The sequence below is a fragment of the Streptomyces sp. NPDC056061 genome (genome assembly GCF_042266885.1).
Lineage (GTDB): Bacteria > Actinomycetota > Actinomycetes > Streptomycetales > Streptomycetaceae > Streptomyces.
Map to the genome: position 1 here is coordinate 1 of NZ_JBHJWQ010000040.1, position 50,684 is coordinate 50,684.

Sequence of the window (50,684 nt, forward strand, 5' to 3'; positions counted from 1 at the left end):
TCGCTGCACCGAGCGGACGCTGACCCGCAAGTCCCTGGCGATCACCGAGCTCGCCTCGCCCAGGGCGAACCGCTCCGCCGCCTGGAGCCGTAATTTCTCGCGGAACAACTGCCGTTCGGCGGTCAGCCCGCCCCCTTGTGGATACCGCATGCATCGGTGATACCGCACGGACGACAAGCCGTCAGCCTCTACTTCCCCACACACCACGCCCTGCTCTCCGCGATCGCCCGGCGCGGCTTCGAGGACCTCGGGGCCCGGTTCGAGGCGGCGATCGAGGGCGCCGCCCCACCGCGCGCCCAGCTGCGGGCCCAGCTGCGGGCCCAGCTGCGGGCCCAGCTGCGGGCCCTCGCGCGGACGTACGTCTCCTACGCCCTGGAGCACCGGGGCATGTTCGAGCTGATGTTCCGCCACGACCTGCTCGACAGCGAAGGAAGCCCGTCGGACCGGCCGAGGCTGCGGGAATCGACCCTGCCGCTCCACGAGTTGATCGTCCGGCTCGTCGCCAGGTACCGGACGGAGCGGGATGCGGTATCCGCCGCACCCTCCGGCACCGGGCCGGCGCCTGCCGTGACGGCCGCCGCTCTCTGGGCGAACCTCCACGGCATCGCCCAGCTGTGGGCCTGGCGCAGCCTGCAACTCGCCCTCGGCGTCCCACCGGCCGACGACGCACCCGGCACAGCGTCCGGCTCCGTGCCCGGCACCGCGCCCGACGATGCATCCGGCGTCCCACCTGCCGACGACGCACCCGGCGGCGTCGTGCTCGACCGGCTTGTCGATGCGGCACTCGACGCGCATCTCGCCCGGTGCGCGCATGACCCGGACCTTACGGCCGCACCTCGCGCTTCTGGTCAGCTCGGCGGGCGCGATGATCGTCGCCCTGGACGGCACGCTACTGCTCGTGGCGCAGCCCGGGTTGCGCCACGATCTCGGCGCGACCGTGGCACAGGCCCAGTGGACGAGCACCGCCTATCTGCTCGCGGTGGCCGCGCTCCTGGTCATCGCGGGGCGCCTCGGGGACCGGTACGGGCACGTGCGGCTCCTGCTCGTCGGCGTCCTCGGCTTCGGCGCCGCCTCGGCAGGCATCGCGCTCGCACCCCACGTCGGCTGGGTGATCGCGCTGCGCGCCCTCCAGGGCCTGTTCGGCGCGCTCCTGCAACCGGCGACGCCGGCGCTGCTGCGGCTGGCCCATCCGGCGCACCGGCTCGATACGCCGGTCGCCGTCCGGACCGGCGCGATCGCTGTGGCCGCGGGGGCCGGTCCGGTACTCGGCGGCGTCCTCGTCGAACACCTGGGCTGGCGCGCGGTGTTCTGGGGCAACCTCCCTGTCGCGCTCGCGATCGCCCTCGCCGTCCGGACGCCGGTGCCCGAACGTGTCGACTCCCGCCCCGACTTCGTCGGCGCCACCCTGCTCGCCCTCCTCGTCCACACGCTCACCGACGCACCGTCCCGTGGGTGGACCGCCCCGCCGACCGTGGTGGGCCTGACCGCCTACGTCGCTCTCACGGCGGTGCTCGTCGTCCACGAACGCCATCGCTCCCACCCGATCGTGCCGCTCGTCGTGGCGCGGTCCGTACCGGTGACGGCGTCGATGACGCTTCTGCTGGTCACCACCGGAGGCATGTTCGGCGCGCTGTTCGTGGCCACGTTCCTGCTCCAGGACGTACTCCGGCTCGACGCACTCGCCACCGGCCTCCGGGTGCTTCCGCTCACCGCGCTCATGATTCTCGGCGCCCCCGCCGCCGGTGCCGCGCTGCGGAGGTACGGCCCGCGCCGTACCGCGATCGCCGGTACGTTCCTCGTCGCCCTCGGCATCGCGGGCCTGTCCCGGGTCGACCCGACCACCACCCGGACGGTCACCGGCGCGACCTTCGCCGTGCTCGGTGCGGGATTTGCCGCAGTGATGGTCACCGCCACCGGGACGGTCGTCGGCGACGCGCCCCCCGGATATGCCGGGGCGGTCGGTGGGCTCAAGCAGACCGCAGTGAACATCGGCCCGACACTCGGAATCGCCATAGCCGCCGGCACCATGCGCACGAACCCGTCCGGCGTCGGGCAGGTGGCGGCGTCCGCCCCGGCGATGGGCCCCGCCCTGCTGACCCTGGCCGGACTCGCCGCGCTCGGCCTGCTGCCGGCGTGCCTGCTGCCCCTGCGGCCGACGCGCGGTACGCGACGCGATGCGAGGGCGCCCGCCGATCCCGGCAAGCGCCGGGGCGTGCTCGGGAGACGGATCTGACGGGCGTCACCCGGTGGCCACCGCACGCCTCGCGGTCACGAAACGGTGCAGGGCCCAACCGGCACCGATCACCACGACCGCCCAGACGGCCGCCGTGGCCAGCGCACCTTCCCGCGCGAACCCGATGCCCGGCCGGGGCGGCAGCACGATCATCTGCGCCGCGGCTCCGACCGGCACCGTCAGCGCGGCGAGCAAGCCGATCGCGCCCGGCCGTCGGACGGCCCCGCCCACCACACCCAGGACGGAACCGAACAGCACGCTCGCCGCCCACCACCTGAGCATCTCCGGCCAGTACAGCCCCAACGGTTCCTCCCGGAGCAACGCGTCCATCGGGTAGTACGCCGTCGTGGCGGCGACCAGTGCGAGTACCGCGGTCACGGCAGCCCGTTTCCATGACCCGGCGAGCCACCCCATCGCCACAGCGAGCGCTGCCCACGCCCAGCCGAGGTCGACGACCAGGCTGAGCACCTTGGCGATGCCGGCCCAGACGGTGCCCACCAGCGGGGCGCCGAGCGCCGAGTACGGCGAGGAGAGCCCATTGACGAGCGAGGTGGCCGCACCGAACCCGGCCCCCACCACGAGCCCGCAGATCGTGATCTTCATATGGTGAGCATACTCAGTATGCTGAGGGTGGTTCGGGTCAGATCACATGGCAGAGATCGGCGGCGGCAGGGACGTGGGTGAAAGTCTTCGATGGAGCGGAGGCTGTCGCACGGGGCATCCAGGACCGAGCCGGCCCGGGCGGCGGGCGGGGCGCCGACGACCACGCCGAAGACGCGGAAACCCAGCCGGTGCTCGGCTTCGTTCCAGCCGCGCACCCACTTCTCGGTTTCTCGGTGACACCGCATTCGTCGTCGGTGATCATCGCGATGTCGACGCGCCGCCCCACCGCGGTGTTCTCCACCCTGCGGGCGCGTTCACCGTCGGCCATCTGCCGGAAGCGGCCGATCAGTTCGGCCCACTGTGCCGGACGGCTGCCGCGCAGCCGCCCGCTGTTCCGGCGTTCCGGCGGCCCGGTGTTGCGGCATCCCGCCGTTCACGCATCCCGCTGTTCATACGTCTCATACGTCTCATACGTCTCATACGTCCCGCCGTTGCTGCGTCCCGTCGGTCCGGCGGGGAGGTACGGAGCACGACCGGCCTGGGATCAGGTTCGCGGGAAATCCCTGCCCTTGATCTTCGCCATCCGTCCGTCCGGGTGGTGCCAGACGATGCCCTCGCACCCCTCGGCGGCCAGGGCGAGCGCGCGTTCCCGAATGCTCTCGAAAGTGATTTCCGCAGGCATGGAGATGTCTGCCGCGTCGGCGTGCGCGACGAGGCGGTGGGATTCGACGCGCTCCGGGTTCCCGTTGATCTTCGGCCCGATCAGCTCGAAGGTGCCCATCGTCCCGTCGGCCGGGGCGCCCGTTCGCAGTGCCTCGTCGTGGTACTTCGCGAAGGAGGACTGGCCGATGGGTTCCCAGCCGATCGTCTTGCCGGTGGTGTCGTCGGTGGAGACCACCACATAGTTCGGGGGCGGAGTCCTGCCGGGCTTCACCTCGCGCCGGGCCCACCACTCCCCGGACGGGTCGAGCATGACGCAGGTGCCGTCGTATTTCCGCGTGGCTCTCCCCTCGCCGGCGAGCACCCATGCGCAGTCGGCCGCCGTCTCCGGGAGGACGTGGGCCGGGCGGGCTTCGAAGTCACGGACGAACAGGGTGGGTATTTTCTGCATGAGCGGATCCTCTCGGCGATCGGGACAGATCTGGGGGAGATCATGCCTGGGCACCGGCGAAGTTCTCTCGGAATATTCCCCGGCATGGCCCGGCATGGCCCGGCATGGCCCGGCCCGGTTGGGGAACCGCAGCAGGGTGCTCGTGGCCGAGCTTCGGCCGATGGTTCCACCCTCCTGGGAGCGTCGGCCGGCCCGCCCTCCGGCCGCCCGTCCTCCGGCAGGAAGTCCGAGCGGCTGTCACCAGCAGTGCGGATCCGGCCCTACCGTGCCTGCTCGTCGCGTCCAGCAGGACGGATGCGCACCACTCCGCGGTCCAGGTCCACCTGGAAAGGCGGTTCCTCCGCCGGTCTGACGTTCTTGCGCACGCGTTCCTGCTCCATGGCACGTCTGCCCTCTTGCGCCCCAGGGGTGACCTGCTGCATGAAGTCGGTGCCGATGGACGACAAACCCTTGCGCTTGCGCCAGTAGATCCAGCCCCGTCGCTCCATCCACAACAAGGCGCGGTCCGCGAGGAACACGACCGAGACCAGCGCACCGACTCCGCAGACGACCTGCCCCACCGAGTTCACCATGTACGCGAAACGCATCAGGTGCATCCGCCGTTCCCCGATGGCGGGAAGCGGCGGCCCGATGACCGAAAATGACTCGCGAGGACGCCGGACGCCCCCACTGGGGTCGGGCTCCGAAACCGGTGCTTCCGACGAAAGGAACGTCCGACGAAGGAACCGTCCGAACGAAGGAACCGTCCGGCGGAGAAGCGGCAAGGAGCCCGACGCGACTCGGACGGACTGGAAGTCACTTGCATTGCTTGCCCTTGCAGGGTTCGCCACGGGTGTTGCTGATGGCGGTGGAGAGGGTGGGGTTTTGCCCGGTCAGCTCGAAGGGGCCGGTGACCGGGTTCCCGGGCAACTGGTAGCCCTCGGGGACGGCGGTCTCCTCCAGGTAGAACGTCCCCAGCTCCAGGCTGTCGAAAGCGCACAGCCCCTGCGCGTCGGTGGCGCAGGCACTGCCGACGCTGGTGTCGGGGTTGCTTCCCGCGGTCTGGAGCCCATCGATGTTGTTGGTCTCCTGCCACAAGTTGGTCTCCTGCCACAACTGGAAGACCGCGCCCGGCAGCGGCCCTCCGTTCTTCTCGTCGGTCTTCTCGACGATCAGATGGCCGCTGACGGTGGCACAGGGCTCCCACTGGATGGTGGCCTCGCCGTTGCCTGACGGGCGCCGGGCACCCCGTACTGACCGGTGCCGCCGGCGGCACCGTACGCCGTGACCGACAGCGAGCAGACGCCCTCCGGGACGGTGAACTGCTGGGGAGCACCGGTGAAGACGAACGTCTGCGACCCCGGCTGCTGCGCGGCCGGCACGCCGGCCGCGGACACCGGGGCCGACGGGGAGAAGAACGCTGCTGCGGAAGCCGTGAGCGCCACGCCCACGAGGCGTGTCTGCGTAAGTCTCATGAGCGCAACATAGGCATAGGAGTCGTGCACGAACGTACGAGGCGAACGCAGGCCCGGGGCGTGGCGACTCGAATGGCCGCGCCCCGTCCCACCGAGTGGCGTAGACCGCGTCTTCGTACTGCCGTCCGCCGTCCGCCTCCTCGGCAAGGTGGTCGGGACCCGCACGTCGTCCCGCCGCCGACGGCCCGGGGCGGCGGGGACGACATACCGGGCGGGTCCGTCAGCCGTTCCGGCTCACCGGGGCGGCACCGGTGGGGTAGTTGGTGCCGGTCTCCACGGAGTTGGGGATCTCGCGGCTGCGCTGGCTGTCGCAGTACACAACGTTCCAGTGCAGGTGCGGGCCCGTCACGTTCCCCGTGGCGCCGGAGGTGCCGATCTGCTGGCCCTGGGCCACCCGGTTGCCCTTGTCGATGATCGTCGAGCTCAGGTGGGCGTACTGGGTGCACCGGTTGTTGCCGTGGTCGATCAGCGCCATGATGCCGCCGGCTCCGTTCCAGCCCTCGAAGTAGACGGTGCCCGCAGCCGAGGCCACGATCGGAGTGCCGCTCGGAGTGGAGAAGTCGACGGCGTGCCGGTTGTAGTCGTCGTTGTGCGAGTAGCCCGAACCCGGGGTCTGGGTCACGGTGTACGCCCGGCCGGCCGGGTAGGGCAGCTTGAACGGCGCTCCGCCGGAACAGGGCGGCACCACCGGGTTATTGGACCCGGTCTCCAGGAAGCCGTCGCTGACCCAGCCGCCGCTCGACACCTTGTTCCAGATGTTGGTGGCACCGCCGATGCCCTGCACGGTGTCACCCCGGCCGTAGCAGGTGATCGTCACCCCGCTGCCGTTGGCGAGGCTGCCGACCACCTGGGCGCCGAGGCGGGGCTCGGACCGTACGTTGAGCGGCAGACCATTGGGGACGGACACCCTCACCACGGCATTGGCCTGTGCCGACCCGACCGGGACCATGACCGCCAATCCGGCGAGGGAAAGGGCCAGTACGGCCCGGACGCTGCGACGCATTGTTGACTCCGAGAGCGGGGAGGGGCAGGAAGACAGGCAGGATCTTGTCATGTATGCGGCGCTTGCAATACCCGTCGGTACGACTTCGTGAGCGGCAGCGGGAGCAAGAGCGGAGATTCCCCTTTTTTTCTCCCGCGCCAGCCGATCGTCATGCCACTCCGTCGGCAGTGCCGCCGGAATCGGCGTTGTCACGTGGCAGCTCCACACTGCCTTCAGGGACATCGGCGCCATGACGAGCGCCTGGCCTTCCCGACCTCGCCCGAAGCCTCGGATTCAGCTGCCGCGCAGGGCGCGCCCGCCAGGGACTATCGGGACAGCCCTTGAGCCAGGGATGACCGGCCGGGAGTATGCGACCGAGGCAGGCAGACTTTCGAGCAGGTCCGGCGTGACGGCACGGCAATGCGAGGTGCCCACCGCCTCGTATCCACGCGGGTCCGGGCGGAGGCACCGGTCGGGGTCGGCCGGAGCCGCCCGCGATCGGTGGCACCGCCGCCCTCATGAGCAGCGGTTCCGCCGACTCAGCTGGCCAAGGTGCCCTGATGGAAGTACATCCGCCAGCCCGTCTCCGTCAGACGCCACAGAGAGCTCCGCCATACCCGGCGGCCTTCGTGGTCGGAGAAGTAGGTGAGGTGAACAATGCCCGGAGCAAGGACGGCTCCTGACATGTCACTTACCTCGACCGGAGACTCCGAGGAGACCGATTCATCGCTCGTCACGCCGAGGATCGACTCCGTGTCCCACCAGCGTCCAGAGGCCCCGATCTCCGTGAACTCCGGATCCAGAAGTTCCAGGACACGGGCCGAGGATGCACGCACCTCGGGATCGAGAAGCCGCATCTCCCCGTCGATGGCCGCTTGGACGGCCCGTTCACTCTCACTCGTCATGCGGGAACCCTACGGACCCTCCTCCTGAAGGGACAGCGAGTTGTTCACGCGATGCGGTTTGTTCATGTGACGCGTTGTGTTCACACGACGTGCGACGGCACAGTGCCGTCGGCTCGGGTTCTGGTCCAGCTCTTCTCATGGCCGGCCGACACTCAGCCGGTCGGCCGCGTGATGTGGGAGGAATGGCCGGTCAGACGATGACGGGGATGGCCTCGGCGCGGTTGGTGGCCCAGTTGGTGACGATGGGCTTGTCGACGTTGGCGGTGTCGGGGAGCTTGATCTCGGCGGGGTTGGGGTCGTCGGTGGTGGCGATGATGACGTTCTCGAACTCCTTGCCGGCATCGCTGTTGGTGGTCTTCGGGTTGATTCCGGTGTACGCGACAGCGGAGCCGGTGAGCTTGATGGGGTCTTCGCCACCCTGTCCGACGGGGGAGGCGACACCGTCGGTGCCGGAGCCGAAGGACACGCTGGGGGTGTTGGTTTCCAGGTAGCAGGTGATGCCGGACTTGGCCTTTGCGGTGACGAGGTAGTAGCCGCCGGCCTGGGATTCCGAAGTGACCGTGAAGTCCAGGTCGTTGGTGCCGCAGGACTGCCCGTAGCCGCTCTTTCCGCCGTCGCCGGAGCCGGTCTTGTCGGCGGAGCTGCCGGAGTCCGAGCTGCCGGACTCGGAACCGCCGGTGGAGGATCCGCCTGCGGAGGGGCTGTCGCTGGAGGAGCCGTTGCTCCCGCCGCTGCCGGCGGAGGCGACCGCGGAGGGAGCCGTGGAACTGCCGGCGTCCGCGGCGTCGTCGGGGTCGCAGGCGGTGGTGGTGGCGGCCAGGGCCGCCACGGCCGCGGCGGCCAGGACGAGACGGGCGGAACGGGCGGCGAGACGCGGACGCATCGTGATCTCCAGCGGCTGTCGATTGCGGTGTTTCCTGTTGACGCCGATGACACTAGGGCCGATTCGATCCTGAAATGATCCTGCGATTGTCCGGGTCCTGTCTCAGCAACTTTGGTTCCGAGAAACGGTGTTGGATTTGCACCGATGGCGGATCGAGGGCATGGCCGCGACCGTGGGAGTCGCGGAGGCGCGGAGGCGCGGAGGCGCGGAGATGGGGAGACGGAGAGGCGCGGAGACGGGGCGAGGCGTCCCGGGACGGTCAGGTGTGCGATGGACGGTGCCGGCGCCGACCGGACCGACTTCGGGCGCGCGCCGCGCTCGGCCTGCCCGCAGTGCCACGAAATCGCGTCCGGTCGGTCGCGTCATATGTGACCGGAGCATGAGCTGTCCATCGGACCGGCACGCCAACAAGATGGTGCGGGAAGCATCGCCGTGCGGTTCACGGCAGACCGCTCCGGGTCCCATGAGCGATGCCCCGGCACCGGGCCGGCTCCGGCTCTCGGTGCGTCGTTCGACAGGCGGGCGCCAGGCGGAACTGTTGGCCGAGCGGATCACGTAAGGGCCCTCTGCGCCTACGAGAGATGAGGGCCGGTCGCGTGGCGGCTTTGTGTCCCTTCGCGGCGACTGTCGGGACAGCGCCGCGCAGCGCAGTGGTGTTCACCGACCGCAACGCCCTGCCGACCCGCCTTCGCGGACCTGAGACACAGGCAACCAGGGCACGGGCACGCAGGGCACGGGCGACCAGGACATGGTCTGAGACGGCTCAGGAACCCGCTGGTCAGGGATGCATTCCATGACACGAGCCGCGAAACCCTGCAACACGGGAACTCGCACTGCCACAGAGGCCGCATCACGTCACGGCGGCAGCTACGAGACATCGAAGAACCAGCCCGCTCCAGGCCGTACCATCGACCATCACACCCCTCACGCGGGCCGTGGACAGTTCACGGGTAGGTAATTTGATGACGCGTAACATGCGCCTGCACCGGTCGAACGAGACCAGGATGCTCCGCCGGGACGGCAGGACCCGGTGCAAGTACTGCGGCACCCCCATCGAGTTCTTCGACAGGTACGACGGGACGCGCATCCCGCTCACACCGGAGTTCCCGGTCAAGAGGATTCCCGCGAGGCTGCGGTGGCACGTCAACCGCGGTATCGCCTATCCGGGCAAGGATGGCGTCTCCGTCTACTGCCGCATCCCCCACCCGGCCGTCTGTCCCGCCGCCGATCACCCCGATCTCCCCGAAGAGCTGGCCGCCGTCGTCCGCCTCCTCGAACGGCGCATGCATCAAGCCGTCCGCGACGGCGACTTCATCCCCTATGAGGAGCTGAGTACCGAACTTGAGGTCGAGCACCCCGATCCGGAACCGGCCGAGCAGGTACGGCACATCGTCGCCTACTTCGGGATCCTGCGCATCGGCCCCTGCGCGATCGAGGATCTGCAGTGCATCGCCGAGGACCGCAAGACCGGCCGACGCTGCGACAACGGCGTGCACAACGTCGATCAGGGAACCTGGGAGCTGACCGAGATCAACCCGGATCAAGCAACCGGGCGTCAGGGCCAGCTCATTCTCGACACCACCCAGGGCCGGGTGTGGGCCTGGCAGCTCACCGACTACCACGCGGCCCGCAGATGGTGGGCCCAACGATGCGAAGAGCACTTCCGGTCACCGCAGCCCGACGCCGTGAGCAACGAGTTCATTCCGTTCCATCCCGTCCGGCACGACGCCTTCATCCTCACCGAACGGCCCACCGGATATGAGCCGGAACAGGCCGACGAGGCACTGATCGTCCACGAAGGCCCCGGACGACGCACGAAGTGCGCGCGGTGCACGAACTCCACGGTGGGAGCGGCCCCGGAGGGATGGCTGTGCTGGCAGTGCGACCGTGACGAACGGCGTCGTGCACGCGTTCACCGACGACGGGCGGCCTCCCACACCACGGAGGAGAGCCGTGCGACGCCGCACCATGCCGCATGGATGCCTGGAGAAACGAGCCGAAACCCGTCGGGGAACCCGCCGCCACGGCGGCGCTGACGGCTTGATGGCTTGACGGCGACGGAACGAGGAACGGATGAACGACGGCGACAGCGAACGAGCCACTCGGGCTCCGGTGGCGCACGACCCGCCCTGGGACGAACGCGTGCCCATCCCGACACCGTGGCAGTGCCTCACCGCAGCCGTCGATCTCACCTTCCGGCACAGGGTCGGCATCATCGCCCGGCACGGAACCGCCGAAGCATCCGTCGGCCGGGACATCGCGGTCCACGCGGCCGAGCAGGGCCTGCCGGTACTCCTCTGCACCAGCCGTCCACCCGCCGAAGTGCCTCGGCCCCTCTTCGTCGACAGCACGGCGCACCCGACGTCCGGCCACGTCAAGGACCGCGTCGCCCATCCGCCCCGAGGCCGCAGGCCCCGACTGGTCGTCATCGAGGACTATCAACGCATGCGCCCCCGCGAGCGCTGCATCCCCGACCAGTACGACCCGATCGACGATCCGGACGACCTCCCCCTGTCCGACGCCGAAGAACTCCTCTGGACGATCCGCGAAATCCTGATCGGCGTCCCGCTCCTCCTCACCACCACCATCGCCCATGAACCGGACACCGCACGCCCCCTGGACCACTGGCTTCGCCCCAGCCACCCCGCCGTCGTCCTCACCGAAATCTGCAAGCCCGTACTTCTTCTCCACCGCACGACCCGACAGAACGTGGAAGCCAGACTCCAAGGAGGCGCCTACGGCCCCTCCGGGCTTCTCACCGACCTGGACTGGCCGGCCGGCTGAGCACCGGGCCTCATTCATCCGCAGCACCAACATATGGCAAGGAGCGTTCCGCACCCGGGGAGGTCCAAAGCTTCCGTCGCTGTCGCTCACCGACGCCCAACAGGCTGTGTTGGGCTGAGTGTGTCGTCGTTCGACGTCCCAGAATCAGGCTCGGAGGTCGCGGATCGGGCTGGAGTGCGCGGACGGGCACGCGATCACGGAGGTGCCGGGTCGGCCGGGCGTTGCTGCGGACACGGTTCGAACCCGGCGGCGATTTCCCCTCGAATATGGTCTGGACCACCTTCATGGATACCGGGGGCCGATCCGGGAAAGGATCAGCGGCGTCCGGAGTATCACCGACTCCACCGACAACACCGAGTCCATCGATCCGCCGACCCCACGACCTTCACCTCCTCCTCCACCACCGACCGAACAGCGCTTGCGGGACCTGTGGCTCACCTTTCTCGGCCGTCCAACCGATCGAAAGGTTCCCCCTCTTGCACACGCAGCCCCCGAACGCCGTGCCCGAACCCGCTCCCACTCTGCTGGAGCGGATCCCCGTCTTACGCCGTGGACTCGACCGGCTGGAGCGCAAGCCCACCGCATTCGGCCTGGTCATGTGGGCTTTCGGCCTGGCCAAGCCGGTGTTTTTGGACCATGTGGTGACGCCCCGGCCGCGCGCCGAACTCGGCCCCGTGCGCGAGTTCCTGGAGAAGAACCGGGATCATTACGCCGAACACCTCACCGGCTTCCTGGAGTACGCCGACCAACTGGCCGGGATCCCCCTGAAAGGGGTGGAAAAGGCATCCACCGCCTACTGGGGCAACACCTGGCTGCCCCCACTGGACGCGCTCTCGCTCTATGGCTTCCTCGCCTCCGAAAGGCCGGCCCGCTATCTCGAAGTCGGCTCCGGGAACTCCACCAAGTTCGCCCACCGGGCCATCCGGGACCTCGGCCTGGGCACCCGCATCACGTCCATCGACCCGGAGCCCCGAGCCCATATCGACCACCTCTGCGACGAGGTGATCCGTGTTCCGCTCCAGGACGCCGACCTCGACGTCTTCGCCGAACTGGAGCCGGGCGACATCCTCTTCATCGACGGCTCGCACCGGCTCCAAATGGGTTCCGACGTCATGGTGTTCTTCTTCGAGCTGCTGCCCCGCCTCAAGCCGGGGGTGCTCGTCCAGGTCCACGACATCATGCTTCCGGCGGACTATCCGGAGTCCTGGCGCTGGCGCCTCTACTCGGAGCAGTACCTCCTGGCCGCGCTGCTCACCGCCGCGCCGGAGCGCTTCGACATCCAGTTGCCGAACGCCTTCATCCACACCGATCCGGAACTGCGGAAGATCCTTGCCCCGTTCTGGCGCCGTCTCGGCGTGACCAAGCACTTCCACCCGGGCTCCTTCTGGTGGCGGCACGCGCTCTGACGCTTCTCCGGCACACCGGCTCCGTACCGGCAGCACCCAGGGGTACGGGGCCGGGCCGCGCCCGCCGGACATACGGCGCCGTCCCGTTGAGAAGAATCCGGACATGGCACCATCATCGCTGGACAGCCGACCGCGTCGACGCCATCAAGACTCAACGCGTTCCCCGGCTTGCCGGTCTGTCAGTGCCATCCGAACTCAGCGACGAACGCCATCCGCCTTCGGGCTCTGGCCCAAATTGTGTGCAGCGGTCGCTCTTCGCCGCCGAATTGTCCCGGACCGGCGCTCAGCCGGTCCTACGTTGTTGGTGGGTTGGACGGGTCATCGTAAGGTCCAGAGATCCAGAGACGCCGGGTCTGGCTTTCAGCCGGTTGCACCAGATGGTTCAGCTCATCTGGCCGCCCGGCGTCTCACGACGACTCGGCCGCTGATTAGGAGCTGCGAGCCCCTGCGGGTGCATCGCTGAGTAGGACCACGCTGGCGAGGTCGTCCGGACGAACAGCACATGTCGAACGACCGGAGGAACAGGTGGCCCTGATCTGGGCGGGAACGGACATATTGACCAGAAACTCATGGGTTCGGACGGCCCCCGGTACGGACGGCCCCCGGTACGGCGTGCTCGACGAGGCGTGGAAGCTCTTGGTCGGCTTGTCGGAAGCGGCCAGTAGCCTCGGACACCATGGGCATTCGGATCAATGTAATGGTGGACTACCCGATCAACGATGAGGTGGAGCGGGTACTCGGGTTGGCCGAGGCGGTCGGCGAGCCCGTCACTGTCGCGTTCACGTGGGAGGGGCGTCGAGAGGCGGAACGCGCGGTGCTGGTGCCCGCGGCCACGCTGGCGCTCTGGGAGCACTGGGCCCCCACCGCCTACCCGAGAAGTGGCGACGAGGAAGAGAACCGGGCTGTGGTGGAGGAGCCGGAACTGGCCCACCCAGCAGAATTCGGCGCGTTCACGCTCTTTCGTCGTCGCGCGGGAGGGCGTACGGCGGTTGCTCGCCACGGCGTGGTGGTTGCCGAGCTCCTGGACCCCGACGAGGCGTACTGGCTCCAGGAGAAGGCACGCAATGTCCGCCAGGGCTTCATGGATCCGAAGCAGAAGGCGGCGTTCGAGGAGTTCCTCACCCGGCAGGCATCCCTCGATGAGCAGTGACGCGCCAGTGAATCCCCCACCTGTCGTGGCGCATGAACCACCGTCGGCAGAACGCCCCGGGATGAAACAGCGGGACGAAACGTCCTCCGATGTGCGTGAGAGGCACCGGCCACGGTGCGTCGCGCATCCCATCGTCCATCCGGATCGCAGGGACGGTACGCGTCGGCGGCCGGCCGGGGCGGACGGCCACCGACGCGACCGAGTCCGTGAACGCCGAGTCCGTGAATGGCGGTGAATGAACGTGACGGGTCACGGACGGCTGTGAACTGCCGCGTTGCCGATGTTGAACGCCGAGACAATTGGCCGCCGACGCGAGGTTGTCGGCGCCCCGGGCCGCCTCCAGGACCCGCGTCTGGGAGGACGGGATCACCGCGGCCCCCACCAGGCCGAAGAAGAGGAAACCGACGATCGCGGCGGGCTTGCTCTGCACGGCGAGGATCAGGAACGCGGAGGCGACTGTGATCCCGGCGAGTACCCCGTACAGCGTGGACCGCAGTGCCCGGTCCGCGAGCCGTCCGGCCGGCGGCGTGCCCACGACCATTCCGATGCCGATCAGGACCAGCATGAGCGGGACCAGCGCCGCGATCGCGGCCGGCAGCACCGCGCCGATGGCGGTCACCCCGGAACGCGGCCCGCCAGCCGAGCGCCTGACCCAGCGCGGTGCCGCCGGGGACGCCGAGCACATTGGCGAGGCTCAGCTCCATGAGACCGTGGCGATGGCACTCGCCTTGCGTTCCGGCGCGACGAGGCCCGCCGCTACGACGGCGGCGATGCCCTGCTCTTCGAGGACGGGTGCCGGGCGCTCCGGTACGGAGCGGGGCGGCTGCGAGATCGTTTGTCACGCCGTTCAGGCTCGCGCCGCTTCCCGCCGGGAACAGCAGCTGTCTGCGCAACGATCGGTGAGCCAGGCTTGCTGATCGGTCGCGGGCACGGGGTCCGGGGTGTCCGGCGTGTGGGGCCGATCCCGAGCCCGAGCCCATGACGAAGGACGACAACCCGATGACGCTCCCCGCCCCCCTGTATGTGATCAACGAGGGGCTGGCATTCCTCCTGGAGGTTGCGGCCCTCGCCGTCCTCGCGGTGTGAGGGTGGCAGAGCGCGGAGACCGCGGCCGTGCGCCTCCTTCTCGCCGTGGCCGCCCCTGCGGCGGCGGCCGCCCTGACCGTGAAGGCGCCGGTCTTCGGTGCCGCAGCGGCTGCCTGTACGCCATCGGCCATCACGGGGCAGCCACCGTCTTCGCCGTCGTGACCGCGGCCGACACCGTCCTGGCGACCCTGGACCGGCACGCTGCGATGCGCCGGGAGGTCTGACCGGTCCGGCAGCAGTTCCCGTGCGGCGGCGGCCGACCGATACGCCGACTGGGCGGGCTTCGTCACGGGGCGGGTGCGGCGATCGGAAATGACAGTCAGCCGAGCGGGGCGGCGGTGTCGCGGAGGGTGGCCAGCACCGGCGCGTACATGCGGGCCTTGATGGTGCCGAGGGTGTCACCGGCCTTGTTCACCTGCGTCGCCGCGATCTCGACGGCGGTGGAGCGCACTGCCTCCTCGGCGACCGCATGGTCGACGATGCCGGCGGCCGCGGCGTCCGAGCCGCCGTAGCGGCGGGCAGTGAGCATCGCCTCGTGGGCGGTCCGGGGTGCCAGCCGGGACTGGATGAGGGCTGCCATGCCGGGGGTGAAGGGGATGTTGATGTCCGCTTCGGGCAGGCACCAGAAGCCCCGGTCGGTGCGCATGACGCGGAAGTCGTGGGCGAGGGAGAACATCGCTCCGGCGGCGAAGGTGTGGCCCTGCAGCGCGGCCACGGTGACGATCGGCAGCGACAGCATCCGCGCGAACAGTTCGTGGACGGAGGCGACGTAGTCCTGGTGCTGGTCGGCGTGGGCGAACAGCCAGTCCAGGTCGAGCCCGTTGGAGTAGAACTTGCCCGTGGCGGCGGTGACCAGGGCACGGGGGCCGTCCGCCTTCTCCACCTCGTCGAGGGCGGCGCCGACGGCGGTGATCCAGTCGGGATGGAAGCGGTTCTCTCCGTCTCCCAGGTCGAGAACGAAGACGTTGTCCTGACGGTCGAGCGAGGGCATGGCGACTCCTTCGGTTCAACGGGTGGAGCTGCTGAACGGATCAGGTACGGGGTGCGGTCTCGTCACGGCGGCGCAGGGCGTGGACGAGCAGGTCGTGGATCTCGGCGGCAGCCGCCTCCAGAGGGGCCGTGCTCTGTTCGGCCCGGCACATGATCACCGCGCCTTCGACCGCGGCGATGATGAACGCGCCGAGCCTGCGGCTGCGCTCATCGGTCAGGCCGTGACGGAGGAGGAGCGCTGCGAGAGCTTCCTGCCAGCGGGCGAAGACGGCGGCCGCGGAGCGGGCGAGCTGGGGTGCGTCGTCGTTGGTCTCGACAGCGACCGCCACGATCGGGCAGCCCGCTCGGAAGCCGCTTTCCACGAGCCGGTCGCGCCACAACGCGAAGAACGTGTCGACGGCCTCGACCGGATCGTCGGCCTGCATGGCGGCGTCGATGAGCCCTGTGATGAAGTCCCCCGCCAGGGCCACCGCCTCGTCGATCAGTTGCGTTCGTCCGCCGGGGAAGTGGTGGTAGACCGACCCGCGCGGGGCCCCACTGTGCGCGAGCACCCGATCGATGCTGGTCGCGCTGGCACCGTACTCACGCAGCAGCCCGGCAGCGCTGAGGATCATCCGTTCCCGACTGTCACTCTTGCGCGGACTCACACCGCCCACCGCCTTTCCGACAACAGGGCAGGGAGACCTTCCCAGCGACCTACCTGTCAGTAACTTATGGTGTATGGCCTAGAACATGCAAGAGGGGAGCGACCGCGATATGCCGTAGGTCCTCGACCCTTGTGCCGGAATCGCACGGTCGACATCGGATCTGCGTCGGATCCGACATCGACCGTGAGCTTCGCAGGTCGGCAATGGGGTTCCTCGTGTGGCTCCCGCTTGCCCCTTCGCCGAAGACGTGGTCGCCGACCGCGACCCCTTCGGAGCCCTTGCCGACCTCGTCCACCACCCCGGCGGCGTCCAGCCCGACTCCGGAGGGCAATTCGATCGGATGGGCCTCAGCTTCTGGCACACCGTCCTGCGGCTCTTCCTGGAACGCGGATACGACGCGGTGGGCATCCGTGACGTGGCCGTTGAGGCCGACGTGGCCCGTCACCACGCTCTTCTCCCACTTCGCCTCGAAAGAGGCCCTGGTGTTCGAGCGGGATGACGACTTCGAGCAACGCCTCACGCAGGCAGTCACCGATCGAGCACCGAACGAGCCGCTCAGCCCCGCGCTGCGCCGCGAGAACCACGCACTGGTGTGATATTGCGCGGCCGACAGCGTCGCCCCGATCCGGCGCATGATTGACGAGTCGCCTGCCTTGCGGGAGTACGAGGAGTCGATGAGGCTGCGCCACGCGGAGTCGTTGGCGGCGGCCCTCGTCGCTGTCCCCGATCTGCCGCAGAGCACGACGGCCTGCCGGACGATCGCGAGGTTCGTGACCGATGCCTGTTCACTGGTCCGCGAAGCGGCAGACCCACAGGCCGCGGTGGACGAGATCTTCCAAATGATCGAGGCGGCCCGGGAAGTCACCTGCCCGTCTGCGAGCGATCGCCAGGGCCCCGATGGGCCGCGGTCGTCGGCGTGAGATGGCGCCACTTACCCCGGTGATGAATGAGGTCGGCGTCGCCGCAGTAGAACGGCGATGACGACGGGCGGCAGCGTGGTGGCGGGTCGCCGCGGACTGCCGTCGGCGGCCTGAGGAGACTTGCGGTCTGAGGAGACTTGCGACCCGAGGAGACTTGCTGCCCGAGATGGCCCACTAACCGGGGAAGGCGGCGACCGTCTGTCCGCCGGCCAGCGCGTTGAGCCGTGCGGCCGTGTCGTCGTCGAGGAAGAAGAACGTCATGGCCTGGCCGTTGCGCCGGACATGGAAGCGCTGGTTCCCGTGCTCCAGCTCGTCGATGAGATAGCCGACCACCATCAGGTCGGCCCAGTCGTCCCTGACTTCGATGGGCCAGTTGACCCGTCGGTCGTCGGCCGTGTACTCGATCCACGCCTCCTCCGTGCCGAGGTCTACGTGGTCCCGCAGGTCGGACAGGGCGTCCGGCAGGCCCGCGATCCGGCACAGCTGCCGGGCGAGCGCCACGTACGAACCCGGGCCACGGACGCATTCGGTGTCGAAGTGCCACGCTCGGTCACAGAACCACCGCTCCCACGGTTCGTCCTCGACCGCGCAGCCCAGTGCGAACAGCACCAGGTCGAATGGCTTGCGCTCGTACTCCTCGCGTGGCCACGAGTACAACAACTCGTCCATGGTCCGGCCGGCCGCGAGCGGCAGCCCCAGTTCCGCCAGTCTGTCCAGCTGATCTTCAAGACGCATGACCGGGATCGTAACCGCACCTTCGGACAACACTCCCGGACGCTGCGAGGCAGGCGGCACATCCGGAGAGCCGCAGCGCCGGGGCCCGCACGCTCGTGCCGGTCGCGGGACGGATGTGCGCACGGCGGCGACGGCCGGCCGGCGCCACGACGTCGCCGGACAGGAACGGACGCGCGGGAAGGGGGCCGGATTGCTCGGGCCTACGGGCGTCGCGACGAAGCTTCTACCGCTTCCACCGCTTCCACCGCCTTGACTGACGAACGAGGCGGCCCTGCGTGCGGCACTGCAGGTAGCCGCCGAGGATCCCCGGCTGGAACCTCTGGTGCGCACCGTCGAGACCGCGCGGACGTCGGCGGTGATCGCCGCATGAAAGCGATCACCCTCAACGCATACGGCGGTCCCGAGGCACTGCGGCTCGCAGACCTCCCGGACCCGAAGGTGGCCCCCGGCGAGGTGCTGATCCGGGTGAAGGCCGCAGGCGTCAACCCGGTCGACCGGAAGCTCGCCGAGGGCCTCCTCGACGCGGTCATGGAGACACACTTCCCCCTGGTGCCCGGCTGGGACGTGGCCGGCGTGGTCGAGCGGGTCGGCTTCGACGTCGAGGAGTTCGCACCCGGCGACGAGGTCTCCGGCTACATCCGCAAGGACACCGTCCAGTTCGGTGCCTACGCCGAACTCGTCTCCGCGCATGTCCGCATGGTGGCCCGCAAGCCCGCCGCGCTCTCCTGGGAGCAGGCCGCAGGTGTACCGCTCGCCGGTCTCACGGCCTATCAGGCCATCAAGCGCGTGGGCGTCCGCGCCGGTGAGACCGTCCTGGTGCACTCCGCCGCGGGCGGAGTCGGCTCGTTCGGCGTCCAGATCGCTGTGGCGCTCGGCGCACGCGTGATCGGTACGGCGGCCGCCCGCAACTACGACTTTGTGCGGAAGCCGGGCGCGGAACCCGTGACCTACGGCCCCGGACTCGTCGACCGCGTCGCACGGCTGGCACCCGGAGGCATCGACGCGGCCCTCGACTTCGTCGGCGCGGACGCCGTGGATACGTCACTGCGCCTGCTCGGACGGCCGGACCGGCTCGCGCCCATCGCCGCCCCCGAGGCGGCCGAGCAGGGCGGCCACTACGTATGGGTCCGCCCCTACTCGGCGGACCTCGCGGTGCTTGCCGACCTCGCCGGGACGGGGAAGTTGACCGTGCACGTCGAACGCGTGCTCCCGCTCGCCGAAGCGGCACGGGCCTGGCGCTCGAACTCCGGATCGTTCCGGACACACACGACGGATGAACTGATCCGGGGACCGGGCGGGCCCGGCGCCGGACCGCCCGGCCCCCGCCTGGCCTGCGGGCGCGTGAGGGGTCCCTGCGGTTGACGGTGGGACCCCGGCCCGGTCGATCGAGGCCGAAACGGCCCGTGGCCGGGCCCCACGCAGGACGGCCCCACGCAGGGCGGCCCGTGACGCGCGACGACCGCCATCGACCCGCCACTCCTGCCCGCGGGCGGCCCGAAGGCCGAGGCAGTGAAATTGCGGTTGCCCAGTCGACGGCAATGGGTTTGGATCGGCGCTGTTGCCCAGGACGAGTCGTTGGGAGCTGCGCGGCCCGAGCGCATGGGCCGGGAGCGGCCCTCAGGGGGAGAAGCACAAATCGATGACCACACTCTCGCTGCCCTTCAGTACCGAACGGCTCCTCTTGCGTCTGTTCACGCCGGGCGACCTCGATGACGTGCACGCGTACCAGGGCCTTCCCGAAGTCGCTCGCTACCTCTACCGGCAGCCACTCACCCGTGAACAGTGCGTGCAGAGCCTGGAGCGGCGCTCGTCCGGCACGGCGTGGGCCGAGGACGGCGACGACCTGGTGCTTGCCGTCTGCTCGGCCGACGAGGAGAAGGTCCTCGGCGAAGTCGTCCTGAAGCTCGCGAGCGCACAGGCACGCCAGGCCGAGATCGGCTGGATCTTCAACCCGGCGTATGGCGGCCGGGGGTACGCGACCGAGGCGGCGCGTGCTACCGCCACGCTGGCCTTCGCCGAGTTGGGCGTCCACCGGCTCTTCGCCCGCCTCGACGTCCTCAACACCGGGTCGGTGCGCGTGTGCGAGCGCCTCGGCATGCGCCGGGAGGCGCATCTCGTCGAGAGCGACCTCGACGGCGAGCGCTGGGGCAGCGAGTACGTCTACGCGACGCTCGCCCGGGAATGGAAGACCGATCGGGCCTGATGCGGAGGCCCGAGCCGTTGCTGCTTGAACGAGGGGCTCGGCCGTAGACCGGCCCTGCGCGGACGGTCGCCGACCGGCCCATGGACGACCTCGTCCGCGAACTGTCCCGTGCCCTGGCCGATCCCGATCCACTGGTCCGGGACGGCGCGCCCACGCCGTCCTCGCGACCTGGATCGCCCGCAGGACGATCGGGACGTCCCGGCGGTTGGAGCTGGGGAACGAGATGGCCGGCCGGTTCACCGAACCGCGGGTCGAGGCCCGCACCTTCGCGCCCCTGGTGCTGGACTTGCTGGTGGCCGCAGGGGACTTCGAGGCCGGCTGGGTGGACGCGTTCGAGCGCTGGTACCCGGCGGAGCAGGATCTGCGCGGCCACGACGACACGCTCGGCCGGCTCCACGCGGTGGCGCACGGCGTGGACCTGCTCGCCGGTTCCGGTCGCCACCCCGAGGTGGCGCCGGTGCGGATGCCGGACCTCGCCGCCGCGCGGCTGACGGCGCCCACCGACCACGTCTACGACCAGATGGAGGACGACCGCCCGGCGCCTGGCGATCGCCCTGGTCCTCACCCGCACCGACCTCGGCGAATGTGACGCCGTCGGCTGGTTGGACCCGATCGCCGACCGCTTCGGCGCCGATCGCATCAGCACCCCGGTGCCCGCCCACATCAGCAACTGCCTGCGCACCCTGCGCCTGCTCTACATACTCGCCGACCGGGGCGTGCGCCCCACCGGCGAACTGCCTGCGGAACCCCTTCACCACCGCGACGCGGTCAAGTCCGGCATCGCCGCCGTCCTCGACCGGATCGTCAGACGCTGACCGACGGCAGCCGGTTCGGCCGGGCGGACCGGCGCGCACGGCCTCCACGGACGGCGGGGAGGAGGACGGGCACCACGGCAGCCGATTCACCCGCCGTCCCGGGTCGGCGTCGGGCCGGCGATCCCGGCTCCGGACCGTGACGGCCATCGCTCGGGAACGACGGGACGGCCCTCAGCCGACCTGCCCGGCGGACCGGCCGGTGCACGCCGGGAAGACATCCCCACGCCGGGCGTGCACCGGACCGGAACATGAAGGGCTGTTTGCGGGGCCTTCGGAGGCCGGGCTGCGGTCGGAGCGGCGAGTGTGCCACGGTGATCGCATGACGTGGAACGGTGACGAGTACCAGGCCCGGTTCGACCGCATTGCCGCAGAGGGCGGAGACGTGCACGGTGAAGCCGCGCTGGTCCGCTCCTTCGAGCCCGCCACCGTCCTCGACGCGGGCTGCGGCACCGGCCGGGTGGCGATCGAGCTGGCCCGCCACGGGATTGCCGTGGTCGGCGTGGACATCGACGAGTCGATGATCGCGACCGCCCGGCGCCTGGCGCCGGAGATCCGCTGGTACCGGCGCGACCTGGTCGGCCTCGACCTGGGGCTGTCGTTCGATCTCGTGGTGATGGCGGGCAACGTCCCCCTGTTCACCCCGCCGGGAACGGAACCGGCCCTGGTGGCCGGGGTGGCGGGCCACGTCCGTCCGCACGGCCGCCTCGTCGCGGGGTTCTCCCTGGACCGCGGTTACACGCTGGACGACTACGACGCTCACTGCCGTGCGGCGGGACTCACCCTCGAAGCCAGATACGCCACTTGGTCCCGCGCCCCTTATACCGACGGGGAGTACGCCGTTTCCGTGCACCGCAGGTTCTGACCATCCGCGCGACGGCTTCACCGCGCACGGGGCCGGCCCTCGCAGCGACGCCGCGTCTTCCGGGTGTCTTCCGGCGGCGGACCCGTGATGGGTGCGCCCGCCCGGAGGCCCGAGGCCCCTGCGCGACAGCGACCTCGCGGGTGACGGGGCCCTCGCCGTGTGGTCGGCGCCGGTCGGCGGAGGACCTCGACCGGCCCCCGGCGCGGGGCGCCGAGGGCCGCATGGAGACCCGCTGTGTTCCGCCTGCCCCGACCGGCGGACCCGGCCGGGGCAGGAGAAGCGCTCAGGGGCTCGTTTCTTCCCGCATGTCGAAGGCTTCGCGTGCGCGTGCGATGGCGGGCATGTTCTCCGAGGCCCACACCAGCAACACGTCGATGGGCGACCGAAGGGTCTTGCCGAGCGGTGTGATCAGGTACCTGATCGCCACCGGGCGGGTGGAGACGACCTCGCGTTCGATCACACCGTTTCGTTCGAGTCGCCGAAGTGTCGCGGTCAGCGACTTCTGCGTGACCTGAGGAATGGCACGGCGCAGCTCGTTGAAGCGGCAAGGGCGTTCGCAGAGCTCGCTGAGGACACTGAGCGACCACTTGTCGAGGACTTGGTCGAGCAGTTCGCGGTGCGGGGGGCCGATGAAGAGTTCGCCCTCGGTATCCATGGAGAAACCTGGTCTCGTTGAAGTGTCCTTCTTGAACTAGGTAGCTTACTGATACCTAGTTCAAGGGAGAAACACCATGACCGTTCAGCACTTCACGCCGGAAGGCATGCTGCAGCCGGTCCCGTACCACCACGTGGCCGTGGGCACCGGGACGAAGCATGTCCACGTCAGCGGGCAGGTCGCACGCCGGGCGGACGGGACTCCGGTCGCGCCCGGAGATCTGACCGGGCAGGTCGCCCAGGCGCTGCGCAACACCTCCGTCGGGCTGGCGGGCGCGGGCGCGTCGTTCGCGGACGTGCTGCGCCTGACGTTCTACGTGACCCGGTGGAGCCCGGAGAAGATCGGCGACTTCATGGCCGGGGTGGAGGCCGTCGCCGACGAGATCGGACTCCGGCTCCCCATGCCGCCGGCGTCCCTGATCGGTGTCGAGTACCTCTTCGAGCCGGATGTGCTCGTCGAGGTCGAAGCAACCGCGCTGCTCGGCTGATTCCCGAGGCGGGTGCCTCCCGCCTCGTCCTGACGCGGTCGCCCTGGAAGGACGGCGATGATCGGGCCGTCTGTTCGTTCGTCGCAGGCGGAGGTTCTGGCTTACGAGGCGCCGTGCGAGTGGCACCCCTTCCCCTGCCGTGGGTGCTTGGGCTGTTGCCGTCGTAAAGAAACATGACGGCGGCCTACCCTGTTTTCTAGGATGGGTCGTTGTGTTTTCCTCCGCCTCTTTCATCAGCGATGACGCAGTCGTACGTGCCGTCGCCGCCCACTGGCTGCCTCGGGCTGCCGAAGTCGATTACCTGCCCTGGGGGTTCGGCGCGTACCACTGGCGGGTGCGTGGCGCCGGCAGGACTCTGTTCGTGACGTTGGACCCATGGACACCCCGGCACACCGCGGCCTCGCTGGAGGCCGCCTACGCGGGGGCCGCCGCACTGGCGTCCGACGGCCTCGATGTGGTGTGCGCGCCGGAGCCTGCCCGTTCCGGGCGTTTTGCCGTCGATATCGGGCCGGGCATGCTCAGCGTGACGCCGTGGCTGGACGGGCGGTCCCCGACCGGGGCGGAGGCCCGTGAACCCGAGCACGTCCGTGAGGTCGCCGCCGCGCTGGCCGCTCTGCATCGGGCAGTGCCGCCGGACGGCTTGCGGCACTGGGCTCCACGGGTGGGCCCGGAGTTCGCCGATGAGGTGCGCGCTCGCACTGCCCGGCCCTGGACGTCCGGACCCCTGGCGGAGAAGGCGCGCGGCGCGCTCGCCGCCCGCTGCGACGCGATCGGGCGCTGGACCGTTCGCCTCCTGGAGCTGGCGGACATCGCGTGTGCCCGGCGGGACACCTGGGTGCCGACCCATGGCGAGCCGCACTTCGCCAACCAGGTCGTGGGTGCCGGTGGGCTGAAGCTTGTCGACTGGGAGTCCCTGGCTCTCGCACCGCGCGAACGCGACTACGCCGATCTGCTCGACACGGCCGTCGGCGCCACGCTGGACCCCGACCCGGCGATGGTCGAGCTGTTCGCCCTCGACTGGCGGCTTTCCGAGATCGCTGAATACGCACGCTGGTTCGCCGCACCCCACACGGGCACCGACGACGATCACACCGCACTGACAGGGTTGTACGAGGAGTTGTCGGACAGCACCGGGTGCCGCGCGGCCGAGTAGCCGGACGGCCCCGGCCGGGGTGCGGGTCGACCGCGGGACTCCGTTCACGACGACGAGCACCCGCATGCCGGACCGGAACACGGCACGGTGAGCCCTTGACGGGCTCTGTCGGCCGCGACGGCTCTGACGGCCCCGATGGCCCCGATGGCCATGGGGGTTGTCGCCGAGTTCGGGCCGGCGCCCACAGCGCATGGCCACCGGCTCCGCTGATGACCGACCTGTAGCGCCCGGCCCGGTCCCCCGAGCGGCGCGTCTCCGGGAACGGCCGCCGTGCCTCCGGGAACGGCCGCCGCGTCTCCCGGAACGGCCACGTGTCACGGTGCGTGCGGCCCGGAGACGAGGCGACCGTTCTGGTCATAGGGCCAGGCGTTGGCGACGCATCCGTGCAGACCCTTGATCTGCTGCATCATCACGGGGGCCGGTCGCCCGGGACCCGCGCAGGTCATGTGTGCGTGGCCCAGGAAGTGCCCCATCTCGTGGTTGATGATCAGCGCCCGGTAGTCATGGATCGGGCCGTCGAACGTGGGCGAGCCCTCGACCCAGCGTTTGAGGTTGACCACCACCCCGCCGGGGACCTCGCAGTTGTATTCGCCCTTGGTGTCCTGGTGGATGCCCGCCCAGCACAGAGCGTCCGCCGTTCCCGGCGTCGCGATCTTCACCGTGAGGTCGTGGGACGCCCCCGCGCCCACCAACTGGAAGGAATAGTCCTGGTTGCGGGTCCAGCCCCGGGGAGCGGCGAGTATGTCGGCGATCTCGTTCGCCGCCCGGGTCGGCGAGATCTCGATCCCGGCCTCGACCTCCACCACGTAGCGGAGCAGGCGCGGCCCCCGACCGACCTTCGTGCCGTCGGCGTCCGCGGTGACGAACGAGCCGGTACCCTTCGACGCGACGTCGTTCTCGGCACGGTGCCGAGTGGGCGTCGGAGTGGATCTCGGAGTGGGTGTCGGATTGGGCTTGGGGCCGGGCGCGGGGGTGATGCGCACCGTGTGTTGCGGGCGCGGTGCACCCATCGACGCGTCGCTTCGTCCCGACGCGTCACTTTCTTCACCGTTCAGGAGGTACGGCGCCGAGCAGAGCAGGCCGACGGCCATCAGCGTGCCGATCAGATAGCTCCGCGACCGGCGGGTCGGGGCGCTCCGGCGGTGGGAGGACCGGCGCGCAGCGCCCCGGCGGTAGGAGGACCGGTGCTGACGGCCACTGCGATGGGAGGCCGGGGCGCTGCCGGTGGGTGGTGCGGATTCCCGCTCTCGTGCCGAATGCATGGCAGCTCAGACTGGCCGTGTCAGATGATCACCATGAGCTCGGATGATGACGAAATGGCAACGGTGGTCCACCGGTGACCCTCGCGGCCCGGGACCGGACCGTCGGCGCCCCGGTCCGTTGTGATCATTCGGTAACAGCGCTCGCGAGGGACCCCTTCCGGGAGGGGTGCCTCACCCGTTCGGCCTACACTGGCGACGTGCCACGAGTCCTGATTGTCGAAGATGACCCAGACGTCCGTAAGGCCGTCCAGTTGGCGCTACGGCATCAGGGGCATGACGTCTCCGCCGCCGGAACCGGCGAAGAGGGACTGGAACAACTGCGCCTCTTCCAGCCCGACGTCATCGTGCTGGATCTCATGCTGCCCGGCATGTCCGGCCTCGACGTGTGCCGGCGGATAAGGGCTGGCGACCAGGTGCCGATCATCATGGTGACGGCCAGGGGGGACGACATCGACGTGGTCGTGGGACTGGAGGCCGGCGCGGACGACTACGTGGTCAAGCCCGTGCAGGCCCGGGTGCTCGACGCACGCATACGAGCCGTGCTGCGCAGGCAGGACGCGTCGGTCTCGGACGGCCTCCGGCCCCGGGCGGAGTCGCACGGTGAGCTGGTCATCGACCGGGCGGGGCTCGTGGTGACACACCGGGGCGAACCCGTCGCGCTCGCCCCCTCCGAGCTTCGGCTGCTGTTGACCCTGTCGGCCTCGCCCGGCCAGGTGTTCAGCCGTCAACAGCTGCTGGAAGCGGTCTGGGAGCACAGTTACCACGGCGACATACGGCTCGTGGACGCCTGTGTGAAGCGATTGCGCGGCAAGCTCGGTGAGGGCAGGGATCCCCGGTACGTGCAGACCGCACGCGGCTTCGGTTACCGCTTCGGCATCTCGTGAACGACCGGAGAACCGTGCGGGCACGAAAGGCCGTACGCGGACGCGAGGCCGCCGCGGCCGGGCGGGCCGCCGGGCCGCGGCGGTTCCTCGGCGCGGTCCTGGCCCGAGTCCCGCTCCCGCTGCGGGGGCTGCGCCCCCGCCTGGTGGCGGCCTTCGTCCTGGTCACCATGGCCAGTGCCCTGGGCACCGGGGCACTCGCCTTCCGGGAGGCGCGCACGGGGGTGCTGCAACAGAGCCAGGACTCCGTCATCAGGCAGTTCCGGACGAGCGTCGACGCCGTGGCCGCCCACACCTCCGCCACGCCGGACCAGTCGGAGCTGCAGTCGGCGGTGAACCAGGTGCTCGGTGCCAACCGGACACAGGGGTGGCGGGTCATGGCCACGTACAACGGCCTTCGCGCCTACGCGCCGAGCGCCGAATTCGACCGGCTGAGCCCGGAACTGCGCCGGTCCGTGCAGACCAAGCGCGCCGCGGTGTTCCAGCGGGTCGACGCCGACGGCCATCCCTTTCTCGTCGTCGGAATGCCGGTCACGTACAGCACCGCCGACGGCGGGGAGTCCAGGCTCTCCGGGATGGTGATGTATCTGGTGGTGCCGCAGAACGCCGAAGAGGCATACGTGCGAGCGATGATCAGCGGCATCGAGCGCGCCACCCTGGTGGCGCTGTGCCTCGCCGTCGTCCTGGCGCTGCTGGCGGCGAGCGGCGTGCTCCGCCCCGTGCGGGCGCTGCGCCGGGCGACGCGCCGGATGGCCGAGGGACACCTCGACGTCCGGCTGGCCGTCAACGGTTCCGACGAACTGGCCGACCTCTCACGGTCCTTCAACGAGACGGCGGCCGCCCTGGAGCAGTCGGTCGCGGAGTTGCGCCGACTGGAGGCCCAGGCGCGCCGCTTCGTCGCGGACGTCTCCCACGAACTGCGCACGCCGCTGGCGGCGATGTCGGCGGTCACCGACATGCTGGACGAGAAGACAGGGCACCTGGACGAGGAGACCGGTGACGCGCTGCGGTTCCTCAGCGAGGGAACCAGCCGTCTCAGTGGGCTGGTGAACGACCTGATGGAGATCTCCCGCTTCGACGCGGGCGCGGTCGAACTCAACCTGGACGAGATCGACCTGGTCGAGTCGGTACAGCGCACCCTCGCCTCTCGCGGGTGGCAGGACCGGGTGGAGACCCGTTTGCCCCGTCCGGGTGTGCTCAGGACACGCGTGGATCCGGTCCGGATCGACGTGGTGATGGCCAATCTGGTCGGCAACGCGCTGCGGCACGGGGCGCCGCCGGTACGGCTGACCATGGGCGTGAGGGAGGAGCGGGCGGACGTGGCGTGGGCCGTGATCGAGGTGACCGACAACGGACCGGGGATTGCCGAGGAAGCCATGCCGCACATCTTCGAGCGCTTCTACAAGGCGAGCACATCACGGACCAGAAGTGAGAGCAGCGGGCTGGGCCTGGCCATCACGGCCGAGAACGTACATCTGCACGGAGGACGCATCCGCGCGGCGAACCCGCCCGGGGGCGGCGCGGTGTTCACGGTCGAGCTTCCCCTGCACCACGACTCCGCCACCGCGGCAGCAGCCGACGACGACGTTGCCGCGGGCGCCCGGTGAAGGGCCCGCGGGCAGCGGCGCTGCTGGCCGGGCTCACGGCCGCGCTCACCCTGACGGCGTGCGGAGTCCCCCCGTCCGGCGTGATCGAGGCCGGCGAACCGGCGAAAGGCATGCTCCCTCCCAGCCCGAAGCCCCCGTTGCCCACCACCATCACCCTCTACTTCCTGCACGACGGAGAACTGCGGCCTCATCCGCGCGAGATCGACGAACCCGGGAACTTCGGGGCCGTCGTGCGCCTTCTGTTCGCCGGACCGACCACGAGCGAGGCCACGACGGCCACCACGGAGCTGCCCCGCCTGAAGACCACACCCGAGGTGGCGATCGGCAGCGACGACGCCCTCGCCGTCCACCTCCCCAAGGACGTCCCTCCCCTCAGCCACCCGGCCATGCTGCAGTTGGCGTGCACGATGGCCCGGATGGCACCGTCGCTTGCCGTGGTGCCCGCGGACGGGAACAGGGACGGTGCCTCCGAGGCCCCTCCCGACACCGCGCCACGTTCCCCGGCACACTCCAGCGTCCGTGTATTCGGGGACGGTTGGACGATCACGCAGTCGGCCGACTCGTGCCCCGACTCCTTCCAGCCGTAACGACGGGGCGGACCCGGCCCCACCGGTCGGGCGTCGACGCAGTCGGCGAGGACGTCGAGCTGCTGCCACGTCCGGCCGGCGAGGTCCGCCACATGACCGGAACGGGAGCGGGACTGCTGCGACACCCCTCCCCGGCACCGGCTGCGCCCCGACCCCGCAACGGAGGACCGCGCGGTACCGCTGCCGGTGCCGCCCCCGGCCAACGGTTGCCCGCCACGGGCTGCCGGTCGGCCCCGGTCAACGGTTGTCCGCCACGGATCACGGGGCTCGGAGGCTTGTTTCCGGCCGTGTGGCGGCTGCGGCCGCAACGGCCGCAGCCAGTGGATCGCGGGCCGGGCGGCCCAGCAGATCCGTGAGGTCGGGAGCGGTACCGTCCAGGAAGCCATGCCGGATGCCTGTGGCGATCGAAGCGAACATGGGCGGCTGGAACGGCAGGAGCCCGGGCGTCTCGTCGAGGAGCCTGCGCCGGTACTCGCCCAGCCCGACGGTATGATGCGGGACCCCGAGCCGGTCGGCGACCTGACCCGCAGTGATCGGCGTGCCGACGAGGTCATGGACGCGCCCACCGTGTCGGGCCGGATTCGCCGCAACGGCCGCCGCAGCCTCGGCGAGATCCTCCCGCGCGACCGCCGCCACGGCACCGTCCCCGAACGCGGACTCCACACCGTCGTCGGCCCACATCAGCAAGCCGCCGAAGAGTTCGGCGTACAGACCATTGCGCAGGAGCGTCCACGACAATCCGCTCTCCCGCACAAGGCGCTCGGTGGCACGGTGCGCCGACGCGAAACCGAGATGGTCACCGGCCGTGGTCAGGCTCGTGTAGACGACATGGCCGACGCCGTCGCGCACGGCGGCGTCCAGAACCGCCGCGTGCCGCCCAACGACCTGGTCGTCCTCGGCGTAGCCGGCGGAGACGAGTACCAGGGTCGACACCCCGGTGAGGTCGAGGCTCGTGTGGTCGTCGAAGTCGAGCCGCCGCATCCCCTCGCCCGGCGTGCGGCTGCCGCCCGTCGCAGCGGCGCCGCGGGCGCGCAGCGCCGCAAGGGTGGCCGAGCCGAGGTTCCCGTTCGCTCCCGTTACCAAGATCATGTCAATCGCAGTCTTCCGTCGTGGTTCTCATCAGTAACTACGCTTGATCCTTGATTGCACGCCCACCGGCCACAAGAAGGCAGTTTGATGTCACCCACGCACACCGGGGTAACCGCCCCCGCCGACCTCGACCCCTGCGGCCGCGACGACCATCCCGACTGCGGAATCCGCGACGTCCTGGACCGCATCGGCGACAAATGGTCGGTGCTTGTGATCGTCGAGCTCGCGGGCGGGCCGCGCCGGTTCCGTGAACTGCAGCGCGCCATCGACGGCATCTCCCAGCGCATGCTCACCCTCACCGTCCGCAGGCTGGAACGCGACGGCCTCGTGCTGCGCACCGTGTACCCGACCGTCCCGGCCCAGGTCGACTACCGCCTGACCGAGACCGGAGCCGGCCTGACCCACCTGGTCAAGGCACTCGCCGACTGGTCACTCGCCCACCGTGCCGTCATCGCCGAAGCACGGCACGCATACGACCGGACCCACCCCGACCATGACATCCGCTGACGAGAAACGACGTCACCGCACACCGCACACCGGCCGTCCGGCACGGAAGCGCTGTCGATCGGTGCCGTTCCTCCGGGGACGGCCCCTGCTGCGTCGCGGAGCGAGGGCCATGTGCCCTGACCGATGAGAAGACCCGTGCGCCGGTCGTCCGTCGTTCTTGAGGGAACGGGCCAGCAGCCTTCTGGAGCCGTGGGCAGGCTTCCTGTGCTCAGCTGCACAACACCAACGACCAAGGGGGAGGCAGTGGTTGAGCAGCCGGGAACGGGGCCGTCCGGTTCAGGCGGTGAGGACCGACTGTCCGACACCGAACCGGGCTGCACCCCCTCGGCGACGGTGCGGTGCAACGTGGTGCTGGACGGGCGGGTCGCGGGGGAAGCCGACGCCTCCGACGCGGACGGCGAGCGCGTCCAGAACGTCCTGGTCTCGCTGTCCGTCATCCTGTTCGGTGCCATCCCGCTCGGCATGCTGCTATGGAACGGCGTCCGCGCCGTACGCCGCCGAACCCGACACGGCGAGACCGCTCGGGGGAGACCCGGTGAGTGTCCCGGAAGTCCGCCGAGTACCCGGGAGCCGGGAGATCCGCGATGCCGCGACACGACGCGGCCCCGGTTCGGCGCTGCCTCGTCGGCCCCGAGCACATGGCGGGGGACGATGGCCGGTGACAGTGTCGTGGAACGGGTTCGGCGGGTGACATGAAGCACCGTGAGGGGCAGGATGCCGGCATCCCCGGCCGGCTGGACCGCAGGCTCTTCCTCGCTGCGGCAGCGAGCGGGGCGATGGCGGGCGGCGTGGCGGTGACCGGTTGTCACTCCTCCGGGACCGGCGGGTCCACTCCGTCCGGCGCCGACCGCCGTGCCGAGAAGGGGGAGAACGCCCGGACCGGGAACTCCGACTGGCGGGTCCGTTCGGTGGGACCGCCCGGGGCCATCGAGGGTTATACCGACAAGGTGAGTGTGCTGCCGGGCGAGGAGTTCGGCCTATACGTCTCCACCACCGCCCCGGCGTTCCGGGTCTCGGCCTACCGCGTCGGCTGGTACGACGGTGCGCAGGCGCGACTGGTCTGGCGCTCGCATCGCGTTGCCGGGTCGGTACAGAGCCGTCCCCGGCTGATCCGGGCCACCCGCACCGTACGGGCGGACTGGCGACGCACACTCCCCATCCGCACCAGCGGCTGGCCGGAGGGAGCGTACCTGCTCCGGCTGGACTCGGAAGACGACCACCAGCACTATGTACCGCTGATCGTCCGCTCGGCGGGCGCCGCGGGCAGACTGGTGCTGATGCACGCCCCGGCAACATGGCAGGCGTACAACCTCTGGGGCGGCTACAGCCTCTACCAGGGTGAGAACGGCGCGTACGGCACCCGGTCGCTCGCCGTCAGCTTCGACCGGCCCTACGACAGCAACGGTGCCGAGAAATTCATGGTCTACGAACGGGCGGCGGTGGTTCTGGCGGAGAGGCTGGGTCTCCCACTCGCCTACACCACGGGCCTGGACGTCCATCGGGACCCCGGCATTTTCCACAATGCGGCCGGAGCCGTCTCGCTGGGACACGACGAGTACTGGACGCCGCAGCAACGTGCGCACGTCACCCGTGCGCGCGACACGGGTACGAACGTCGCCTTCCTCGGGGCCAACGCCTGCTTCCGCAGGGTCAGGCTGGAGCCGGACGCCACCGGCGCCGACCGCACCGTCGTCTGCTACAAGACCGACTACCTGAACGACCCGTACCTCGCCGACCACCCGGACATGCCGACCAACGACTTCCGTCAGCCCCCCGGCGCCTCTCCCGAGTCCTCTCTGACGGGCGTCCTCTACGAGGGTTATCCCGTGGACGCCCCGTATGTCGTCCGCCGGAGCGATCACTGGATCTTCGAGGGGACGGGCGTGAAGCGAGGAGCCTCCTTCGACCATCTGGTCGGGGTGGAGTACGACCGGGTCACTCCCGGCATGCCCACCCCGGCGCCGGTCGAGATCATCGCGCATTCCCCCCTTGTCTGTAAGGGCAGGCCCAGTTACTCCGACTCCGCCTACTACACCGTGCCGAGCGGGGCGGGCGTCTTCGCCTCCGGGACGATGCGGTGGGTCGAGGCTCTGATGGCGGGAACCCGCGAGAACGGACGCAACCACGGCATGGACGCCCGTACGGGAGCTTTCGTCACTCGCAGCACGGAGAATCTGCTCCGCGCCTTCGCGGCGGGCCCGTGCGGCCGGAACAAGCCTAAGCCCAGGGACGATGTGAGAGACGTGTACGCGTCCGCATCACAGTGACACCCTCTGGACGAGGATTCGTGGCGTGAGCGGCGTTGGTGGCGTGAGCGGTACGAGAGTGGTGCGGGTAGTTCGTGCATCAAGCCTCATGTGCGGTGCCTGACGGGCAGCGGTGACCGGCTTCCGTCCACAAGATTTCCACCCAGTGATCTGAGCCGGAGACCCGGCGCCGACACGCCGCTGGAGTGGCAACTCCCTTGCGCCCCCGCCCGCTGACCGGCCCGGGTCTGCCCGAGGAATCAAACCGGGTCGACGCGGTCGGTCGTGAAGTCGGCGGCGTGGCCGCGGGCTGAGGGCTGTCCCGTAATCCCTGGCCAGGAAGCGGCCGTCGGCGCAGCCGCCGACGGGGGACGATCGCGAGGACGTCGGTCCACGCGCGGACGATCGTGGCCGGGGCGCCGTCGTGGATGATCCGGCAGAACGGGCAGTCGGGGCGCGGGTGCTTGTGGGGGACCGGCGGCCGGTCGATGCGGTGGTGGCTGATCTGGACCTCTGGTCCACGACCGACGCCACCGGCGACCCCCTGCACCGCTGCTCCCTCGCGCATTACATGGCAGACCTCCACGAAGACCCCGCCCAGGCACTGGCCCGGGACATCCGGGCCCTGGACGCCGCCGATGCCCTCACCGATCAGCGCGTCCAGGCGCATCACGCCGGTCTTCAGGTCGCCGGCTTCCATCCGTCCCCGCACCTCGACCTCGCTGACAACTACCGGCGGCTCGGGTCCTTCGACGCTGCCACCGAGCACATCGGCGCGGCCCGAGAACATGCCCCGAACTTGCCCCGGGACGCCTACGGTGCCTTGCTGCGCAGTGCCATCGAGCAGGTGGCCGAAGCCATCACCCGGCGGAGCACCGCCAAGCGATCCTCGTAGTCATGCGTCAGCTGTTGTGCAGGATCTCCAGGCGCTGCCGAGCCATGGACACGTGCCGGTGGTCGAGCGTCGGCAGGGTGCGCAGCAGGCTGATCAGCTCGGGGCTGCACTCGCGGGCCTGCTGCGGGTCGCTGATCCGTGTCCAGCAGTAGTGGGCGCTCGTGACCGCGGCGACGACCTGCGGGGCGTCGGGCGACTGATGGACGAGGCGGGACCGGCAGGCAGCGATCCACAACTGGGTGGCCAGTACCCAATTGCCCTGCATCTTTGCCAGATCCGCGCGGATCTCGGTCCACTCGGCGGCCTGCACGGAGGTGACGCCGTAGGTGGTCAGGGCATGCTGCTCCCACAGCTGGGCCAGGTGCAGCGCCTCGGGATACCGGTGCTGCTCGGCCAGCGCATGAATGTACGGGCGCGGGTCGGTCCGGGGCGGCGCAACCGGCTGCTGGACCACCGGAACGTGCTGCGTCGCGGGAGTCGGGGCTACCAGGGGGACCGGGTGCGGGGCCTGTACCGGGGCGGCCTGATCCGCGCATTGCCGGTGCCGGTCAGCGTTTTCGTCAACGGGACGGGGCGCCGGCGGCTGGGGCTGCTGGGGCAGGGGTGGCTGTGGAATGGGTTCCGGGCCGAGCGCAGCGGGCTGCGGCGGCGGACTCTGGTACAGAGGCGGGGAGCCGGGCGCGGGCGGGGCCGGGCGCCGGTCGTGGCCGGGCATCGCCTCGCCCGGCTCCTCCTGCTGCTGGAGCAGCAGCGGGTTCGTCCCTGAATACTGGGGCCCGGCCTGCGGTGCGCTGATCTCGGGGACGTGCGGGAGGACCAGAGCACCGGGTGGCAACGCTACGGAGCCGACGGTCTGGGCATGCAGCCGGGCGTTCGTGGGACGGTCGGGGACGAGACGCAGTTGCTCGACGAACCCCCGCGTGTAGGTGCTCACGCCGGTGCAGCCGGTGTAGCCGGGAGGGGCGATCACCCCGTAGACCTCGGCGGCCGGGGGAGTGGCGAGCGCGCCGGGCTCCTGCAGGTGAGGCCATGCGTGCTTGTCCGCGGCGAGGTCGACCAGCACGGTCGTCAGCCCTGCGGGGCGGTGGCGCAGTTCGGTTCCCAGCCATTCCCAGGGCAGTGCGGTGTAGCGGATGGTGGATGCCGTGGTGTGCGTCAGGGCAAGGTAGAGCTGGCGGTCTCGGCGGGCGAGGGTGAGCCGGCCGGAGAGGTATACGAGCAGCGGGCCCGGGGTCGCGGCGGCAGTGCGCAGTTTCATCAGCAGGGCTTGCTGGTCCTTGACGCCGTCGAGGTACGTGGTGTCGGCGGGCACGCCGCTGGCGAGCAGCATGTGCACAGGCACCATCGAGAGGGCTGCGAGGTTGGCGCTGGGCTCGACCTGCACGGTGCGCCGTCGTATAGCGGTGTCGCCGGCGATGAGGAGGACGTGGCCTCGCTGGTCCTGTCCTGCCCCGTTGGTGGTTTGCATGTATTGCACCGTACAGATCAACAGTGATGGTTCCGGCGGAGATTGCCGGACAGTGGCAGGTCTGATGCCCGGCGGTGATCACCGCGAGGAACGGGTCGACGACGGCTCGGTCGTGGGGCCTCCATGTCGTTCGTCGAGGTCGTGTTGCCGGTTTTGGGGTGCCGGTCCCGTTCATTCGGCGAGGGAGACGGCGGGGTTCGGGGCTCGTGGAAGGCTCCGCCGCGGTACGGGGCGTGGCGCAGGACGCGGGTTGCCTCGGCGCGCCCCGCGCGGCGGGCAGGGTCGTCAGCGACGGCCCGGCGGGAACCGGGGTGCGGGGCAGGGTGAGCTGCGGGAGGCGGTGGAGCTTGGCCCGGACCCCGGCGGGCGAGGCGTTCTCCCCGAGAGCGACGACGTGATGTGGTCGAGTGCCCCGCTGCCCGTAGTCGGTCTCCGCCCTGCTCGGAGACCGTCCGGATCCGTCGTACGGGGCTGGTCGGATGGGCTGTCGGGTACCCCGCGCGACACATTCCGCCCTTTCCCGACCTCATCATGCCGAGCCACACTGAAAGAGACGACGGTCGACCGTCCGTGGAAGGTGATCTATATGTGGTACGGCGGCTGGGGAGGGGGCGGATGGCTCCTCCTGACCGGGATGGCGGTCGTTTTCTGGCTGCTGCTGATCGCGGGCGTCGTCGCCCTCACCCGCCACATGGCCGACAGCAGGAGCGGCAACCGGCCCGCTCCGCCTGTCGACGAGGAAAGGTGGGGAGGCCGGAGGGCCGAGGAACTGCTCGCCGAACGGTTCGCCCGAGGGGAGATCGACGAAGACGAATACAAACGCCGTCTGGCGGTGCTGCGCGACCGGCGGTGAACGGTGTCCCCGCCCCGACCTGCCGCCAGAGGATTGCCGGGGGCGGCCGTGATCACCGCCTCATCCGACGGTGAAGGGGCGCATCATCTCGTTGTCCTCGTGCTCAAGCATGTGACAGTGCCAGACGTAGCGGCCCGGGCGGTCAAAGGTCGCCTTGAGCCTCGTGACGACGCCCGGGTAGGCGATCGCCGTGTCCTTGAATCCGCTTTCCCACGGTGCCGGCGGCATTGCGGGACGGCCTGCCCGGCGCCGGTCGAGGACCTGGAACTGGACTTCGTGCACATGGATCGGGTGGGCGTCCGTCGTCAGATTGTGGAACTCCCAGACCTCGGTCGCCCCGATCGCCGGATTCTCCGTGACGGGATCGTCCCAGCGCATCGGCACCGCGGCGCCATGGTCGTCGAGCGTGCCGAGCAGCATCTGCCGGGGACCGACCTGTGGCAGAGAGGCGGACTTCTGCTCGCTGAGCGACAACCGCCGAGTACGACTCGCCCGTCCGAGCGGCCGGAACGGTGGCAGCGACAGCTGGGACGCGGGCACCGTCGTGTCGGGTGTCGTGAGCACGCCGACCTCGAACTTCATCACCTGACCGGTGGTGTCGGGGTCCGCAGGCGGAAAGTCCGTCCCCGCCTTGCCGCCCTGGAACGCCTTGTCGGGGCCTTCATTGATGAGATACAGCTCGGTCCCGGCGGGAACCGAGGTGAGATCGACAATCACGTCCGCTCGCTCGGCCGGTGCGATGAGCAGGTGGTCGAGTCGGACCGGTGAGGGGAGAAAGCCGCCTTCGCTGCCGATCTGCCAGAAGGGGAGAGCGGCCTGCGCAGGTCTGTGCGCGAGTGGGCGGGAGACGATCTTCAAAATCAGGTACCGCGAGTTGCACCCGTTGAGGAGCCGGAAGCGGTAGCGGCGTGGTTCGACTCGGAGGAACGGCCAGGTTCTCCCGTTGCTGACCATCATCGTGCCGAAGAACTCGGGGTTCCAGATCGGAGAGATGTCGCTGCCGGGGATGTAGGGCCCCTTGAATCCGTCGAAGGCGGATCGTCCGGCCGGGTAGTGGAGGCTGCCGTCCACCCGGAAGGAGCGGTCCTGGATGACGACGGGAATCTCGTAGTACGTCCGGCCGGGCGGATCTCCCGGCCGGGGTGCCGGGCCGGGCAGCACTCCTTCGGGAAGGTCGGTGCGGCCGCCCCGCAGCAGGTAGAACCCCGCCAGTCCGGCGTAGACGTTCAGACGCGTGATGCCCATGGCGTGATCATGGAACCAGAGAGTCGAGGCCCGTTCCTCGTTGGCGTACTGGAACACGGCGTCCCCCCGACCCCAGGCAGCACCGAAACGGTCCTCGGATTTGGTCCTGAACTCCTGGTAGAAGGATCCGACTTCGGCGTACCCGGCAGGAAGGTCGGGTGCGTCGGGGAGGTACCACGCCTCGGTGTAGCCGTCGCTCTCCTCCGTGTTCCGACCACCGTGCAGGTGCGTCACGATCGGCACCGGGCCCCGGTACGGTCCGGGCGTCGAACGGAAGGCGGGACGCGCGTCCCGATCGCGCATTCCGCCCGGAGGGTTCGCCCAGTGCAGTGTGGGGTCGACCGGAAGCAGGTGCGGCAGGTAGCCGCCACGACGGTTTCGCAACTCGTTCTTCCACCGCACCCGCACCGGTGTACCGGACCGGGCCTCGATGGTGAACGCGGGGTAGTGGAAGGTGCCCGGATGCACGGCGGAACCGTAGCCCCACACCGTCGTGGCGGGCGAACCGGGCGGTAGCACCTGCTGCCGGAACTGCCGGGCGCCGATGGTGTAGTGGTCGACGCCGGTATCGTGCGTGTCGGGCGCGGCGGGCATGGCGGGTGGTACGACGAGCGGCACGACATACTTGTGCACCTTCCGAGGGTCAAGAACGCCCCCGTCGGTCGGAACCCAGAGTCGCGGCGGTACGGCGGCTGCCGGAAGAAGCGCAGCCGCCCCTCCGATCGCTGCCTGCACGAATCGGCGCCTGGTCACCATGTGCACCCTCCGCTGTTCACCGCACTTGCCGGACATCCTCGGGGTTCCGGTGTTCCCGCGGCCCGTCGGACGGCCGTCGACCCACCAGGTACGACATCAGACTGCCGTGAACCACGCTGCTCCACGCTGCTGGAATGCTCCGGAAGTGTGGCCCACCGGACCCTTGAGGGCGGCCCGGCCCCTCCACGACACCGCTCCGGCCGGGCCTGCGGCCACCGGTCGTCGCCGCGAGGTCGCGAGGGTGATGCCGCGGTCACGACGCAGCGCGCGAAGGCGCGGCCCCACCACGTCGAGCGCGTCGTCGTCCGTCCAGCGATCCATCAGGCCGTCTTGCCGAAACGGCAAGTTTCCGTGCCAGGTCGTGGGGTGCCTGGCAAGACTGAGTTCATCCCGACACAAGGAGCCTTGATGAGTACCACTGATGCGGTCGCGTTCTGGGACGGTGTCTACGCGGCCCGACCGGCAGCCGGCGGACCGCAGCCGAACGCTCGCCTCACCGAGACGGTGACGGGCCTGCCGCCCGGTGACGCGTTGGACCTCGGATGCGGCGACGGCGGCGACGCGCTGTGGCTCGCCCGACTGGGATGGCACGTCACCGCCGTCGACATCTCGGCCGTGGCGGTCGAGCGGCTCGCATCCCTCGCCCGCTCACACGGCCTGGGCGACCGTGTCACCACCGCGCGGCACGACTTGCACAAGTCATTCCCGCCCGGCGGATTCGACCTGGTCTGCGCCCACTACCTGCACACCCCCTTTGACCTGGACCGGGCAACCGTCCTGCGCTCGGCCGCGCACGCACTGCGGCCGGGCGGGCGGCTGTTGGTCGTCGACCACGGCTCGGCCGCGCCGTGGTCGTGGAACCGGGATCCCGACATCCGCTACCCGAGCCCGCAGGAAGTCGCCGCGGGTATCGACCTGGCCCCGCAGACATGGACGGTCGAGCGGGCCGACGCATCCGTCCGGACCGCGACCGGACCGGACGGCCGTTCCGCCGAGGTCACCGACCACGTCCTCCTCATCCGCCGTACCGCCTGACAGGGCGGCCGACCCCCGCCCCCGACAGAGGAACGGAGACCACCGTGACCAGCACCACGCGCCGCAACCGCCGCCGCGACACTCCGCCGCCCCGGACCGGTAGCAACGAGACCGAGATCCTGCGCGGATTCCTCGACTACCTCCGGACCTCGATCGCCGCGAAGGCCGACGGCGCCCCCGAACCGCAGGTGCGAACAGCCGCGGTGCCGTCGGGCACGAACCTGCTCGGCCTGCTCAACCACCCGACCTTCGTCGAGCGCTCGATGTTCCTCGGGGACGACGTCACCGACTGGCAGGCGACGTTTCAAGCCGCATCGGCGGACAGCGCGGCCGATGTCGTCGGATCTCTCCCGCATCAGTCCCGAGAATGCTCCCTCGCGGCTGCGTGAGATCGCCGGTGCGCGCGGCGCGTACATGGGTGCGTGGGCCGCCGGGATCGGCGTGGGTGCGGAGCTGATCCTGTTGGGCGTCTTCCTGGGGCTGTGGCTGGACGCTCTCGCACCGGTCCTGGCGCTCGGGATCCCCGGAGCTGCGCTCGTCGTGCTCTGCCGCGTGTTCTACGCACGCGTCCGCGATCGTCTGCCGAGCACGAGCCGGCCCATGAGCCGTCGCGGCCCTGGCGGTCCGCGCCCGGCGCTGTCGTTCCTCGGTTTCATCCTGTTCGTCTTCATCGCGGTCTTCGCCCTCACGGCGGAGCCGGGCACCTGGCAGGACTCCTCGCGCCTGTTCACGCTGGCCGTGGTCCTGGTGTTCGTGATCGGCTTGATCGTCGCCGCGATCGTCGTCCCCGCGACCATCATGGGGCGGGCGCGCGAGTCGCTCCGCCGGAAGGCCGAGGGCGACGCCCGGTTCCGGGCTCTGCTCGAAGAGGACCTCGCCACCTGGCACGACCCTGTCGGCAGTGCCACGTACGGCCCGCTCTGACCGCTGCTCGAACGCAGTGCCGCCGGCTTCGGCACGAGCCAGGGAATGGAAACGAAGGAGGCGCGATGCGCGAACCGAAGAGACGGACCTCAATCCTGTCGGCGCCTTGCCGCAGGCCAGCCAACTGAGCCCGCAGGGCGTCCTTCCCACAGGCCGCGTACGGAGCTGCCGCCTGGCCGGCGGTTCGGTCCGGGCAAACCGGTCCGGCGCGGCCCGGAGGAAGGCGTCGACGTCCGGCCGGGCCGGAGGGACGTGGACTTCGCGCAGAAAGGTCGATGAGGCGGGAAACCGTTCTTCCCCGCGGGCCTGGGCGAGACGGGAGAACAGACGCCGGTGCGGTGCTGCCGCGCACTCCGTCGATGTGCCGGCACCTGTCCCTCCCGCCCAGCCCGCCGCGAGGGCTGCTTCCCGGACCTGATCGACACGTTGCGCGAGGTCCACGTCCCGCCGACGGAGGACCAGCGGGGCCGCGCTCCAACTCCCGCTCCAGCCCGGCGATCCGCGTCCCACTGAGCGGGTCGGTCAGTGCAGGACCGCTGCCCAGGACTCCGGGGAGAGGTCGGCACCGGTGAGTACCGTGGGGGCCGGCGTGGCCGACAGAGCCGCTGGCGGGGCTGTGGCGTGCGACGGGCACAGGGCGCCGATGACGTAGCGGTTGAGGGCGTCGTCGATCGGGCTCGGCTCGAAGCCGGTGCCGTCCGCGTCGATCCGTTGGTACTTCATCAGGTTCCAGCCCGCGGCCACCTGGCGCCTGCCGTCCGGACTGGTCAGCGCGATGGTGCCGGCACCGAACACCGCGCCGTCGTGGCCCCAGAAGCGGCCGCAGCCGGGGATGTCGACGGCGTACAGGCCGAGGCCGTAGTTCACACCGTCCACCGATGCCGTGCGCTGCATCTCCTTGAGTGCCGCCGGGCCGATCAGCCGGCCGGTCAACAGGGCGCGGTAGAAGTGGTTCAGGTCGTCGGTGGTGGAGACGACTGCGCCCGCCGTGTAGGCCCAGGACATGTCGTAGACGCTGTAGTCGCGGGGCGGGTCGATCAGGCCGTAGAAGTTCTCGTACATCCGGGCGTGCGGGCCCTGGATGTCGGGGCTGCTCGGATAGGAGGTGTGGTGCAGTCCGGCGCGGTCGATGACGTGCTGAGTGATGTACGTCTCTGCGTTCTGGCCGGTGACCTCGGCGAGGAGCAGGCCGACGATGACGTAGTTGGTGTTGGAGTAGTGGCCGGGCTGGGCCCCGGGCGCTCCGGTGGCCGGGGCCGTGAGCCCCAGACGGACCAGTTCCTGCGGGCTGATGAAGCGGAAGCGCCCTTCGTCGAGGCTGGCCGTCGAGCCGTGTGCCAGGGACGGGAAGGCGCCGATGACGTAGTCGCCGATGCCGCTGGTGTGGTTCAGCAACATCCGGACGGTGATCTGGCGGCCGCGCTGCCCGGGTATCAGGTCCGGCAGGTAGTCGCCGATGGGGGCGTCCAGGCGGATACGGCCGCGTTCGACCTGTTGGAGCACGGCGACCGCGGCGAAGGTCTTGCTGATGCTGCCCACTCGATGTCGCATCCCCGGCTTCACCGGGCGGCCCGTGTCCACGTCGGCGACCCCCGAGGCGCCGGCCCAACTCCGGGCGCCGTTACGGACGCTGGAGTAGACGCCGTACATGCCCGCCTCGTGGACGGCGTGCAGGGAACTGCTGAGCGCTGCCGGGTCCAGGGCCGCCCCGGGCGGGGACGACGGCGCGGACGCGGCTACCGCACTGGACCTGGCACCGGCTGAGGCCACGGGTGCGGCAGCGGTCAGTAACAGTGTGGTGGCGATGACGGTTCCGGTTATCCGGAGGAGGCGCAAGGGGATTCCCTTCCTTCGTGTCCGAATAGGAGGAGCCCACAAAATGCGCCCGGCTCGCGGCGCCCGGCACGCACGCCCGCTGCATTGCCGAAAGGTTCTGGTAGCTCCGCCACGAAGACCTTCCAGCGCCTTGCGATCGCACGCACCGGACGCCGCAAGCTGATCGAACTTCCACTTTGTGAGCTCCTCTGAATCCAGGTCATTCTGGTCGGTCACGTTCGTGAGGGCGTCCTTCCTGGGGACGAGTCGTCGCCGGATCTCCTCCTTCGTCAAAGATGGCTCCGGCCCCTCAAGAAGACGCGACCGGGCCGAATCGGCGGTGGTGTATCCGGGCACGGCGTCCGAAGCGGTTCGGTCGGCACACGGGTGCTGCTCGTGCAGCAAGGCAGAGGAGTCAGTTCGGTGCCGGGGCGGCTCGCAGGCGCTGCGAGGCTGCCGCGGGTCCGGATAGCGGCCGCCAGGGCGTCGGTGACGAGCCATGCGCGGATGTGGTCGGCAATCGCCCGTCCGGCCTGACGTCGTGAATACAGATCGGTGACGGTCGCGAGGCAGCAGAACTTCCCGCTGCCGACGCCCGGGTAGGTGATGTCGCCGACGTACTTGGTGTTCGGGGCCTCGGCGGTGAAGTCGCGGCCGATCAGGTCCGGCGCCTTCACCGCTGCTGAAGCTTCCCCTTGATCGTGGACACCTGGAGACTGGGACCTGAGGTTTCCAGAGGAAGTAGCACCAGGTGGGAAGCAAGTACACGAAGCGGTACACCGAGGAGTTCAAGCGGGACGCGATCGCGCTCGTCGACTCCTCGGGCAAGACGGTCACCGCCGTCGCCCGGGAACTCGGCATCAGCTCCGAGTCCCTGCGCGGCTGGTACCGCAAGGCCAGGGCAGACCGGGGCGAGGGCGCCCCCGGCGAGCTGACCAGCGCCGAGCGCGAGGAATTGCGACGGCTGCGCAAGGAGAACCGTGAACAGCAGCAGCCGATCGAGATCCTGCAAAAAGCGACGGCGTAGTCAATGGGTCGGCGCAAGCACCGCTCGCTGACCCGGCCGGACAAGAAGGCGAAGCCGGCCCCGGACCTCATCGGCCGCGACTTCCATGCCAGGCACCCCGGCACCAAGCTGGTCGGCGACATCCCCTACCTGCCCACCGCCGAGGGCTGGCTCTACCTCGCCTGCCGGCTGGACCTGGCCACCCGCGAGGTCGTCGGCTACGCCATGGCCGACCACCACCGGGCCGAACTCGTCGTCGACGCTCTCGACATGGCCCACGGCCGCGGCGGACTGGAGCCCGGCTGCGTGATCCACAGCGATCGTGGCAGCGAGTACACCTCGGCCCAGTTCCGCCACCGAATACGGGAGTTGGGGCTGCGGCAGAGCTGCGGGCGCACCGGATCTCGTTTCGACAATGCCGCCGCGGAGAGCTTCTGGGCACTGCTCAAGGAGGAGATCGGCACCCGCACATGGCCCGACCGGGCCACCGCCCGCGCCGAGGTCTTCAACTTCATCGAGACCTTCTACAACCGCCGCCTGCGCAAGCACAAGGTCTTCGGCTACCTCACCCCAGCCGAGACCAGGCAGCGGCACCAACACGCCCTCGCGGCATAACGAACACGCGTCCAACATCACGGGGTAACTTCACCGTGAGGCGCTTCGTGTCCTGCGAGACAGCATCGAGACGGCTCACGTCGATGCCTACAGCGATATTGCCTGGCCACGGGAAGTGGCGCCCGCGTACGAGCAGGTGTTGTCGATGGCAGCCAACGAGGTGGCCGAGGGCGTCCGGTCTGCGAAAGGTGATCCTGGTATGGGGATTGACGTCGATGTCCGCGACGACATGCAGTTCGACGTGCTTCTGGCCTTGGCTCCCTACACGATTCATGCCGAGGCGTGGCAACAGGGTCGAGAGATCTTCAGCGCCAGCGACACGGGCACAGCCCTGTGGATCGCTGTCACATCGGAGCAAGAGGTTCGGCTCATGTCACGGCTCGATGCGCTGGGTGTCTCGCAAACGGCGTTCACGAATCAACCTCGCAGGCGGCGAAGTCTGTTCGCCCGGTGGTCACGGGACCAGATCGCGTAGCCACAAGATGAGCGAACTCAGCTGCAGTCCCGCCCGTGTTGTCAGGTTGTTGGGTGTGTGGGTGTCTGTTGGTGCGTCGAGGTGTGGTGGGGCCGGGTGTCGGTCTGGGCTCGGGCCGCGGTGGGTCGGCCGGTGACGCCGGTGATCTGCTCCCGGGTGGTGAAGCGGGTGGTCATTTCGGCTCGGTGTTCGGATGCGGTCATCAGGTGGTGTCGGGGCCGGACGTGGGGTGGGATGCCGCTGGACGCGGATAGGAACCGCTGGGCCCCGCCCACGCTGCGGAAGCCCTTCATGGCCCGTTCGCGTTGCCTCGTCGGCTGGTGACTGTTCTCGGCCCGGTTGTTCAATCCCTTGTGGGAGCGGTGCTCCACCGAGGGCATGACCTCGCGGTGGGCGGCGCCGTGGGAACGCAGCTTGTCGGTGGCGACCACTCGCGGCACCCCGCCCGTCGTCGTCATCAGCCTGCGGAAGGAGCGCCTGGCCGCGGCCGTGTCCCGCCGGTTCTGCACGAGAATGGCCAGGACATTGCCGTCCTGGTCGACCGCCCGCCACAGATACTTCTGCTCACCGTTGATCTTGATGGAGACCTCGTCCAGGTGCCGCTTGTCCTCCGGCCGTGGCTGTCGGCGGCGCAGCGCGTTGGCGTACGCCTGCCCGAACTTCGGACACCAGCGGCGCACGGTCTCGTGGGACACGATGACACCGCGCCCGAGCATCAGCTCCTCGGCTTCACGGAAAGTGAGCGGGAACCGGAAGTGCAGCCACACACAGTGCGCGATGATCTCGACCGGGTACCGGTGCCCCCTGCACGACGGCGACACGCTCCCCACGGACGATCCCCCTCCACCGTGATCAACCCGAGGATCCTCCCACGCCACCCGCCAACGTGACAGCGCCCGCGGGGGGATGTTCATGCACGCGTGCCGTGTTCAACGATGCCGCCGCCCACTGGTCACCACGCCCATGGCGCGGTGCGGCAGCGGGTCACTCAGCGGGGCGACCTCCAGCGGGTGAACACGCACTGGTCGGGGCCTGCGTGGATACCCAAGGGCTGGTTGATCCGTTCGAGCAGGAAACCCTCACCGGGGGCGTGGACGGCGTATCCGCAGCCCTTGTAGAACGCGCCCAGGTCCCGGTCGGTCTCGAAGGACCCGTACAGCAGGAAGTAGTCGAGCTGGTCGTAGACCTGCCAGGCCCGCTTCAGCAGGAAGCTGGCGATGCCCCGGCCGCGGGCTACCTCGGCTACCGCCAGGCCGTGCACCTTGCCGATGGCCACGCTCAAGGTCAGCGCCCGCACCTCGCGCTGTACCCGTGATCCAGCGCCTGCTCGATGACGGTCCCGGGAGCGGTGGCTGACAGAGCACCGATCGGCCGGTCCTGCCCGTCGCTGCGCTGAGGCTGGGGCCGGCCGATGATGTCGCCGAGGTCACCGCGGCCCAGGTCCGCCGCGTGGTCGAGAACCTCATCGACATAGGCCGTTGGCAAGCAGGTGACCGCGGCATCCTGATCCTCTTTGACGCCGGCTACGACGCTCCGCGCATGGCCTATCTGCTGGAAGGACTGCCGGTGGAGGTCCTCGGGCGGATGCGCACGGACCACGTAATGCGCAAGCCCGTCCCGGTGCCGTGGACCTCACCGCCACAGGGGAACGCGCCGTCAGACACCCACGCACCCAACAACGTGACAATGCCCCCCTCCGCCCAGGCACTTTTCCTCCGCGGCGACCCCATCACTCCGACCCCCAAGCGGCCATTGGCTCCGACCAGGGAACGGGCAGGCGTGACCCGAGCCGCTGGCCCTTCGGACGTCCACCTTGCTGGACGGTGCGGAGTCCGGTGCTCGGTGTCGTAGCCGATGCCTGGAGCATCAGCCGGACCCGGTAGCCCTCCGGCCAGCGGCTCGCCGCAGAACCCGCGCCGCTCAGGTCGTGGTGGATGACGCGGGCCGCTCCTTCGATGGTTCCTATGCCGTATTCCATGGTGCGGCTGCCGGTGGAGAGGACAGCCATGCCGTAGTCGTGACCGCCGCCGGTGAAGGCGCCCACGCTGTGAACCCGCCATCCGCCTGCGGTGCGTGGCAGCCAGCCATTCTTGACGTGCACCGTTGCCGTGGCGGGTGATCCGGCGGGCACCCCCCACTTCTGGCCGGGCGTGACGTGATTCATCAGATCGAGGGCGTAGCCGCGCGACGCGGGGCCGAGCACCGCGTTCTCCGTCGTCAGTAGCTGCATCAGCCGGAGCTGGTCACCGGCGGTGATCTGGGTGAGGCCCCAGCTCTTCCCGGAGCCGGGAACGGTATGCCGCATCTGTGCCAGAGCGAGGAACCTTCTGAAGCCGGCGGCGCCGATCTGGTGCCAGAGGGCCGAGGTGGAGTCGTTGTCCGACTTGGTGATCATGGCGGTGGTCAGTTCCACCTCCCGCGGAGTCAGTTTCCGGTGTGCCTCCTCGGTCTGCCGCAGCAGTGATCCGAGCACTGAAACCTTCACCACACTGGCGGAGTCGAAATGCGTGTCGGCCTTGAGCTCGCAGGTGGTTCCGGTGATCCGGTCGTACAGAGCCAGGGACGTTGTGCCCTCTCGCCCGCTGAGAGCACTGGTGATGTCATGGGAAAGCTCGGAGGCGAGGCCCGGCCTCTTCGAGGTGCAGAAGACCTTCGCACCGCCCACTGTGGCACTGGCACTGGCACTGGCGGTGTCGGCCGAGGCCGGGGTTGCCATGGTCAATACGGTGAGCAAGGAGCTTGCGGTCAGGGCAATGGCCAGAGAGCGCCGCGAGCAGGCCAATATTCGTGATCCATACATGAAGGCTGTGTCCTGTCCCGCTGCGTGTTGAAGGTCACCTTGCCGCGCGTTGTGGGGTCGGCTGTGGGTCGGCTCCCGCTGTGATTGCTGATAATCGCTCAGCCCAACCGGGCTTCAGCAGATTGCCGCCCTGGTATCTGTTCGGGCCGCGGAGAATCGATGAGTGGGAGTCGGGGCTCAGTTGTACCGGATCGAATTCTAAGAATTCACATGCCAACGGCGACGATACGTGGCTCGTAATCGGGCATTCTGGATATATAGGGTGAAATGGTCGGCGGGTGGGCTTCGATTTCGTGTGATATTCACCAAATCTCCGCCCGGTTGTTCAGCCCCTTGTGCGAGCGGTGCTCGATGGAGGGCATGACCTCACGGTGGGCCGCGCCGTAGAAGCGGAGCTTGTCGGTGACCATCACCCTCGGCACCGCACCGGTCCTCTTCATCGGACGACGCAGGAAACGCCTGGCCGCGGCCTTGTCCCGGCGGCTCTGAACGAGGATGTCCGGCGCGTGTTCGCTGTGGACGGAGGTGCCCGACTGCTTCGTGGCCGGTGCAAGGCCGGCGTAGGAGGCGAGGTGGGCGGCGGTGGGGAAGCCGGTGCGGTCGCCGACGGTGACCAGGAGAACTGCGGCGGTCCTGACGCCGACACCGGGCAGTGACGTCAGGACCTGGGAAAGAGGGTGGGCCTCCAGCAGTTCGTTGATCCGGGCTTCCAGGGCCCGGCGTTGTTCGTGGACGGCCGCGAGCGAGCGGGCCAGGGACGGGATGATCACGTCGAGGGTGCCGGTGCCCGGGACGACGATGGTCTGCTCGTCGAGCGCGTCGAAGACGTCGTCGATGAGGCGGGTGGCCATGCGCGGGGTCTTGGGGCGGATCAGTTCGACGAGTCTGCGGCGGCCGGCCTTCCGCAGTGCGGTCGGGGATCCGTGGCGTTCGAGCAGCCAGGTGATCAAGGCGGGTTCCGAGGATGCGCTCCAGGCCGGGGTGGAACTGGGTGAGCAGGCCGCGGATGCGGTTGGAGGTGCGGGTGGCCTCGGCGGCGAGGTCCCGGTCGAAGCCGACGAGCACGGTGAGCTCGGCGGTGGTCTCGTCGGTCGGTTCCGGTGAGCGCAGGGTGTGGGGCATGGTGCGGGCGGCGTCCGCGATGGCCGCGGCGTCCTTGGCGTCGGTCTTCGCCTCGCCGGGGTAGAGGTCGGCGATCCGGCGCATGGCCAGTCCGGGCCGGCCGGGTGTTGCACGAGAGGGGCGCGTCCAGCGCTTGGGCTAGGAGTCGTTGCAACATCCCAGTTCAGGGGATGCAATGGACTTCGAGATCCGCAGGGACCGGACGCCTCAGGGCCCTCGGCAGCCAGTGCCGGGGCGGCGTTGTAGGGACGATGGCACCTGGTGCCCCGCTTCGACAATGGCACCTGGACGAAAATGAATGAAAATAGCGGTTTCATTTCCCTGACCTGCTGTTTCCGAGTCGCCGGGGTTGTATTCGGCCACCCATTCGCCATCTCCCGGCGGTGAACCCCTGGACGCGCAGGTATCAACGCCTCCGCCCCGGCGGCAACGCATTGTGATGGTCGGGTCACTGGTGAGAGGATCAACGCCGTTGGCGGGCCGACCTGGAAGTCGCCGCCGACAGTTCAAGGTGCAGCCAACTCATCGCGCCCACAAGTAGTGTGATGCGACGTCAGGCTGGTATCAGGTATGCGTTCATTCTCCCCTCAGCCGGCACCCGGAGGCCCTTCGCAGGGGGCTCTGACGACGAAGGAACTGGTCGTCGTGATCGTGGTCGTCGTGGTGGCGGGGGCACTCGCGGCCCTCGGGATGCCGGTGTTCGGCGCCCTCGAGTTCATCGCCGGGGCCCTCTGCGTCGCCGTCCGATCTGTCAGGGCCATGCGCGCGGCGGACGTGCCGCCGCCCGGGGCCGTCTGACGGTTTCATGGGACGGCGTGAGAACGCCGTTGCCGCCGGCACCCAGCAGTCCGAAGCGCTCGCGCTGTGGCTACGTGCCCAGCGCGAGCGCCGAGGCGTCACCTACGCGGCAATGGCCAAACTGACCGATCACGAGTTCACCGCGTCGGCGCTGTCGCGCGGCGCCAACGGCAAGGTGCCCTCCCGCCGCTTGGTGCTCGCGTACGCGACCGCGTGCGAGGCGGACACCAGGGAAGCAATACGGTTATGGAAGGCCGCGCGCAGGGCCGAAGAAGAGCGTCGACGCCGCGCAGGAATCTCCCCGGAGTTCCGTGACCTGGCCGTCTCGCTCCGCTCGGTGATGACCCACCCCGACCTCATCTTCAGCTTCGCCAAGCTGCACGACGTCATGGTGTGGCTTCGTTCACGTTCAGCGACAGCGTTTGTTGACGAGTTTCCACCGCGATTGGCGGTCGTCGGGCTCACGGATGTTGACGAGAAATGACGTCACCGGGACCAGCGCGGCTCGTCGCTCCAGCGGGGAAGCAGAGCGCGGAACGGCGCGAGTTTCTGCGTGCGGCCGGTCTCGTGTCACGGCAGGATGGGCGGATGGAGGAACCACTTGACGTGCCCGAACTCGCTGCTGGTGCGGGGTTCAGTCTTCGGCCGTGGCGCCTTTCGGATCTTCAGCTTGTCCGCGAGGCATCCGAGGACGATTACATCCCGTTGATCACGACGGTGCCCTCGCCCTACTCAGAGTCGGCAGCTGTCGCGTTCGTCGAGCGGCAGTGGGGTCGGGCCTCCGCGAGGACTGGGTATCCGTTTGTCATCGTGAGCGCTGATGGTCGGCCGGTCGGGAATGTGGGGCTGTGGCTGAAGGACCTGGGGCAGGGTCGGGCATCGTTGGGTTACTGGGTCGTTGAGTCGGCGCGTGGGCAGGGGGCGGCCGGGGCCGCAGTCGGCGCCGTCGTCGAGTGGGCCTTGAGTGAATTGCGGATTCCTCGGCTTGAGCTGTATGTCGAGCCGTGGAATACGGGTTCCGTGCGCACTGCCGAGCGCGTGGGGTTCCAGTGTGAGGGGCTGCTGCAGAGCTGGCAGCAGGTGGGGGCCGAGCGGCGGGACATGTTCATGTATTCGCTGCTGCACGGCGAGCAGTGATATCGCTGGGCCTGCCTGCTGTTCAGGCCGACAGGACCAGCGCAATGTTGAACGGCGGACTCCGGCTCAGCCGGCCTGGGCAGGTTCCTCGGCTCGGGCTCGGGTGCTGGCCAGGCGATAGGAGTCGGTGCCGGTTTCGATGATCGTGCCGTTGAAGGTGAGTCGGTCGACGATCGCCGCGCAGAGCCGGGGATCAGTGAACGTTTTGGTCCAGCCGCCGAAGGACTCGTTGGAGGCGATGGCGACGCTGTTCTTCTCCTCGCGCTCGGGCAGGACCTGGAAGAGGAGCTCGGCGCCGTGACGATCGAGTTCCATGTAGCCGAGTTCGTCGATGCAGAGAAGATCGACGCGGCCGTAGCGGGCGATGGTCTTGTTCAGCTGCTTCTCGTCGGCGGCCTCGACCAGCTCGTTGACCAGCTTCGTGGCGAGCGTGTAGCGGACGCGGTATCCCTTCATCGCGGCCTCGGTGCCCAGAGCGATGAGCATGTGGGACTTGCCGGTGCCGGAGTCGCCGATGAGACAGAGCGGCTGGCTCTTCTTGATCCATTCACAGCTGGCGAGGGTGTGGATGGTGGCCGGGTCAATGTTCGGGTTGGCGTCGAAGTCGAAGGACCGCAGGGACTTCTCCCGCGGGAATCCGGCTGCCTTGATCCGCCTCTCCGAACGGCGGCGGGCCCGGTCGTCACACTCCACCATCAGCAGCTCGGCGAGGAACCCGCGGTAAGTCATCTGGTCTTTCATCGCCCGGTCGGCGATCTCGTTGAACTCGTTCCTGATCGACGGAAGCCGCAGCAGGCGGCAGGCGGAGTCGATCGCGGCATCGGCGGCCTGCTCGGTCAAGCCTCGCTGGCGGGGCAGGGGCACTGCGCTTCTCCTTCACGGTGATCGCTGCCACTGGTGTGGCGGCGTCGGAGCAATTGGTCGTAGTGAGACACCGAGGGCAGCGGCCTGGTGTCCGGCGGAAGATGCGTGAGCCGCCACTCGTGCAGGGACGTCACCGTCGCCGACGCCTGACCGGGACACCGGACATCTGGTGCGGGCTTGGTCTCGGCCTGGGCTGCTTTGCGGGCTTCCAGCGCGACCGCGTCCGCGGTCATGGCCCCGGCCCGCAGAGCCGCGGCTAGGCCGGCAACAACGTGCTCGTGCGGCAGATGCCGCCCCAGCAACAGCACCTCGATCAGCGCGCGGGTGCCGTGCCGCTCGCCGTGGATCTTCATGGCCTGGGTCCACCAGGCGTCGTGGACTGGGGTGAACCTGCCTGCCGAGCGGGCCTGTTCGAGAGCGGTCGAGCCGGGGAAGACGTCGGGCTTGCGGACCAGGACCTCCAGGTAGTGGTCCAGCTCTAGTAGGGCTTGGTCAGGTCGGTGTTGACGATGCGTGTCCTGTGGGTCTGGAGTGTCGCTGAAGGCATGTGACTCCGGAGGAACTTGCATCTGTGCGTGGCGAGTTGGAAGACTTTGCTGCAGAGGTCTTCGAGCCGTTCGCGCGTAACGATCA

Annotated in this window: 51 protein-coding genes and 10 pseudogenes; 31 read left to right on the forward strand and 30 right to left on the reverse strand. The window is 69.5% G+C overall.

Features of this window, described 5'->3' with window-relative positions; all coding sequences use genetic code 11:
* Window positions 1-156: 156 nt before the first annotated feature.
* Window positions 157-627: pseudogene (locus ACFC79_RS34050) on the forward strand (TetR-like C-terminal domain-containing protein); the annotation flags it as partial.
* Between the two features lie 184 nt (window positions 628-811).
* Complete coding sequence (locus ACFC79_RS34055) at window positions 812-2,233, forward strand: MFS transporter (RefSeq protein ID WP_376248508.1); 1,422 nt, start codon at window positions 812-814, stop codon at window positions 2,231-2,233.
* A gap of 6 nt (window positions 2,234-2,239) precedes the next feature.
* On the opposite strand, the gene ACFC79_RS34060 is transcribed toward ACFC79_RS34055, so the two are convergent.
* From ACFC79_RS34060 to ACFC79_RS34100, 9 genes and pseudogenes are all read right to left on the reverse strand, one after another.
* A complete protein-coding gene (locus tag ACFC79_RS34060; protein WP_376248511.1) occupies window positions 2,240-2,836 on the reverse strand; it encodes a hypothetical protein in 597 nt (198 codons plus the stop codon).
* Window positions 2,837-2,873: 37 nt separating this feature from the next.
* Window positions 2,874-3,116 (reverse strand): annotated as a pseudogene (locus tag ACFC79_RS34065) (hypothetical protein); the annotation flags it as partial.
* 264 nt (window positions 3,117-3,380) lie between these two features.
* The gene (locus tag ACFC79_RS34070) at window positions 3,381-3,947 is read right to left on the reverse strand and encodes a DUF5565 family protein (RefSeq protein WP_376248513.1); all 567 of its coding nucleotides are present in this window, start codon (window positions 3,945-3,947) and stop codon (window positions 3,381-3,383) included.
* 260 nt (window positions 3,948-4,207) lie between these two features.
* Window positions 4,208-4,543, reverse strand: coding sequence for a hypothetical protein (locus ACFC79_RS34075; RefSeq protein ID WP_376248516.1), 336 nt, complete (start codon window positions 4,541-4,543; stop codon window positions 4,208-4,210).
* 199 nt (window positions 4,544-4,742) lie between these two features.
* Window positions 4,743-5,138, reverse strand: coding sequence for a prealbumin-like fold domain-containing protein (locus ACFC79_RS34080; protein WP_376248630.1), 396 nt, complete (start codon window positions 5,136-5,138; stop codon window positions 4,743-4,745).
* Complete coding sequence (locus tag ACFC79_RS34085) at window positions 5,099-5,401, reverse strand: hypothetical protein (RefSeq protein ID WP_376248519.1); 303 nt, start codon at window positions 5,399-5,401, stop codon at window positions 5,099-5,101. The genes ACFC79_RS34080 and ACFC79_RS34085 overlap by 40 nt, the downstream gene beginning before the upstream one ends.
* A 220-nt stretch (window positions 5,402-5,621) precedes the next feature.
* Complete coding sequence (locus ACFC79_RS34090; RefSeq protein ID WP_376248522.1) at window positions 5,622-6,404, reverse strand: peptidoglycan DD-metalloendopeptidase family protein; 783 nt, start codon at window positions 6,402-6,404, stop codon at window positions 5,622-5,624.
* 518 nt (window positions 6,405-6,922) lie between these two features.
* Window positions 6,923-7,288: a DUF4440 domain-containing protein gene (locus tag ACFC79_RS34095; protein ID WP_376248525.1), complete on the reverse strand. Its 366-nt coding sequence runs from the start codon at window positions 7,286-7,288 to the stop codon at window positions 6,923-6,925.
* A 190-nt stretch (window positions 7,289-7,478) separates the two neighbouring features.
* Window positions 7,479-8,171, reverse strand: coding sequence for a DUF4232 domain-containing protein (locus ACFC79_RS34100; RefSeq protein ID WP_376248528.1), 693 nt, complete (start codon window positions 8,169-8,171; stop codon window positions 7,479-7,481).
* Between the two features lie 962 nt (window positions 8,172-9,133).
* Between ACFC79_RS34100 and ACFC79_RS34105 the strand changes: the two genes are divergently transcribed.
* From ACFC79_RS34105 to ACFC79_RS34120, 4 genes are all read left to right on the forward strand, one after another.
* A complete protein-coding gene (locus tag ACFC79_RS34105; RefSeq protein WP_376248531.1) occupies window positions 9,134-10,207 on the forward strand; it encodes a DUF6083 domain-containing protein in 1,074 nt (357 codons plus the stop codon).
* Window positions 10,208-10,244: 37 nt separating this feature from the next.
* Complete coding sequence (locus ACFC79_RS34110; protein ID WP_376248534.1) at window positions 10,245-10,955, forward strand: hypothetical protein; 711 nt, start codon at window positions 10,245-10,247, stop codon at window positions 10,953-10,955.
* Between the two features lie 476 nt (window positions 10,956-11,431).
* Window positions 11,432-12,361 (forward strand): class I SAM-dependent methyltransferase, encoded by a 930-nt coding sequence (locus ACFC79_RS34115; protein WP_376248536.1) that lies wholly within the window; start codon window positions 11,432-11,434, stop codon window positions 12,359-12,361.
* A gap of 676 nt (window positions 12,362-13,037) precedes the next feature.
* On the forward strand, window positions 13,038-13,511 hold the full coding sequence (locus ACFC79_RS34120; RefSeq protein ID WP_376248539.1) for a hypothetical protein: 474 nt from the start codon (window positions 13,038-13,040) through the stop codon (window positions 13,509-13,511).
* Here the strand turns inward: ACFC79_RS34120 and ACFC79_RS34125 are convergent.
* From ACFC79_RS34125 to ACFC79_RS34140, 4 genes and pseudogenes are all read right to left on the reverse strand, one after another.
* Complete coding sequence (locus tag ACFC79_RS34125; protein WP_376248542.1) at window positions 13,480-14,130, reverse strand: hypothetical protein; 651 nt, start codon at window positions 14,128-14,130, stop codon at window positions 13,480-13,482. The genes ACFC79_RS34120 and ACFC79_RS34125 overlap by 32 nt on opposite strands.
* Before the next feature lie 786 nt (window positions 14,131-14,916).
* On the reverse strand, window positions 14,917-15,588 hold the full coding sequence (locus ACFC79_RS34130) for an enoyl-CoA hydratase-related protein (protein WP_376248544.1): 672 nt from the start codon (window positions 15,586-15,588) through the stop codon (window positions 14,917-14,919).
* Window positions 15,589-15,628: 40 nt separating this feature from the next.
* Window positions 15,629-16,201, reverse strand: a complete 573-nt coding sequence (locus ACFC79_RS34135) for a TetR/AcrR family transcriptional regulator (protein ID WP_376248547.1) — start codon at window positions 16,199-16,201, stop codon at window positions 15,629-15,631.
* Between the two features lie 259 nt (window positions 16,202-16,460).
* Window positions 16,461-16,580, reverse strand: a pseudogene (locus tag ACFC79_RS34140) (alcohol dehydrogenase catalytic domain-containing protein); the annotation flags it as partial.
* Here ACFC79_RS34140 and ACFC79_RS34145 point away from each other — a divergent pair.
* Window positions 16,575-17,154 (forward strand): annotated as a pseudogene (locus ACFC79_RS34145) (TetR/AcrR family transcriptional regulator). The pseudogenes ACFC79_RS34140 and ACFC79_RS34145 sit on opposite strands and share 6 nt — an antisense overlap.
* Before the next feature lie 174 nt (window positions 17,155-17,328).
* On the opposite strand, the gene ACFC79_RS34150 reads toward ACFC79_RS34145, so the two are convergent.
* Complete coding sequence (locus ACFC79_RS34150; protein ID WP_376248549.1) at window positions 17,329-17,889, reverse strand: hypothetical protein; 561 nt, start codon at window positions 17,887-17,889, stop codon at window positions 17,329-17,331.
* A 366-nt stretch (window positions 17,890-18,255) separates the two neighbouring features.
* Here ACFC79_RS34150 and ACFC79_RS34155 point away from each other — a divergent pair, with 366 nt between their 5' ends.
* The 5 genes from ACFC79_RS34155 (at window position 18,256) to ACFC79_RS34175 (ending at window position 21,769) form a co-directional block, all read left to right on the forward strand.
* Window positions 18,256-19,251 (forward strand): NADP-dependent oxidoreductase, encoded by a 996-nt coding sequence (locus ACFC79_RS34155; RefSeq protein WP_376248551.1) that lies wholly within the window; start codon window positions 18,256-18,258, stop codon window positions 19,249-19,251.
* Between the two features lie 277 nt (window positions 19,252-19,528).
* On the forward strand, window positions 19,529-20,092 hold the full coding sequence (locus ACFC79_RS34160; protein ID WP_376248553.1) for a GNAT family N-acetyltransferase: 564 nt from the start codon (window positions 19,529-19,531) through the stop codon (window positions 20,090-20,092).
* Window positions 20,093-20,297: 205 nt separating this feature from the next.
* Entirely contained in the window at window positions 20,298-20,681 is a 384-nt protein-coding gene (locus ACFC79_RS34165) for a DUF2785 domain-containing protein (protein ID WP_376248556.1), read from the forward strand.
* A gap of 13 nt (window positions 20,682-20,694) precedes the next feature.
* Complete coding sequence (locus ACFC79_RS34170) at window positions 20,695-20,907, forward strand: hypothetical protein (protein WP_376248559.1); 213 nt, start codon at window positions 20,695-20,697, stop codon at window positions 20,905-20,907.
* 319 nt (window positions 20,908-21,226) lie between these two features.
* Window positions 21,227-21,769: a class I SAM-dependent DNA methyltransferase gene (locus ACFC79_RS34175; protein ID WP_376248560.1), complete on the forward strand. Its 543-nt coding sequence runs from the start codon at window positions 21,227-21,229 to the stop codon at window positions 21,767-21,769.
* A gap of 283 nt (window positions 21,770-22,052) precedes the next feature.
* On the opposite strand, the gene ACFC79_RS34180 is transcribed toward ACFC79_RS34175, so the two are convergent.
* Window positions 22,053-22,424 (reverse strand): winged helix-turn-helix transcriptional regulator, encoded by a 372-nt coding sequence (locus ACFC79_RS34180; RefSeq protein ID WP_376248563.1) that lies wholly within the window; start codon window positions 22,422-22,424, stop codon window positions 22,053-22,055.
* A gap of 76 nt (window positions 22,425-22,500) precedes the next feature.
* Between ACFC79_RS34180 and ACFC79_RS34185 the strand changes: the two genes are divergently transcribed.
* Entirely contained in the window at window positions 22,501-22,911 is a 411-nt protein-coding gene (locus ACFC79_RS34185) for a RidA family protein (RefSeq protein WP_376248565.1), read from the forward strand.
* Between the two features lie 211 nt (window positions 22,912-23,122).
* Complete coding sequence (locus ACFC79_RS34190; protein WP_376248568.1) at window positions 23,123-24,064, forward strand: phosphotransferase family protein; 942 nt, start codon at window positions 23,123-23,125, stop codon at window positions 24,062-24,064.
* A 314-nt stretch (window positions 24,065-24,378) separates the two neighbouring features.
* Here the strand turns inward: ACFC79_RS34190 and ACFC79_RS34195 are convergent, their stop codons facing one another.
* On the reverse strand, window positions 24,379-25,047 hold the full coding sequence (locus ACFC79_RS34195; RefSeq protein WP_376248571.1) for a DUF3152 domain-containing protein: 669 nt from the start codon (window positions 25,045-25,047) through the stop codon (window positions 24,379-24,381).
* Between the two features lie 476 nt (window positions 25,048-25,523).
* On the opposite strand from ACFC79_RS34195, the gene ACFC79_RS34200 reads away from it, so the two are divergent.
* The 3 genes from ACFC79_RS34200 to ACFC79_RS34210 all read left to right on the forward strand — a co-directional run bounded on the left by ACFC79_RS34200 (window position 25,524) and on the right by ACFC79_RS34210 (window position 28,401).
* Entirely contained in the window at window positions 25,524-26,210 is a 687-nt protein-coding gene (locus ACFC79_RS34200; protein WP_376248572.1) for a response regulator, read from the forward strand.
* A gap of 167 nt (window positions 26,211-26,377) precedes the next feature.
* Entirely contained in the window at window positions 26,378-27,814 is a 1,437-nt protein-coding gene (locus ACFC79_RS34205) for a sensor histidine kinase (protein ID WP_376248633.1), read from the forward strand.
* Entirely contained in the window at window positions 27,811-28,401 is a 591-nt protein-coding gene (locus ACFC79_RS34210) for a hypothetical protein (RefSeq protein ID WP_376248575.1), read from the forward strand. Before ACFC79_RS34205 ends, ACFC79_RS34210 begins: the two co-directional genes overlap by 4 nt.
* Before the next feature lie 258 nt (window positions 28,402-28,659).
* Here the strand turns inward: ACFC79_RS34210 and ACFC79_RS34215 are convergent, their stop codons facing one another.
* The gene (locus ACFC79_RS34215; RefSeq protein WP_376248578.1) at window positions 28,660-29,490 is read right to left on the reverse strand and encodes an NmrA family NAD(P)-binding protein; all 831 of its coding nucleotides are present in this window, start codon (window positions 29,488-29,490) and stop codon (window positions 28,660-28,662) included.
* A gap of 87 nt (window positions 29,491-29,577) precedes the next feature.
* On the opposite strand from ACFC79_RS34215, the gene ACFC79_RS34220 reads away from it, so the two are divergent.
* The 3 genes from ACFC79_RS34220 to ACFC79_RS34230 all read left to right on the forward strand — a co-directional run bounded on the left by ACFC79_RS34220 (window position 29,578) and on the right by ACFC79_RS34230 (window position 33,138).
* Entirely contained in the window at window positions 29,578-29,997 is a 420-nt protein-coding gene (locus tag ACFC79_RS34220) for a winged helix-turn-helix transcriptional regulator (RefSeq protein WP_376248581.1), read from the forward strand.
* A 692-nt stretch (window positions 29,998-30,689) separates the two neighbouring features.
* Window positions 30,690-32,264, forward strand: a complete 1,575-nt coding sequence (locus ACFC79_RS34225; RefSeq protein ID WP_376248584.1) for a N,N-dimethylformamidase beta subunit family domain-containing protein — start codon at window positions 30,690-30,692, stop codon at window positions 32,262-32,264.
* Window positions 32,265-32,667: 403 nt separating this feature from the next.
* Window positions 32,668-33,138, forward strand: a complete 471-nt coding sequence (locus ACFC79_RS34230) for a hypothetical protein (RefSeq protein WP_376248585.1) — start codon at window positions 32,668-32,670, stop codon at window positions 33,136-33,138.
* A gap of 7 nt (window positions 33,139-33,145) precedes the next feature.
* On the opposite strand, the gene ACFC79_RS34235 is transcribed toward ACFC79_RS34230, so the two are convergent.
* On the reverse strand, window positions 33,146-34,606 hold the full coding sequence (locus tag ACFC79_RS34235) for a hypothetical protein (protein ID WP_376248588.1): 1,461 nt from the start codon (window positions 34,604-34,606) through the stop codon (window positions 33,146-33,148).
* 586 nt (window positions 34,607-35,192) lie between these two features.
* Between ACFC79_RS34235 and ACFC79_RS34240 the strand changes: the two genes are divergently transcribed.
* Complete coding sequence (locus ACFC79_RS34240) at window positions 35,193-35,459, forward strand: SHOCT domain-containing protein (protein WP_376248635.1); 267 nt, start codon at window positions 35,193-35,195, stop codon at window positions 35,457-35,459.
* A gap of 60 nt (window positions 35,460-35,519) precedes the next feature.
* On the opposite strand, the gene ACFC79_RS34245 is transcribed toward ACFC79_RS34240, so the two are convergent.
* Both ACFC79_RS34245 and ACFC79_RS34250 read right to left on the reverse strand, forming a co-directional pair.
* Window positions 35,520-37,337: a multicopper oxidase family protein gene (locus ACFC79_RS34245; RefSeq protein ID WP_376248591.1), complete on the reverse strand. Its 1,818-nt coding sequence runs from the start codon at window positions 37,335-37,337 to the stop codon at window positions 35,520-35,522.
* Between the two features lie 219 nt (window positions 37,338-37,556).
* Window positions 37,557-37,781 carry a hypothetical protein gene (locus ACFC79_RS34250; protein ID WP_376248592.1) on the reverse strand — a complete coding sequence of 75 codons (225 nt, stop codon included), beginning with the start codon at window positions 37,779-37,781 and terminating at the stop codon, window positions 37,557-37,559.
* An 87-nt stretch (window positions 37,782-37,868) separates the two neighbouring features.
* Here ACFC79_RS34250 and ACFC79_RS34255 point away from each other — a divergent pair, with 87 nt between their 5' ends.
* The 3 genes and pseudogenes from ACFC79_RS34255 to ACFC79_RS34265 all read left to right on the forward strand — a co-directional run bounded on the left by ACFC79_RS34255 (window position 37,869) and on the right by ACFC79_RS34265 (window position 39,419).
* A complete protein-coding gene (locus ACFC79_RS34255; protein ID WP_376248595.1) occupies window positions 37,869-38,495 on the forward strand; it encodes a class I SAM-dependent methyltransferase in 627 nt (208 codons plus the stop codon).
* A 44-nt stretch (window positions 38,496-38,539) separates the two neighbouring features.
* Window positions 38,540-38,836: pseudogene (locus ACFC79_RS34260) on the forward strand (DUF664 domain-containing protein); the annotation flags it as partial.
* Window positions 38,829-39,419 (forward strand): hypothetical protein, encoded by a 591-nt coding sequence (locus ACFC79_RS34265; RefSeq protein ID WP_376248598.1) that lies wholly within the window; start codon window positions 38,829-38,831, stop codon window positions 39,417-39,419. The pseudogene ACFC79_RS34260 and the gene ACFC79_RS34265, both read left to right, overlap by 8 nt.
* Before the next feature lie 522 nt (window positions 39,420-39,941).
* On the opposite strand, the gene ACFC79_RS34270 is transcribed toward ACFC79_RS34265, so the two are convergent.
* Together ACFC79_RS34270 and ACFC79_RS34275 are read right to left on the reverse strand one after the other, a co-directional pair.
* The gene (locus ACFC79_RS34270) at window positions 39,942-41,255 is read right to left on the reverse strand and encodes a serine hydrolase domain-containing protein (protein WP_376248601.1); all 1,314 of its coding nucleotides are present in this window, start codon (window positions 41,253-41,255) and stop codon (window positions 39,942-39,944) included.
* A 413-nt stretch (window positions 41,256-41,668) separates the two neighbouring features.
* Window positions 41,669-41,914, reverse strand: a pseudogene (locus tag ACFC79_RS34275) (DDE-type integrase/transposase/recombinase); the annotation flags it as partial.
* Window positions 41,915-41,985: 71 nt separating this feature from the next.
* On the opposite strand from ACFC79_RS34275, the gene ACFC79_RS34280 reads away from it, so the two are divergent.
* The 3 genes from ACFC79_RS34280 (at window position 41,986) to ACFC79_RS34290 (ending at window position 43,330) form a co-directional block, all read left to right on the forward strand.
* Window positions 41,986-42,261 (forward strand): transposase, encoded by a 276-nt coding sequence (locus ACFC79_RS34280; protein WP_376248603.1) that lies wholly within the window; start codon window positions 41,986-41,988, stop codon window positions 42,259-42,261.
* A 3-nt stretch (window positions 42,262-42,264) separates the two neighbouring features.
* The gene (locus tag ACFC79_RS34285; protein ID WP_376248605.1) at window positions 42,265-42,855 is read left to right on the forward strand and encodes an IS3 family transposase; all 591 of its coding nucleotides are present in this window, start codon (window positions 42,265-42,267) and stop codon (window positions 42,853-42,855) included.
* 145 nt (window positions 42,856-43,000) lie between these two features.
* On the forward strand, window positions 43,001-43,330 hold the full coding sequence (locus ACFC79_RS34290; RefSeq protein WP_376248608.1) for a hypothetical protein: 330 nt from the start codon (window positions 43,001-43,003) through the stop codon (window positions 43,328-43,330).
* Between the two features lie 182 nt (window positions 43,331-43,512).
* Here ACFC79_RS34290 and ACFC79_RS34295 read toward each other — a convergent pair.
* The 3 genes and pseudogenes from ACFC79_RS34295 to ACFC79_RS34305 all read right to left on the reverse strand — a co-directional run.
* Window positions 43,513-44,160: pseudogene (locus ACFC79_RS34295) on the reverse strand (IS6 family transposase); the annotation flags it as partial.
* A 158-nt stretch (window positions 44,161-44,318) separates the two neighbouring features.
* Entirely contained in the window at window positions 44,319-44,606 is a 288-nt protein-coding gene (locus ACFC79_RS34300) for a GNAT family N-acetyltransferase (protein WP_376248637.1), read from the reverse strand.
* 8 nt (window positions 44,607-44,614) lie between these two features.
* Window positions 44,615-44,815: a hypothetical protein gene (locus tag ACFC79_RS34305; protein ID WP_376248610.1), complete on the reverse strand. Its 201-nt coding sequence runs from the start codon at window positions 44,813-44,815 to the stop codon at window positions 44,615-44,617.
* Between ACFC79_RS34305 and ACFC79_RS34310 the strand changes: the two are divergent.
* A pseudogene (locus ACFC79_RS34310) lies at window positions 44,720-44,950 on the forward strand (transposase); the annotation flags it as partial. The gene ACFC79_RS34305 and the pseudogene ACFC79_RS34310 overlap by 96 nt on opposite strands.
* 109 nt (window positions 44,951-45,059) lie before the next feature.
* Here the strand turns inward: ACFC79_RS34310 and ACFC79_RS34315 are convergent.
* The 3 genes and pseudogenes from ACFC79_RS34315 to ACFC79_RS34325 all read right to left on the reverse strand — a co-directional run.
* The gene (locus ACFC79_RS34315; RefSeq protein WP_376248613.1) at window positions 45,060-46,046 is read right to left on the reverse strand and encodes a serine hydrolase; all 987 of its coding nucleotides are present in this window, start codon (window positions 46,044-46,046) and stop codon (window positions 45,060-45,062) included.
* A gap of 395 nt (window positions 46,047-46,441) precedes the next feature.
* Window positions 46,442-46,630 (reverse strand): annotated as a pseudogene (locus tag ACFC79_RS34320) (DDE-type integrase/transposase/recombinase); the annotation flags it as partial.
* Window positions 46,631-47,348 (reverse strand): annotated as a pseudogene (locus ACFC79_RS34325) (IS110 family transposase); the annotation flags it as partial.
* 549 nt (window positions 47,349-47,897) lie between these two features.
* Here ACFC79_RS34325 and ACFC79_RS34330 point away from each other — a divergent pair.
* The 3 genes from ACFC79_RS34330 (at window position 47,898) to ACFC79_RS34340 (ending at window position 49,187) form a co-directional block, all read left to right on the forward strand.
* Window positions 47,898-48,050, forward strand: a complete 153-nt coding sequence (locus tag ACFC79_RS34330; RefSeq protein ID WP_376248616.1) for a hypothetical protein — start codon at window positions 47,898-47,900, stop codon at window positions 48,048-48,050.
* Between the two features lie 7 nt (window positions 48,051-48,057).
* The gene (locus ACFC79_RS34335) at window positions 48,058-48,534 is read left to right on the forward strand and encodes a helix-turn-helix domain-containing protein (RefSeq protein WP_376248619.1); all 477 of its coding nucleotides are present in this window, start codon (window positions 48,058-48,060) and stop codon (window positions 48,532-48,534) included.
* A gap of 122 nt (window positions 48,535-48,656) precedes the next feature.
* Window positions 48,657-49,187: a GNAT family N-acetyltransferase gene (locus ACFC79_RS34340; protein ID WP_376248622.1), complete on the forward strand. Its 531-nt coding sequence runs from the start codon at window positions 48,657-48,659 to the stop codon at window positions 49,185-49,187.
* Between the two features lie 66 nt (window positions 49,188-49,253).
* Here ACFC79_RS34340 and istB read toward each other — a convergent pair whose 3' ends face one another.
* Window positions 49,254-50,051, reverse strand: a complete 798-nt coding sequence (gene istB, locus ACFC79_RS34345) for an IS21-like element helper ATPase IstB (protein WP_376248625.1) — start codon at window positions 50,049-50,051, stop codon at window positions 49,254-49,256.
* Entirely contained in the window at window positions 50,024-50,620 is a 597-nt protein-coding gene (locus tag ACFC79_RS34350) for a hypothetical protein (protein WP_376248628.1), read from the reverse strand. Before ACFC79_RS34350 ends, istB begins: the two co-directional genes overlap by 28 nt.
* Between the last annotated feature and the right edge of the window lie 64 nt (window positions 50,621-50,684).

Bases quoted from the DNA above. Each gene is read 5' to 3' on its own strand.
- ACFC79_RS34055 (WP_376248508.1), top strand. From the start codon at position 812: ATGACCCGGACCTTACGGCCGCACCTCGCGCTTCTGGTCAGCTCGGCG.
- ACFC79_RS34060 (WP_376248511.1), bottom strand. From the start codon at position 2,836: ATGAAGATCACGATCTGCGGGCTCGTGGTGGGGGCCGGGTTCGGTGCG.
- ACFC79_RS34070 (WP_376248513.1), bottom strand. From the start codon at position 3,947: ATGCAGAAAATACCCACCCTGTTCGTCCGTGACTTCGAAGCCCGCCCG.
- ACFC79_RS34075 (WP_376248516.1), bottom strand. From the start codon at position 4,543: ATGCACCTGATGCGTTTCGCGTACATGGTGAACTCGGTGGGGCAGGTC.
- ACFC79_RS34085 (WP_376248519.1), bottom strand. From the start codon at position 5,401: ATGAGACTTACGCAGACACGCCTCGTGGGCGTGGCGCTCACGGCTTCC.
- ACFC79_RS34090 (WP_376248522.1), bottom strand. From the start codon at position 6,404: ATGCGTCGCAGCGTCCGGGCCGTACTGGCCCTTTCCCTCGCCGGATTG.
- ACFC79_RS34095 (WP_376248525.1), bottom strand. From the start codon at position 7,288: ATGACGAGTGAGAGTGAACGGGCCGTCCAAGCGGCCATCGACGGGGAG.
- ACFC79_RS34100 (WP_376248528.1), bottom strand. From the start codon at position 8,171: ATGCGTCCGCGTCTCGCCGCCCGTTCCGCCCGTCTCGTCCTGGCCGCC.
- ACFC79_RS34105 (WP_376248531.1), top strand. From the start codon at position 9,134: ATGACGCGTAACATGCGCCTGCACCGGTCGAACGAGACCAGGATGCTC.
- ACFC79_RS34110 (WP_376248534.1), top strand. From the start codon at position 10,245: ATGAACGACGGCGACAGCGAACGAGCCACTCGGGCTCCGGTGGCGCAC.
- ACFC79_RS34120 (WP_376248539.1), top strand. From the start codon at position 13,038: ATGGGCATTCGGATCAATGTAATGGTGGACTACCCGATCAACGATGAG.
- ACFC79_RS34130 (WP_376248544.1), bottom strand. From the start codon at position 15,588: ATGCCCTCGCTCGACCGTCAGGACAACGTCTTCGTTCTCGACCTGGGA.
- ACFC79_RS34135 (WP_376248547.1), bottom strand. From the start codon at position 16,201: ATGATCCTCAGCGCTGCCGGGCTGCTGCGTGAGTACGGTGCCAGCGCG.
- ACFC79_RS34150 (WP_376248549.1), bottom strand. From the start codon at position 17,889: ATGCGTCTTGAAGATCAGCTGGACAGACTGGCGGAACTGGGGCTGCCG.
- ACFC79_RS34155 (WP_376248551.1), top strand. From the start codon at position 18,256: ATGAAAGCGATCACCCTCAACGCATACGGCGGTCCCGAGGCACTGCGG.
- ACFC79_RS34160 (WP_376248553.1), top strand. From the start codon at position 19,529: ATGACCACACTCTCGCTGCCCTTCAGTACCGAACGGCTCCTCTTGCGT.
- ACFC79_RS34175 (WP_376248560.1), top strand. From the start codon at position 21,227: ATGACGTGGAACGGTGACGAGTACCAGGCCCGGTTCGACCGCATTGCC.
- ACFC79_RS34180 (WP_376248563.1), bottom strand. From the start codon at position 22,424: ATGGATACCGAGGGCGAACTCTTCATCGGCCCCCCGCACCGCGAACTG.
- ACFC79_RS34185 (WP_376248565.1), top strand. From the start codon at position 22,501: ATGACCGTTCAGCACTTCACGCCGGAAGGCATGCTGCAGCCGGTCCCG.
- ACFC79_RS34205 (WP_376248633.1), top strand. From the start codon at position 26,378: ATGGCCAGTGCCCTGGGCACCGGGGCACTCGCCTTCCGGGAGGCGCGC.
- ACFC79_RS34215 (WP_376248578.1), bottom strand. From the start codon at position 29,490: ATGATCTTGGTAACGGGAGCGAACGGGAACCTCGGCTCGGCCACCCTT.
- ACFC79_RS34220 (WP_376248581.1), top strand. From the start codon at position 29,578: ATGTCACCCACGCACACCGGGGTAACCGCCCCCGCCGACCTCGACCCC.
- ACFC79_RS34225 (WP_376248584.1), top strand. From the start codon at position 30,690: ATGAAGCACCGTGAGGGGCAGGATGCCGGCATCCCCGGCCGGCTGGAC.
- ACFC79_RS34235 (WP_376248588.1), bottom strand. From the start codon at position 34,606: ATGCAAACCACCAACGGGGCAGGACAGGACCAGCGAGGCCACGTCCTC.
- ACFC79_RS34240 (WP_376248635.1), top strand. From the start codon at position 35,193: ATGTGGTACGGCGGCTGGGGAGGGGGCGGATGGCTCCTCCTGACCGGG.
- ACFC79_RS34250 (WP_376248592.1), bottom strand. From the start codon at position 37,781: ATGGATCGCTGGACGGACGACGACGCGCTCGACGTGGTGGGGCCGCGC.
- ACFC79_RS34255 (WP_376248595.1), top strand. From the start codon at position 37,869: ATGAGTACCACTGATGCGGTCGCGTTCTGGGACGGTGTCTACGCGGCC.
- ACFC79_RS34265 (WP_376248598.1), top strand. From the start codon at position 38,829: ATGTCGTCGGATCTCTCCCGCATCAGTCCCGAGAATGCTCCCTCGCGG.
- ACFC79_RS34285 (WP_376248605.1), top strand. From the start codon at position 42,265: ATGGGTCGGCGCAAGCACCGCTCGCTGACCCGGCCGGACAAGAAGGCG.
- ACFC79_RS34290 (WP_376248608.1), top strand. From the start codon at position 43,001: ATGGCAGCCAACGAGGTGGCCGAGGGCGTCCGGTCTGCGAAAGGTGAT.
- ACFC79_RS34315 (WP_376248613.1), bottom strand. From the start codon at position 46,046: ATGGCAACCCCGGCCTCGGCCGACACCGCCAGTGCCAGTGCCAGTGCC.
- ACFC79_RS34335 (WP_376248619.1), top strand. From the start codon at position 48,058: ATGGGACGGCGTGAGAACGCCGTTGCCGCCGGCACCCAGCAGTCCGAA.
- ACFC79_RS34350 (WP_376248628.1), bottom strand. From the start codon at position 50,620: ATGCAAGTTCCTCCGGAGTCACATGCCTTCAGCGACACTCCAGACCCA.